At 59.8% G+C, this 57,081-nt stretch carries 54 protein-coding genes, 2 tRNA genes and 1 pseudogene (2 of these 57 running past the window's edge); 27 read left to right on the top strand and 30 right to left on the bottom strand.

Features of this window, described 5'->3' with window-relative positions; genetic code table 11:
• From SFY93_RS05140 to SFY93_RS05125, 4 genes and pseudogenes are all read left to right on the top strand, one after another.
• Positions 1–189 carry the end of a GlxA family transcriptional regulator gene (locus SFY93_RS05140; RefSeq protein ID WP_320446267.1) on the top strand. Its footprint begins 834 nt before the window's first position, so the window shows 189 of its 1,023 coding nt (coding positions 835–1,023); its start codon lies beyond the left edge, outside the window; the stop codon is at positions 187–189.
• A 32-nt stretch (positions 190–221) separates the two neighbouring features.
• Positions 222–713: a GNAT family N-acetyltransferase gene (locus SFY93_RS05135; RefSeq protein WP_089266908.1), complete on the top strand. Its 492-nt coding sequence runs from the start codon at positions 222–224 to the stop codon at positions 711–713.
• Between the two features lie 202 nt (positions 714–915).
• Positions 916–2,250 (top strand): S8 family serine peptidase, encoded by a 1,335-nt coding sequence (locus SFY93_RS05130; RefSeq protein ID WP_320446266.1) that lies wholly within the window; start codon positions 916–918, stop codon positions 2,248–2,250.
• Positions 2,251–2,377: 127 nt separating this feature from the next.
• Positions 2,378–2,631: pseudogene (locus SFY93_RS05125) on the top strand (IS3 family transposase); the annotation flags it as partial.
• A 62-nt stretch (positions 2,632–2,693) separates the two neighbouring features.
• On the opposite strand, the gene SFY93_RS05120 reads toward SFY93_RS05125, so the two are convergent.
• The 7 genes from SFY93_RS05120 to SFY93_RS05090 all read right to left on the bottom strand — a co-directional run bounded on the left by SFY93_RS05120 (position 2,694) and on the right by SFY93_RS05090 (position 11,013).
• Positions 2,694–3,323 carry a hypothetical protein gene (locus SFY93_RS05120; RefSeq protein ID WP_320446265.1) on the bottom strand — a complete coding sequence of 210 codons (630 nt, stop codon included), beginning with the start codon at positions 3,321–3,323 and terminating at the stop codon, positions 2,694–2,696.
• A gap of 8 nt (positions 3,324–3,331) precedes the next feature.
• Positions 3,332–5,587 (bottom strand): xanthine dehydrogenase family protein molybdopterin-binding subunit, encoded by a 2,256-nt coding sequence (locus SFY93_RS05115; RefSeq protein ID WP_320446264.1) that lies wholly within the window; start codon positions 5,585–5,587, stop codon positions 3,332–3,334.
• Between the two features lies 1 nt (position 5,588).
• A complete protein-coding gene (locus tag SFY93_RS05110; protein ID WP_320446263.1) occupies positions 5,589–6,050 on the bottom strand; it encodes a (2Fe-2S)-binding protein in 462 nt (153 codons plus the stop codon).
• A 432-nt stretch (positions 6,051–6,482) separates the two neighbouring features.
• Entirely contained in the window at positions 6,483–6,890 is a 408-nt protein-coding gene (locus tag SFY93_RS05105) for a putative quinol monooxygenase (RefSeq protein WP_320446262.1), read from the bottom strand.
• Between the two features lie 32 nt (positions 6,891–6,922).
• Positions 6,923–7,789, bottom strand: a complete 867-nt coding sequence (locus SFY93_RS05100) for a VOC family protein (RefSeq protein WP_320446261.1) — start codon at positions 7,787–7,789, stop codon at positions 6,923–6,925.
• 526 nt (positions 7,790–8,315) lie between these two features.
• Complete coding sequence (locus tag SFY93_RS05095) at positions 8,316–9,542, bottom strand: ABC transporter substrate-binding protein (protein ID WP_320447699.1); 1,227 nt, start codon at positions 9,540–9,542, stop codon at positions 8,316–8,318.
• Positions 9,535–11,013 carry an ATP-binding protein gene (locus tag SFY93_RS05090; RefSeq protein WP_320446260.1) on the bottom strand — a complete coding sequence of 493 codons (1,479 nt, stop codon included), beginning with the start codon at positions 11,011–11,013 and terminating at the stop codon, positions 9,535–9,537. The genes SFY93_RS05095 and SFY93_RS05090 overlap by 8 nt, the downstream gene beginning before the upstream one ends.
• Before the next feature lie 494 nt (positions 11,014–11,507).
• Between SFY93_RS05090 and SFY93_RS05085 the strand changes: the two genes are divergently transcribed.
• Positions 11,508–14,336, top strand: coding sequence for an ATP-binding protein (locus tag SFY93_RS05085; RefSeq protein ID WP_320446259.1), 2,829 nt, complete (start codon positions 11,508–11,510; stop codon positions 14,334–14,336).
• A gap of 24 nt (positions 14,337–14,360) precedes the next feature.
• Here the strand turns inward: SFY93_RS05085 and SFY93_RS05080 are convergent, their stop codons facing one another.
• The 12 genes from SFY93_RS05080 to SFY93_RS29650 form a co-directional block, all read right to left on the bottom strand.
• Positions 14,361–14,711, bottom strand: coding sequence for a winged helix-turn-helix domain-containing protein (locus SFY93_RS05080; RefSeq protein WP_320446258.1), 351 nt, complete (start codon positions 14,709–14,711; stop codon positions 14,361–14,363).
• 137 nt (positions 14,712–14,848) lie between these two features.
• Positions 14,849–15,310, bottom strand: a complete 462-nt coding sequence (locus tag SFY93_RS29660) for a helix-turn-helix domain-containing protein (protein WP_414717067.1) — start codon at positions 15,308–15,310, stop codon at positions 14,849–14,851.
• A gap of 200 nt (positions 15,311–15,510) precedes the next feature.
• Complete coding sequence (locus SFY93_RS05075; RefSeq protein ID WP_320447698.1) at positions 15,511–16,254, bottom strand: alpha/beta hydrolase; 744 nt, start codon at positions 16,252–16,254, stop codon at positions 15,511–15,513.
• Positions 16,255–16,915: 661 nt separating this feature from the next.
• Positions 16,916–17,950, bottom strand: a complete 1,035-nt coding sequence (locus SFY93_RS05070; RefSeq protein WP_320446257.1) for a hypothetical protein — start codon at positions 17,948–17,950, stop codon at positions 16,916–16,918.
• 557 nt (positions 17,951–18,507) lie between these two features.
• Positions 18,508–18,780, bottom strand: coding sequence for a hypothetical protein (locus SFY93_RS05065; RefSeq protein WP_320446256.1), 273 nt, complete (start codon positions 18,778–18,780; stop codon positions 18,508–18,510).
• Positions 18,781–19,080: 300 nt separating this feature from the next.
• Positions 19,081–19,617, bottom strand: coding sequence for a hypothetical protein (locus tag SFY93_RS05060; RefSeq protein WP_320446255.1), 537 nt, complete (start codon positions 19,615–19,617; stop codon positions 19,081–19,083).
• The gene (locus SFY93_RS05055) at positions 19,614–20,642 is read right to left on the bottom strand and encodes a tail fiber protein (RefSeq protein WP_320446254.1); all 1,029 of its coding nucleotides are present in this window, start codon (positions 20,640–20,642) and stop codon (positions 19,614–19,616) included. The genes SFY93_RS05060 and SFY93_RS05055 overlap by 4 nt, the downstream gene beginning before the upstream one ends.
• An 87-nt stretch (positions 20,643–20,729) precedes the next feature.
• Positions 20,730–21,206 carry a hypothetical protein gene (locus SFY93_RS05050; RefSeq protein WP_320446253.1) on the bottom strand — a complete coding sequence of 159 codons (477 nt, stop codon included), beginning with the start codon at positions 21,204–21,206 and terminating at the stop codon, positions 20,730–20,732.
• An 8-nt stretch (positions 21,207–21,214) separates the two neighbouring features.
• Positions 21,215–21,565: a hypothetical protein gene (locus SFY93_RS05045; protein WP_320446252.1), complete on the bottom strand. Its 351-nt coding sequence runs from the start codon at positions 21,563–21,565 to the stop codon at positions 21,215–21,217.
• 346 nt (positions 21,566–21,911) lie between these two features.
• Positions 21,912–24,251, bottom strand: coding sequence for a DUF5906 domain-containing protein (locus SFY93_RS05040; protein ID WP_320446251.1), 2,340 nt, complete (start codon positions 24,249–24,251; stop codon positions 21,912–21,914).
• Positions 24,252–24,663: 412 nt separating this feature from the next.
• Positions 24,664–24,837: an excisionase family DNA-binding protein gene (locus SFY93_RS29655; RefSeq protein WP_414717065.1), complete on the bottom strand. Its 174-nt coding sequence runs from the start codon at positions 24,835–24,837 to the stop codon at positions 24,664–24,666.
• 269 nt (positions 24,838–25,106) lie between these two features.
• Complete coding sequence (locus SFY93_RS29650; RefSeq protein WP_414717064.1) at positions 25,107–25,349, bottom strand: helix-turn-helix domain-containing protein; 243 nt, start codon at positions 25,347–25,349, stop codon at positions 25,107–25,109.
• Positions 25,350–25,392: 43 nt separating this feature from the next.
• Here SFY93_RS29650 and SFY93_RS05035 point away from each other — a divergent pair, with 43 nt between their 5' ends.
• The 4 genes from SFY93_RS05035 to SFY93_RS05020 all read left to right on the top strand — a co-directional run bounded on the left by SFY93_RS05035 (position 25,393) and on the right by SFY93_RS05020 (position 29,318).
• Positions 25,393–25,659, top strand: coding sequence for a hypothetical protein (locus SFY93_RS05035; protein ID WP_320446250.1), 267 nt, complete (start codon positions 25,393–25,395; stop codon positions 25,657–25,659).
• A gap of 681 nt (positions 25,660–26,340) precedes the next feature.
• Positions 26,341–27,306 (top strand): ABC-three component system protein, encoded by a 966-nt coding sequence (locus SFY93_RS05030; protein ID WP_320446249.1) that lies wholly within the window; start codon positions 26,341–26,343, stop codon positions 27,304–27,306.
• On the top strand, positions 27,290–27,538 hold the full coding sequence (locus SFY93_RS05025; RefSeq protein WP_320446248.1) for an ABC-three component system middle component 8: 249 nt from the start codon (positions 27,290–27,292) through the stop codon (positions 27,536–27,538). Before SFY93_RS05030 ends, SFY93_RS05025 begins: the two co-directional genes overlap by 17 nt.
• Positions 27,525–29,318, top strand: a complete 1,794-nt coding sequence (locus SFY93_RS05020) for a DUF2326 domain-containing protein (protein ID WP_320446247.1) — start codon at positions 27,525–27,527, stop codon at positions 29,316–29,318. Before SFY93_RS05025 ends, SFY93_RS05020 begins: the two co-directional genes overlap by 14 nt.
• A 208-nt stretch (positions 29,319–29,526) precedes the next feature.
• On the opposite strand, the gene SFY93_RS05015 is transcribed toward SFY93_RS05020, so the two are convergent.
• The 3 genes from SFY93_RS05015 to SFY93_RS05005 form a co-directional block, all read right to left on the bottom strand.
• On the bottom strand, positions 29,527–30,765 hold the full coding sequence (locus tag SFY93_RS05015; protein ID WP_320446246.1) for a tyrosine-type recombinase/integrase: 1,239 nt from the start codon (positions 30,763–30,765) through the stop codon (positions 29,527–29,529).
• Positions 30,766–30,904: 139 nt separating this feature from the next.
• Positions 30,905–30,994 (bottom strand) — tRNA-Ser (locus SFY93_RS05010).
• A 303-nt stretch (positions 30,995–31,297) separates the two neighbouring features.
• Positions 31,298–32,392, bottom strand: a complete 1,095-nt coding sequence (locus tag SFY93_RS05005; protein ID WP_320446245.1) for an ROK family protein — start codon at positions 32,390–32,392, stop codon at positions 31,298–31,300.
• A gap of 245 nt (positions 32,393–32,637) precedes the next feature.
• Between SFY93_RS05005 and SFY93_RS05000 the strand changes: the two genes are divergently transcribed.
• Positions 32,638–33,978 carry a TadE/TadG family type IV pilus assembly protein gene (locus SFY93_RS05000; RefSeq protein ID WP_320446244.1) on the top strand — a complete coding sequence of 447 codons (1,341 nt, stop codon included), beginning with the start codon at positions 32,638–32,640 and terminating at the stop codon, positions 33,976–33,978.
• A gap of 94 nt (positions 33,979–34,072) precedes the next feature.
• On the opposite strand, the gene SFY93_RS04995 is transcribed toward SFY93_RS05000, so the two are convergent.
• Positions 34,073–34,966, bottom strand: a complete 894-nt coding sequence (locus SFY93_RS04995) for a LysR family transcriptional regulator (RefSeq protein WP_320446243.1) — start codon at positions 34,964–34,966, stop codon at positions 34,073–34,075.
• Between the two features lie 130 nt (positions 34,967–35,096).
• Here SFY93_RS04995 and SFY93_RS04990 point away from each other — a divergent pair, with 130 nt between their 5' ends.
• The 4 genes from SFY93_RS04990 (at position 35,097) to SFY93_RS04975 (ending at position 38,299) form a co-directional block, all read left to right on the top strand.
• Positions 35,097–36,260 (top strand): mandelate racemase/muconate lactonizing enzyme family protein, encoded by a 1,164-nt coding sequence (locus SFY93_RS04990; protein ID WP_320446242.1) that lies wholly within the window; start codon positions 35,097–35,099, stop codon positions 36,258–36,260.
• A gap of 467 nt (positions 36,261–36,727) precedes the next feature.
• Positions 36,728–37,222 carry a 50S ribosomal protein L21 gene (rplU, locus tag SFY93_RS04985; RefSeq protein ID WP_089266555.1) on the top strand — a complete coding sequence of 165 codons (495 nt, stop codon included), beginning with the start codon at positions 36,728–36,730 and terminating at the stop codon, positions 37,220–37,222.
• Between the two features lie 80 nt (positions 37,223–37,302).
• The gene (rpmA, locus tag SFY93_RS04980; RefSeq protein ID WP_068737821.1) at positions 37,303–37,575 is read left to right on the top strand and encodes a 50S ribosomal protein L27; all 273 of its coding nucleotides are present in this window, start codon (positions 37,303–37,305) and stop codon (positions 37,573–37,575) included.
• A gap of 133 nt (positions 37,576–37,708) precedes the next feature.
• Positions 37,709–38,299 carry a GNAT family N-acetyltransferase gene (locus SFY93_RS04975; RefSeq protein ID WP_089266554.1) on the top strand — a complete coding sequence of 197 codons (591 nt, stop codon included), beginning with the start codon at positions 37,709–37,711 and terminating at the stop codon, positions 38,297–38,299.
• A 173-nt stretch (positions 38,300–38,472) separates the two neighbouring features.
• On the opposite strand, the gene SFY93_RS04970 is transcribed toward SFY93_RS04975, so the two are convergent.
• Positions 38,473–39,390 carry a DMT family transporter gene (locus tag SFY93_RS04970; protein WP_093758225.1) on the bottom strand — a complete coding sequence of 306 codons (918 nt, stop codon included), beginning with the start codon at positions 39,388–39,390 and terminating at the stop codon, positions 38,473–38,475.
• Between the two features lie 162 nt (positions 39,391–39,552).
• Between SFY93_RS04970 and obgE the strand changes: the two genes are divergently transcribed.
• From obgE to SFY93_RS04955, 3 genes are all read left to right on the top strand, one after another.
• The gene (gene obgE, locus SFY93_RS04965; RefSeq protein ID WP_320446241.1) at positions 39,553–40,602 is read left to right on the top strand and encodes a GTPase ObgE; all 1,050 of its coding nucleotides are present in this window, start codon (positions 39,553–39,555) and stop codon (positions 40,600–40,602) included.
• Positions 40,603–40,653: 51 nt separating this feature from the next.
• Positions 40,654–41,784, top strand: coding sequence for a glutamate 5-kinase (gene proB, locus SFY93_RS04960; RefSeq protein ID WP_092140564.1), 1,131 nt, complete (start codon positions 40,654–40,656; stop codon positions 41,782–41,784).
• Positions 41,785–41,919: 135 nt separating this feature from the next.
• On the top strand, positions 41,920–42,141 hold the full coding sequence (locus SFY93_RS04955) for a cysteine rich repeat-containing protein (RefSeq protein WP_068737829.1): 222 nt from the start codon (positions 41,920–41,922) through the stop codon (positions 42,139–42,141).
• 68 nt (positions 42,142–42,209) lie between these two features.
• On the opposite strand, the gene SFY93_RS04950 is transcribed toward SFY93_RS04955, so the two are convergent.
• Entirely contained in the window at positions 42,210–43,895 is a 1,686-nt protein-coding gene (locus SFY93_RS04950) for an MFS transporter (protein WP_320447697.1), read from the bottom strand.
• Between the two features lie 163 nt (positions 43,896–44,058).
• Between SFY93_RS04950 and SFY93_RS04945 the strand changes: the two genes are divergently transcribed.
• The 5 genes from SFY93_RS04945 to SFY93_RS04925 all read left to right on the top strand — a co-directional run bounded on the left by SFY93_RS04945 (position 44,059) and on the right by SFY93_RS04925 (position 50,091).
• Positions 44,059–45,435, top strand: coding sequence for a hydrolase (locus tag SFY93_RS04945; RefSeq protein ID WP_320446240.1), 1,377 nt, complete (start codon positions 44,059–44,061; stop codon positions 45,433–45,435).
• 95 nt (positions 45,436–45,530) lie between these two features.
• A complete protein-coding gene (locus SFY93_RS04940; RefSeq protein WP_320446239.1) occupies positions 45,531–46,916 on the top strand; it encodes a cytochrome P450 in 1,386 nt (461 codons plus the stop codon).
• 137 nt (positions 46,917–47,053) lie between these two features.
• The gene (locus SFY93_RS04935; RefSeq protein ID WP_089266543.1) at positions 47,054–48,463 is read left to right on the top strand and encodes an adenylate/guanylate cyclase domain-containing protein; all 1,410 of its coding nucleotides are present in this window, start codon (positions 47,054–47,056) and stop codon (positions 48,461–48,463) included.
• 157 nt (positions 48,464–48,620) lie between these two features.
• The gene (locus SFY93_RS04930) at positions 48,621–49,100 is read left to right on the top strand and encodes a tellurite resistance TerB family protein (protein WP_093757953.1); all 480 of its coding nucleotides are present in this window, start codon (positions 48,621–48,623) and stop codon (positions 49,098–49,100) included.
• Positions 49,101–49,311: 211 nt separating this feature from the next.
• Positions 49,312–50,091, top strand: a complete 780-nt coding sequence (locus tag SFY93_RS04925) for an SDR family NAD(P)-dependent oxidoreductase (protein WP_320446238.1) — start codon at positions 49,312–49,314, stop codon at positions 50,089–50,091.
• A 111-nt stretch (positions 50,092–50,202) separates the two neighbouring features.
• Here SFY93_RS04925 and SFY93_RS04920 read toward each other — a convergent pair.
• Positions 50,203–50,278 (bottom strand) — tRNA-Ala (locus tag SFY93_RS04920).
• 196 nt (positions 50,279–50,474) lie between these two features.
• On the opposite strand from SFY93_RS04920, the gene SFY93_RS04915 reads away from it, so the two are divergent.
• The 3 genes from SFY93_RS04915 to folD are packed head-to-tail and all read left to right on the top strand — an operon-like array spanning position 50,475 to position 52,006.
• On the top strand, positions 50,475–50,765 hold the full coding sequence (locus SFY93_RS04915; protein ID WP_068737841.1) for a YggT family protein: 291 nt from the start codon (positions 50,475–50,477) through the stop codon (positions 50,763–50,765).
• A gap of 12 nt (positions 50,766–50,777) precedes the next feature.
• Positions 50,778–51,125: a DUF167 domain-containing protein gene (locus SFY93_RS04910; RefSeq protein WP_309941143.1), complete on the top strand. Its 348-nt coding sequence runs from the start codon at positions 50,778–50,780 to the stop codon at positions 51,123–51,125.
• On the top strand, positions 51,122–52,006 hold the full coding sequence (gene folD, locus SFY93_RS04905) for a bifunctional methylenetetrahydrofolate dehydrogenase/methenyltetrahydrofolate cyclohydrolase FolD (protein WP_320446237.1): 885 nt from the start codon (positions 51,122–51,124) through the stop codon (positions 52,004–52,006). The genes SFY93_RS04910 and folD overlap by 4 nt, the downstream gene beginning before the upstream one ends.
• Here the strand turns inward: folD and SFY93_RS04900 are convergent.
• The 3 genes from SFY93_RS04900 to SFY93_RS04890 form a co-directional block, all read right to left on the bottom strand.
• The gene (locus SFY93_RS04900) at positions 52,003–53,484 is read right to left on the bottom strand and encodes a M20 family peptidase (protein WP_320446236.1); all 1,482 of its coding nucleotides are present in this window, start codon (positions 53,482–53,484) and stop codon (positions 52,003–52,005) included. The genes folD and SFY93_RS04900 overlap by 4 nt on opposite strands.
• A 31-nt stretch (positions 53,485–53,515) precedes the next feature.
• Positions 53,516–54,070, bottom strand: coding sequence for an inorganic diphosphatase (gene ppa, locus SFY93_RS04895; protein ID WP_320446235.1), 555 nt, complete (start codon positions 54,068–54,070; stop codon positions 53,516–53,518).
• A 103-nt stretch (positions 54,071–54,173) separates the two neighbouring features.
• Positions 54,174–54,683, bottom strand: a complete 510-nt coding sequence (locus tag SFY93_RS04890; protein WP_068737851.1) for a GNAT family N-acetyltransferase — start codon at positions 54,681–54,683, stop codon at positions 54,174–54,176.
• A 279-nt stretch (positions 54,684–54,962) separates the two neighbouring features.
• On the opposite strand from SFY93_RS04890, the gene SFY93_RS04885 reads away from it, so the two are divergent.
• Both SFY93_RS04885 and SFY93_RS04880 read left to right on the top strand, forming a co-directional pair.
• Entirely contained in the window at positions 54,963–55,847 is an 885-nt protein-coding gene (locus SFY93_RS04885) for an alpha/beta hydrolase family protein (RefSeq protein WP_320446234.1), read from the top strand.
• Positions 55,848–55,881: 34 nt separating this feature from the next.
• Positions 55,882–56,292: a thiol-disulfide oxidoreductase DCC family protein gene (locus SFY93_RS04880; protein ID WP_320446233.1), complete on the top strand. Its 411-nt coding sequence runs from the start codon at positions 55,882–55,884 to the stop codon at positions 56,290–56,292.
• 8 nt (positions 56,293–56,300) lie between these two features.
• On the opposite strand, the gene SFY93_RS04875 is transcribed toward SFY93_RS04880, so the two are convergent.
• Positions 56,301–57,081, bottom strand: partial view of a flavin monoamine oxidase family protein gene (locus SFY93_RS04875; RefSeq protein ID WP_320446232.1) — the 3' portion only. 473 nt of this gene lie beyond the right edge of the window; the window shows 781 of its 1,254 coding nt (coding positions 474–1,254); the start codon falls outside the window, past its right edge; the stop codon is at positions 56,301–56,303.

Raw genomic sequence — 57,081 nt, 5'->3', positions numbered from 1 at the left:
TGGATGCTGAAAACCGACCTATCGCTGGCCGCGATCGCCGCCGAAACCGGCTTCGTCGACGGTTCGCATCTCAGCAAGGCGTTCAAGGCCGCCTTCAATACCAACCCGTCCGAGGAACGCCGCAGAATAATCGGTCAATCCCACGGGCAAGATGCCGGCGAAGGTCGGCGTATATTCAGTCCGGCTTAGGCGGCACTTGTATGGTCATACACTCCGACGACCTGATCATTCGCCCGGCTGAGCCGGCAGACCGGGCAGACATCTGGTCGGTCATCGAGCCGACCATCCGTGCAGGCACGACCTACGCCCTGGACCCCCTGATGACGAAGGACGATGCTTTGTCCTACTGGCACGGTCCGGATAAACGAACCTTCGTTGCCGTGCGCCAAGGTCAGATCGTGGGATCTTATTATGTGCGCGCCAACCAGGGCGGTGGTGGCAGCCACGTGGCCAATTGCGGCTACATGACGCTGGCGAGCGCGCAAGGCGGCGGTGTGGCGCGCAATATGTGCCTACACTCGCTCGACTATGCCAGAAGCTCCGGATTTCGCGCCATGCAATTCAACTGCGTCGTGAGCAGCAATGTGCGTGCGGTGAGACTCTGGACTACGCTTGGTTTTGAGATCGTCGGACGGCTGCCTGAGGCTTTTCGGCTTCCGACTGACGAATATGTTGATGCGCTCGTGATGTTTCGTAAGCTTGACGCTCAATAACGGCATCGCGAGGCGCACAAGACATAGATCGAGCCATGTGTACCACCCGTGCGTACCAATCGGGCGGAAAAAAATCTATTGCTTTCAATGACTTATTGATTTCGTTGCGATTTTCACCTGGCTGGCGGAGAGGGGGGGACTCGCCACCGAGAAGCGCGAAAACCGCAATAGATACAGTTTTATACGCTGGTTTCGGGGTTTCTTGAACCGTCGGTTCTACACCGAGGTTCACCCCGCGACGGCTGCTCGTCCGACCGACGAGCGGCTTGAAGCGCCGTCCAGTTCAATCATCGAAGTGGACCTACGCAAAGGCACAGCGGCCGACGCACTTGATTTGAAGTCGGAAGGCATTCGTTCTGGCGCATCGAAGGAAACCAACACGGGCAAGACCATTGCGCTGTATGTGCCAGACCACGCGCGACCTGTCCTTGAAAAAATTATCGAAGACTACACGGATTTGATTTCGGTAAGCGACGACGGATACGAGGATTGGAACCCGCTGGCCGCAGCGGGCGACCTCAGCCCCCATAGCCGGACGAGTGTCGAATGGGAACAGGGCATCGCACCGTTCAAGCCTGAGTTGGTCATGGAAGCGGGAAACCGCGCCGTAAATCCGGGTCTGACGGAAATCCTGACAGTAGGCTCGCTCTCGCTTTTGACCACCGGTCATGAAGCTGGCACGCCGCTAGTGCCGTTTGAGGCGACAAGCGCGGCGACGGCGCAGGCAGCACGGATAGCCGCGCGATTGATGGCGAAGTATCCCGAGTTCTGGCCGGAAACCATCCGCGCCTTGATGGTTCATAGCGCCGAATGGACCGGGTCGATACTGACGGCAATTGATGCGACACCTGGCAAGCGCGAGCGTTATGCGCTTATTCGTCGTTTCGGATATGGCGTGCCCGATTTTGACCGAGCGAGCGCTTCGGCAACGAACCATCTCGCGATGATGGCACAGGCGGAAATTCAGCCGTTCCAGCTGGATGGAAGTCGCAAATTCAATGAGTGCCACTACTACAATTTGCCGATACCGGGTTCTTTGCTCGAAGAGTTGGAAAACGAGCCGGTCGAACTGAAAGTAACGCTGTCATATTTTGTCGATCCAAACCCAGGCTTATCGGCAAATGTGGACTCGCAACGCTATCAATCACATGGCCTGCGCTTCGACCTACAAAGACCGCGCGAAACACTCTCGCAATTCAAGAAGCGTGTTAATGCGTCAGAGAGTGAAAATCCACGCCGGGCAACTGGTGCGCCTGCCGATGGACGCTGGGTTCTGGGTGCAGACAGCATTTCAGCGGGGTCCTTGCATTGCGACGTGTGGCGCGGTCCAGCTATTGAGCTTCTTGGCCGGAATATGCTTTGCGTTAAGCCAGTGAACGGCTGGTGGCGCAACCGCGCTTCAGCGGACGTCTGCAATCAGCAAACACGGTATTCGCTAATCGTTTCACTCAAGACGAAGAATGTCGAACTCGACATTCACACGCCCATCAGTTCGGCGGCGGTGAAGGTGCCGGTCGAAGTCGAGACGGAAATCTGACGCGCATTAGTTCACGCATCTATCTGCTGCTGGACGCGCGGGTCGAGAACCGGCGTCGCAGGTTTCGCGCGCTCTTGGCTTTCCAGTAAAGCTGCACACGGATGGCATAAATTAGATGACGCCGTAAAAGCGCCGCCTGGCGGGTGACACAGCCCGCTCCACCACGTCAGGCGAGGTGAAGGGTCTTCGCCGGGAGGCCTCGGCGTTGAAGGAAGTCGTGCCCGACCACCATGGAAAGCCGTCTGCTTAAAAAAGTATGAGCGGGGATGGGGAGGACGAGGCATGAGGTATCCGGCGTCCGAGAAATCTGAGATCATCGCGCTGGTCGAGCAGTCGCATTTGCCTGCCGGGCGCACGCTGGAGAAGCTCGGCATCCCGCGGCGCGGCACTTGCCGATAATGACGGTAATGACGAATATTCCATCCACGATAGCTGCAACCTCGTCAGTTTGGACACGGCTGCCCAGCGGCTCCCCACATTGCCATGTCTTTGACATGCTGTTCAAAAGTACCCGGCGGAGTTGCACGGCCTGCGCCGGGTTGCCATGCCCGCGGTATGAACCCGCTCAACGACTCGTCGTGCCGCAAGTGCGCGAGGAGAGCGACTACATCGCGACCGCCGTTACGCTTGGGATTCTTGAGCTGTGCGCAAATTTCGGCGCCGCTCTTGCCGTACCAGATGAAATCGACGGGAGCCAACTGCCAGTCGATGCCTGCCCGCAATGGCGCCGGGGCGGGATCATTCGGCTGGGTCGAGGTCATGTGACAGGTAGAACAGCGAAGCCCCTCAGCACCGATGCGGCTCATGCCGGCGTGGATGTTCATGCCATGCACCCGGTCTTTACCTTCGCCGGACGGAGACCATACCGGGATCGCCTTGGCATCGACATGACAGTTGGCGCAGCGCGGATGTGTTACAACCGCTTCAATCCGCTTCCAGGCTTTCAGCCCTTCAGCGCGACTGACGCTTCCAGGTGGCAGCGCGTCTTTCGCCGGCCCCTTGGCCGCAACCAGTCCGGTAATCATAGCGATCGATGAAACGGCGACGGCGAGTGCGATAGCAGCTTTTCTCATGACCACCCTCACACAAAATCGATATATTTGTTGAAGGGCATTTCGCGGATTCGTTGCCCAGTCGCTGCGAATATCGCGTTAGCCAGCGCCGGCGCTGCCGGCGGCACCGGAGGCTCCCCGACCCCTCGGACCTTTGGATCGTTCTCAAGCCCGCGAACTTCGATCACCGGGCATTGATAGAGGCGCATGGCCTCGTGGTGGTTGAAGTTGGTTTGCTGGACCGCGCCTTTTGCGTAAGTGAGTTCGCAATTGATAGCGTGGCCGAGCCCCCACACCACGCCTCCCTGGACCTGGTTCTCAAAATTGACGGGATCGATGACCTTGCCGACATCGACGGCGACCCAGACCTTGTCGATCCGGATGCCACTTCTGGTCATCGTCACTTCAACAACTTCAGCCGTGGGTGTTCCGAATGACTCGACGAATGCGACACCACGCCCTCTTCCGTTCCCAAGAGGCCCCTTCCAATCTGACATCTCCCCGACCGTCTCAAGCACCTTTCTGTAGGTGGGAACCGTGCACATCTCGATACGTGCGCGCAGAGGATCCAGACCAGCCGCATGGATCAACTCATCAATAAAACTCTCGGTGAAGAAGCCGGCTGTCGAGGCTCCGACAGACCGCCATGTCGTACTCGGCGACAGTCCCTGCGCCTCGTAGCTGGTAGAGCGGAAATTCGGGATGTTGTAATAGACATTCCACAAGCACGCCCCCAACTGGCCGTCGGGATCCTTCGACGGAGCTCCCATGCGCTCGAGCAGACCTTTGAAAGGTGCGGTCGAGGCGGATTTAAGCTCAGCAGCAACGATCTTTCCCTTCTCGACAACCCCCGAATGTCGGGCGAGGGAAATCTGGCGCGGGATATCCTGGAGAAAGTCCTCCTCACGCGAAAAGACGAGCTTGATCGGCGTGCCTCGCATCTGATTGGCGATCTCGGCGAGTACGCCGATATTCTCGAATTCAAGTCGATGACCGAAACTTCCGCCAGTCCATTGATTGTGAAATGCGACCTGTTCAGGCTTGAGACCGATGGCTGCGGCCGCAATGGATTGTACGGCTTGTGGGCTCTGATGACCAACCCAGATCTCCATCCCGTTGTCTGTAACGATGGCGACGCCATTGAGAGGCTCTAAGGGCTGATGCGCCACATAGGGCGCACGATATTCTGCTTCGATGACCTTTCCCGACTTGAACGCTGCATCCACATTGCCGATATTGCGCCACTCCTTGCCTAGGAACTCTGGCTTGAAGGACTCTTCCAAAACCTTCCAATGGCCTGCTTGTTCGGCAGGATACTTCGAAGGCGCCCACTTGCATTCAATTGCTGCAACTGCCCTCATTGCGTACCAGCTATTCGTTGCAACTACGGCAACGCCATTTTTAAGCTTCAGGATCTTCTTCACGCCTGGCATGGCGCGCGCCTTGCGAGCATCGTATGAGAGCAGTGGCTGCCCTTTGTTTGGATTCAGCTTGACCGAGGCGTACATCATTCCGTCGATCCTGAGATCGATGCCGAATTTCAGTTCACCCAACGCTTTCGATCGAACATCGAGGCGCATCATCTGCTTCCCCAGAATTCGCCAGTTCGACGGGTCGCGTGGCTTGGCGTCGAGAACAGGCGGAATCTTCGCGGCCTCGGCCGACAATTCAACGTAGGGAATTCGCGTTCCGTCTGGCAGGATCACGTGACCGGATTGAGTGCGGACGTCAGCGGCAGATACGCCTGAGCGTTTGGCCGCAGCAGCCTTCAAGGTTTCACGCGCGACAGCACCGGCGACACGCAGCTTCTCATAGGTGTCCGGGATCGTGCTCGACCCACCCGTCATCTGCAAGCCGGACTTTCTGAGAGTTTCGAACACGGCTGCGCGCGCCTGTTCAGCAGCTGGGCTTTGATCGGCCGCCACGAAGGGCGCCAACTCCTCCGCAAAGCCAGTATTGAAGTATGCGGGGCTCGGGCTTGCAAATCGAACTTCGAACTGGCCGATATCAAGATCCATCTCTTCGGCGATCATGATCGGCTGAACGGATCCGACACCCTGCCCGATGTCGGCGTGTTGCGCGACGAGCGTGATCTTCTCCGGGCTGATTTCGACCCATGGATTGAAAGAGACGGAGTTCGGCCCGAGGCCCACAGCTAACGGATTTACGTCACCGGCTCGGAAGGCTTCCGAAGCATTGCTGTAAGTCCCGAATGCGATGCCTCCGGCCGTTGCGGCAGCGCCAACAATGAAGGCGCGGCGAGATAAGTTCCGATGCGCGCCCATCTCACTTCTCCGCCATCTTCGCTGCCGCCGCATGTATCGCAGCGCGAATGCGCGAATAAGTGCCGCAGCGACACAGATTACCGGACATCACCTCATCTATCTGCTCATCGTTCGGCTTGGGGATCAGTTCAAGAAGTGAAATCGCCTGCATGATCTGGCCGGTCTGGCAGTAACCACATTGCGGAACCTGATGCTCGATCCATGCCTGCACAACTGGATGCGTTTCTCTGTCGCGCAGACCTTCCATCGTGACGACTGACTTTCCGACGACGTCGCCAACACGCGACTGGCAGGAACGGACAGCATGTCCATCGATGTGGACGGTGCAGGCACCACATTGCGCCACTCCACAACCGTATTTCGGGCTTGTAATACCCAACTCATCGCGCAAGGCCCATAACAACGGCATCGATGGATCGACATCGACCTTGGATTTGGCTCCATTGACCATCAGTTCGATCATCTCAACACCTCCTCCGAGAACGATGGTTTCGCATCACGCATAGACGCATCTTGGTGGATGGAATCTCGTCCGAACCAGATGTCGGTCGGGGGAAAGCTACAGCAGCCTGCGGCTCTAGAACGGTTAAAATATGTAAAGCCCGAGAAGGCAGAGATCAGACACTTGGTACCTGGCCATCTTCGCCGCGATGGAGCTTGTCTACTAATCGTCGCATGGCAATACGGGAGACGCAGGCTCAGACGCCACTCCGCGATAAATCACGAGTGGCTAGGCCGCCGAGGGGGATGCGAAATATCACCTGCAGTACGCTCGCCGGATGCAGCGCATTGCGCCGCACAGGCTTGTTCGAACATCCGGTACTTCGCGACAACCAAGGGATATGTGATCGTTCGGTAAGTCATAGAAGCTACTGCAGCAGCCCTATCAATCGCCTCATTTGAGGACGGTCATCTTCATGACAGTGACGCCACCGTCAGCCAGTTTTTCGATCGTCTTGAACCATTCCTTGACATACGGCATGGCATTGTGCGCCTCGAAGTCCGCCTCGGTGGCAAACACCTCATAAAAGATGAAATGTCCCGGCTGCTCGCGACTTTCCTGCAAAAAATAGACAAGATTCTTGGGGTCGCTTCGCACTTGCGCGATCAAGGGCAAGGTCGCGCTCCGTAGCTCTTCCGCTTTACCGGGCTTCGCACGCACTTGCGCGACAATTGAGAGAGCGTTGGGAGGAATGCTCGAATAGCTTACGCCCCTTGCCTCCTGCCCGTACGACTGCGTCGCCGGTGCCAAACAACAAACAAGTGCAAATGCAATCCCTGTAGCTCTACGCATCTGGCTCATACCCATCTCCCGCGGCGACGTCATAGGGCGTTTCAATTCTTTCCGGATACACGCTTTTGACGGACATCAAACGCAGTCATGAATTTGCGCTTCACTGGCCCCAACGCCTGCACGAATTCAAGCTGTTCGCCTTCCGGACCTTTGCAATAGATCAGCGCCCACCCGTCGGACGCCCCCTCGGTGATCTTGTTCGTATTGGAGGAAAGGGGCGCAGCGAGGCGTTCCTTTTCGGTCAGCACCGTTACGGTTCGGTTGGCCTTTACCTGCGACATTCCGCGCCGACCACATTCGGCCTCGAGGTCATGGATGAACTTGTTAAAGTCGACATCATCGCGAATATAGAAGCAGAAGTGCATGGATCGCGGAAACGCCGGGCTCATGTGATCGCGCGGTTCGGCGAAACTATTGGCCGTTCCCTGCGGCTCCGTTGCTTCCCGATACTGGAGCAGTTCGATGACGATATTGTCGAACTGGATGAATCGCACGTCGAGCCGCTGCTTTCCACCGCGAAGATCCGGCACTCCGATCGTTACCGGATTGATATTCAGCTCGCGCGCGAGGATCTCTTGATCCGTCAAAAGCGTATTGTGCACCTTCTCGCCGAAGAAATCTCCGTCTCGCATGACCTCGGTGCCACCGAGAACTTCGGTATAGAACTCGTAGGCTCTTTCCATGTTCTGCACGGTAAGGCCGATATGCTGCACGCCTTGCAGTCGCTGGCCCAAAGGAGCGCTATCGATATCACCGGCTGATGATTTAGCCGCTGTTTGGGCCGGGGAGCTCGTCGTCGACAGCGCGGTTCCCGCAAGACCCGCAAGTACGGATGCTCCCGCCAGCCGGATTACATCACGGCGATCTTCATCAACATCGCCCTGCATCAGTTCCTGATCATATTTCATGCGTGCTCCGTCTGCGCTTCATACAATTCAACGGTCACGGATAACGCTAATGTCCGCAGCAGTCGGCGCGAGTAAAAGGATGTTAAGAGCAATGCCTCGATGCCGTAGGCGATACACCTGCTTTCCGGAGAGCCAGGAACGCGTTCGAGGAAAGCCGCAGTATGGTCACGAGGTCAGCAACTGTAATAGGTCGATAAAACAAAGATATTTGGACGGCCATCCGCCTGAGACCGTCCATCCTGACGAAGAAGGTACCGAAACCCGGGACGCCCAACGCACAAAAGAAACCGCAACTTAAGCTGTGCGACAACACGTCGCTGGCGGAGCGCGGATTTCGTCTGGCAGGAAACTTCCCTGGCAAGCCATAGCTCACCCATCCACCGGATTGCGTAAGCGACTGCGACGGATGCCCCTAGAAATAAAGGGCCGACCCTCCGTATGAACAGCGTGCCCATCCACCCGCCACGAGCAACGCCGCAGCGCTAACGAGACCCGCGACAAAGAGCCCGTCTGCATCGCCGTAGGCTTAGTTCAGATTGGCCTCGATCAAAGATCCGATGCGCTGCCATCTATCGCCTTCGAAACGCATCATCTGCATTTTCCTGATTGGAAAATGGTCTTTCGACAGGGGCTGCAATGTGATTCCCGGCAATAGCGAAGCGGGGGCGAAATCGCCGAGCTCGCTCGTAGCCCTCATGATATTCTCGCGCGTGAGATCGTTACCTGCCCGCCTGATAATGTACTCCAGCGTCTGCGCGGCACCATAGGCATAGAGCACAAGGCCATTGCTCCGATCCACATCCGGCGCGTATTTCTGCAGGAACGAGGCGAAGCGGTTCATCCCCGGGTCATTGTCCCAGCTCTCGTCCATCGGATCCTTGATGTAAGCGGCGCTTATGATGCCCTGAGCGTATTCAAGGCCGGCGGGCCTCATGACGGCGCCGGTCGACTGGCTAACCTGGTTGAGGACATGAACGGGCTGCCAGCCGATCTCGCCAATCTTGCGAATGGCCATGGCGGCAAATTTCGGCGTAGAGAGATTCACGAACAAGTCAGCTCCGGAGGCCTTCAGCTTCACGATCTGTGAATCGATCGTTGGATCAGCATTGTCGTAAGTCGCTTCGGCAAGAATGGTGGTCCCGCGCTCGGTGAGACCGTTTTTCACGCCCCTATAAATGTCACGGCCATAATCGTCGTTCGCGTAGAGAATGGCGATCTTCGCGCCCGGATGATTTTCGGTGATCCAGGTCGCGTAAATCCGGCCTTCCGCTTGATACGGCACATTCAACGGCACCGTCCAAGGGAATGTTGCCGGATCGTCGCCGAAGCGGGTGCCGCCGGTCGACAGGAGTATGTGCGGCACCTTCTTGCTGTTGAGATACTTCATCACAGCAGCATTCGACGGTGCGCCTACCGTTTGCGACAGCAACAGAACTTCATCACCCTCAACCAGCCGCCGCGCCTGCTCGACCGCCTTGGCCGGGCTATAGGCATCGTCGTACGATAGCCAGGTAATCCGACGCCCATTTATCCCGCCCGCCTCGTTCAGCATCCTGAAATAGGCGCCATTGATCCGACCAATCACACCATAGGCGGAAGATGGACCGCTATAGGGCACGAAATTCCCGATCCTGATCTCGGTGTCAGACGCACCGACGCTATATTTCGGTTGGGCGACGGCGAATGTGGCTATCCCCATCGACAGGCACAGACTCAAAAACGACAGAAGCCGCATATTTCCGCATTCACCCATGGTCACGATCGACTTGCGCGAGTCCGGAGGCGCGCGCCTCGCGATCGACCCGCTCAAAACATTTCCGAGAATACGCAGTCTGCCTTGTGCGAGCGAGGTCTTGCGTTCGCGTGTTTTCGTGACGCTGGAGCACATATGCGCGCGTCGTTTCCAGCAGACGATATTGAATCGAGGAAACCTGCTGACTCACATTCAACAGCGATTTGTTAGCGAGTGCGACGATGACATTCCGGACTTTTTCCGGCCGCATCGTCCCGTCACTGGCGATCGCAAGCGCTGCGTCGAGCGAGAACCAACCATGCAACTTAGCCAGGCAATACAGCGTGCTTCTTTCCTCTGCAGAAAGAAGGCCGTAGCTCCACTCGACCGCAGCGGACATCGAACTATGGCGCGGTATCGCCGTTCGACGCTCCATCGTGAGCAGCGGAAACCGCTCGTCCAACCCGCGCTGTATCTCGTCGAGATCCAGCACGCCAACCATGGAGGCGGCAAGCTCGATCGCCAACGGAATTCCGTCGAGCCGGCGACAGATCGCGACGACCGACGACGCATTCCCATCGTCCAGGTGAAATGCCAACGCATGCTGCCGCGCAACCTGCAGGAACATTTGCACCGATCGATATGCAGATGCCGTCTTCGCGACCGCCTTGAAGTTTGCCGGCGGCACCTCGAGGGGCTCCAGTCGCCAGACGATCTCGCCGCCAACCCGCAATGATTCCCGCGAGGTCGCCAGAACGACGGCCTTCTCCGTTTCCCTCAATATCCTCTCGGCTAGAGCGGCGACGTACTCGGCAACATGCTCGCAGGAGTCCAAAATCAGCAAAGTCTGCCTGCCCCGCAGAGCAAGCACTACCTGCTCAATCGAACATCCCGATTCGCCCCTGCCCAACGAGCAGGCTACTGCCGCGTGCACTTGCCGCTCGTCGGTCGCCCCGCCGAGATCGACGAAATGGACGCCGTCGCGATACTCACGTTCCATCCGGCGCGCGACGGCCAGCGCGACGACCGTCTTTCCGACGCCCCCCGGACCCAGCACTGTGACCAGCCGGCCTTCGCTTAGCATCCGGATGAGATCATTCACCATCTCGTCGCGCCCCAGCGGTGCCACAGCCGTGGACAGCGCGTGATGCGGAAGACCGGCAGCAACGATTTCGGTGGATGCGTCCGAACTCAATCGACCGGTGAAGCGGTAGCCAAGCGAGGCTTCGGTCCGGATCAGGGCGCCATGATCGCCCAGTGCCTTTCTCAGGCCTGAGATCTGAACTCGCAGGTTACGTTCGTCCACCTGGAGGCCAGGCCACGCGCGCTCGTAAAGCTGCGCCTTCGGTATGAGTTCGCCCGGCTTTTCGATCAGGGCGCCAAGCAGGGCGCGTGCCCGCGAGCCGAGCTGGACCAGATTTTGCCCGTCCAGCAATATTCCGCTGGATCGATCAAATCGAAATGGTCCGAAGGCAGCCTCTGCACGCGACATCGTTGTCTGGCCCAGTTCAAACTTCCGCCGTCAGGTCCGATCGTGCCCCCGACCGAGGCGGTGAGGTACGTGAACGGGTCGCATCGTATCACATTATTTCCCTAGCTGATCGCGATGCGGCATAAGGTCAGGAGCGCCGATTTTTACATCATTTAACACCCGCGTGAGTTGACAATACACAACCGAGAGGAGTGGGCGGCATCTCCGCCGTGGGCTGCAGCTGCGCGCGAAAATGTAGTTACCATCTGCCAATCCTGTTCTGCCGCTCAGTCGGGCAACGGAAAGCGGAGCTCGGTGCGCGCCCGCGTAACTGCCGCAAGCCCACAATGCGCGATCGAGCGTTTCCGCGCGACCAGGCGAGGCCCTGCGTGCCTCAACCGGCTCTCTGGAAAGCCAAAGGTAAAATGTGGTAAAATCGGCCACGCGTGAGAGATCGGACCGACCAACTCAGTTTGCTCACAGTGATGGCCCCGCGAAGGTGATCGGCCGTTCTCATGATGAATCGAGAGATACTGTTCGGACCATTTCGCTTTGACCCGACGACCCGCGTGCTATGGGACGGCGACACCCCTGCGCGGCTTGGTGCGCGCGCGCTGGCAATATTAGGTCACCTGCTCGAGACCCCAGGGGTCAGTGTCTCGCGCGATGAGCTCATTCGCGCCGCCTGGCCGGGGCTGCACGTCGATCAGGGCAATCTCCGGGTCCAGATCTCAACCCTCAGAAAGGCATTGAGGGAACAGGGTAAGGCGATCCAAAGCAGCGCATCGCAAGGATATTGCTTCGCCGGCGATATCGTCGTCAGGACTACAGACGGACAGTTTTCCGCCGCCCGGCCTCGACTTCACGTCCCTTCTCCGCTGACGCCGCCAGTCGGGCGCGCCGCCGTCGTTGCAAGGATCAACGAGCTCTTCGCCACGCGCCGGCTGGTCTCGATTCTTGGACCGGGCGGCATCGGGAAGACGACAGTTGCGATGCAGATCGCGAGCGGTCGCGCGGACGATTACCTGGATGGAGCTTGCTTCGTCGATCTGGGCCGATCGTCAGCCGCGGCCTCCGTCAACACCACCATCGCGAGTTCTGCGCACCTGGCGGTAACGGAATGGCCGAGTAACGATCAGATTGCCCTGGCGCTCCGGAACAAACATATGCTCCTTGTCCTGGACTGCTGCGAGCATGTCCTCGATCCCGTCGCTCGGCTGGTCGAGCACCTGCTCGCCAAGACGTCGATCGACATTCTCGTCACAACGCGCGAGCCGCTGCGCACCGTCGACGAAGAGATCTGGCATCTGGAGCCCCTGGCAGTTCCGCCATCGTCCGCGATGCCGATAAACTCCTCGGACCTCAGGGACTACGCTTCCGTTCAGTTGCTCCTGCAAAGCATCAATCACCGCGGCGCGAACCTGCAGGTCGGTGGCGAGACATCGGCCGAGATAGCCGATGTCTCCCGACGCCTTGAGGGGATTCCGCTGGCCATCGAGCTGGCCGCATCCATGATTGCCACGCTCGGGCTGTCGCAAGTGCTGCGCAGCCTCGATGAAAGTGCACCTCTGATCACGATCGATCGCCGCAGCACTACGCCTCGCCAGCGATCACTGTTCGCGACCATCGAATGGAGCTACAATCTCCTCTCCGACGAGGAGCAGTCGACTCTTAAATGCCTTTCCTGCTTCGCTGGTCCATTCACCGTCGAGGCAGGCGTTACGGTCGCACAAGGTGACAACCGAACACCGGACTCTTCACGCGACGCAATTCTTGCACTCGCGCGCAAATCGCTTCTTGCCTCGCATACGGCGTCCGCCGATGGCGGTTTCCGCCTGCTGGACACAACGCGCGCTTTTATCGCCCAGACACCCGACCCATCCGACGACCGCGATAAGGCGCGAGAGCGCCACGCAAGGTATATTCTCGCGCGTCTGGAACTGACCGAGTGGAATTTCGCAGATGTGCAGTCCGCGAATGCCATCGTCGGCAACTATGTCGGCGAAGTCCGCCTGGCCCTCGACTGGTCGTTTGAGGTCGCTCCCTGGCTTGGCGTACAACTGGTGCTGGCCGCGGAACGGCTTTGGCTGGAACTCACATCGCTGTTTCACGGCGCCCCTTATATCGCCAGGGCACTTGGCTATGCCGATACCGATCCGAGCCTCGGGCCCGTCGTGCAGTCACGCCTGTTAGTGTCTCTCGCGTCGGCACAAGCCTATATTCCAGGGGGCCAGGGTGCGGACCTCTATGAGCGCGCCTGGAATGCGACACGCGATGCAGGCGATGATTTTCTTGAACTGCGCGCTCTCTATGGACTGATCCAGAGTCTGTTGCTCACGCGACGGCCCGCTTCATCCCATCTTGATGAATTTGCCGCGATATCCAGGCGCTCCGATCATCCTGCGACCTATCACCTGTATCAGCGCATGCGGGCCTTCAGCGAATTCGAGTCGTCGAAACTGATGTCCGCCCAGGCACATTTCGAAAGCTTCCTGAACGACTTCCGGTCGATCCCCAGAAGTGTATCGCTCTATTTCGGCGGCATGGATTCCGTTATCTCGAGCAAGGTGGGGCTGGCTCTTTCCAAATATTACATGGGCTATTGCGATCAAGCCCGCCTTCTTCTCGAAACCGCGGTCCAAGACGCCGAACGCCTGGGGCACGCCACCACATCTTATTTCGTCCTCGCACAGGGCGCCATTTGGGCCAACATCAACTCGCGCGACTTCGAGCGGGCGCATGCATATCTTCACAAGCTCGAACGTCTGGCAGCTCACTATCGTCCCTGGCAAGCGCTCGTCGATGCGTTTCGCGGATTGATCGCGACATATGAACATGACGACGCCGAAACCGCTGCACGGTTGCTGACGTCCTGCCTTCAGGATCCCTACATGATCAAGACCGGGTCCTTGCGCCCGATCCTGTGGATCGAACTTGCAAACGCCAGGCGCCAGGCCGGCGACATCGCCGGCGCCGAAGCAGCCCTTGAAAATGCATGGGCACAGTGCCTCGGCACCTTCGACGTGCGCGTGATCGGCAAGCACCATCCCGCCCGCGCCGATCTGCTGATGGCACGAAACGAGCCGGGCGACATCGAGCGCGCGAGGCTTCTTCTCCAGGAAGCCATCGATCTCAGTCAGGCGTCCGATTTCTATCTTTATCAATGCGAGGCTACGGTGATCCTTGCCACGCTCGAGCGAAATGCCGGCCACATCGACGCAGCGCGCAGTGCGCTGACCCGTCTCGTAACGCACCACGGCGATCGCGAGAATGTGCCTCTCTTTGCACGAGCCCAGAGTCTGCTTGCGGAAATCGAAACCATCGGCAGCGATACATCCGACTGACCAGGGACGGAAATCGCCTTTGATCTACCCCTCGCGGATGATCTCGACCGTCACATCAACCGGCGCGACGAAGCGATACCCTCTGCCGTGGACCGTCGCGATATAGGGCAAGCCCGACTGCATTGGCGGAAGCGCACGGCGCAAGGCCGAAACGGCCACCTTGAGATTGCTGGCGTTCATTCGACTGTCCGGCCAGACGAAGGAAATCAATTCAACCTTGCTCACAACCTCTCCTGCGCGCGAGACAAGGAGTTGCAGCAGGTCCAGAGACCGTGAGCCGAGCTCGATGTTCATGCCTTGATACTGGAGCAGTTGCCGGTCCGGAATGAACAGGATATCGCCAAACCGGTAAATCGTGCGCGGTGTCGCAGCCATACCCCTCACCCGAGATGCACCCCCCCTGGCACCGGTGGTCGAAACGAACTCCTTTCGGCCATGTGCCAAAATTGCAAGTGTAAGGGCTACGGTGCCACTTATGGGCTTACATCAACAGTCTGGCCGAGCGACACGGCTCAATTTACCCCGCTATTGACCTGTCCAAAATGGCGACGCCATCCGGTGGGCGTCCATCCCGTCGACCTACGAAACAAACGGCAGAAGTGGGCCTGATCCGAAAATCCACATTCCAACGCGATATCGGTCAGTTTCATATCCGGCGATCTCAAGAGATCCACTGCGCGCTTCAGCCGGCACGCGACTAGGTAGGCGTGCGGTGTATTGCCGGTTCTGTTTCTGAACACGCGCGAGAAATGGCCTTTGCCCAAGCCCGCGATTTGAGCCATTTGCAACACGGACAACTGGCGATGAAGGTTTCCTGTCACATATTTTTGCACGGCATCGAGTCTTGGTTCGACTGGGGACCGCCTGAGAGAGAGCGACGTCTTCACGACAAGTCGTGATTGGGACGCCTGTTTCTGGTCCGGAATCACGGTCCAAGATCCATCACGGCTACCTGATCGTCTCTGATCAGGCATGACCATCTCTTGCCGACATTCAGACCAAGATTTCACGGTCACCAACCCCTGCGACGATGCTCTACATAGCCGTTATGGCGGTAAACCTTCCACGTGTTGGGAACTGAGTGTAGTTAAATGATGTAAGGCCGCACGACGCTGCTGACCCAGCGCCGACTCCCCCTGTGCGGACAGGGCCGCCTGCCCAAGCCGCGCAGATGCTATTTTGCCTCTCGTGCGGCTTGCTTGATCACAAGCGCCACCGCGCGCGGCTGAGAAATCAGAACCGCGTGACTCGCCTTGACTTCGGTCACCTTGGCCTTCGCCCGCGCATACATTGTTCGCTCGAGATCCGGGTTGATCATACGATCCTGTGTCGCAACGATTCCATAGGACGGCTTGGTCTTCCAGGCGGCTGAAGTGACCGGCGTGGCGAAGGCCTTCGCATTGGTCGGCATTTGGGCAAGCGCCATGAATTGCGCATCGGCTGCTGGAATATCCGCGGCAAAGTCCGCATGGAAGCTTTTACGGTCGATCAGCAGGTAGCCATCGACCGTCGGAGCAGTGCTGCTCGCGAGTGGCGGTTTGGTGCTGCGCAGTGACCTCACATGCTCGCCGTCGTCAGGAGCGTAGGCCGCAACATAGACCAGGCTAACCACGTTTGCATGCTTTCCGGCCTCCGTGATGACGACGCCACCATAGCTGTGCCCAACTAGCACAGTCGGGCCAGATTGCCGATCCAAGATTCGCGTCGTCGCAACGACGTCTTCCTCGAGAGAGGTCATGGGCTGCTGAACCACACTGACCATGAAACCATCTTTTCGGAGAATGTCGGCTACCGCTCGCCATCCCGATCCATCCACGAAGGCACCATGAACGAGAACGATGTTATTGACGGAATTTCCTTGCGGCGCGGCAACCGTGTTCGCGGACAGGACGGCAGACCACAACAGCGCCAGGGCCATCATTCGGAAAATCATTGGCGTCTCCAGTCTGATAAAATGAGTTGCGGCAATCACATGGAAGACGCCATCGAAGACGCGTCTGAGGTCCATGCCGAGAAGAGTGTACCCGACCTTTGCCATCCGGAGGTGTTAAGACACATTAAAACGATCAGATGCTCACTTCCTTCGCACCGAAGCGGCAAGTTCGAAAATCTGCATTCGCATCCTTCTGAAGGAGCCGGATGGCCTATGCATCATTCAGGCTTGATACCGGCCGCCCTGAGCATCGGCCACCATTTCTCGATCTCAGTTTGGTGGAACGCCAGCGTGACCCCTGCGAGCTGGAATCGGCATATTACGAGCCTCGATGAGGTCAAGGCGACACTCATCCGGTACTATCCCGAATGTCCCCCGCTGCGAGATTTGCTGAAGAAAGCCGATCTGGCGATCGCATCACTTCGCTCCTGGAAAGCCGCTCCGGCGCGGACAACGCAAGCTAGGCGCCAGCATATCAATCGGGGTGCGCCGACCTTGTGAAAACAAAGTCGAATCACCTAGGCTCCAAGTTGGTCACTCCGCCAAACCTGACGCCGGGTCAAAGAGAGCTGCTTGCGACTTCATCGTGATCCGCTCCTTCAGATCGCTTGGTAATCGGCAATCAGCGATCCTGAACTAAGGACGATCACCTTGGCCTTGCTGCTGCTGGTACACGCCAGTATCGAATACGCGAAACTGTCCATGCGCCCAGCCCTCCCGCATGTGAAACCAACCCACCGAACCGAGGCGTTCGCGGCGGGCCTCGGCTCTCGAACCTATGCTTCGCTCTTGGCAACTCCGATCGCGAAGCATCGCCGTAAAACTCTTCGGCATCAGCACTGTGATCACCGTCGCCGTAGGCCGCCGTCTCCGAACTGGGATCATTCCCCGCGCGGAAATCGCGAAATGGACCGAGGGCATCGACCGACCGCAGACCTGACGACTGCTCAAAGAACTCTTTAAGGTTCTCGTTGCTCACCTCACTCCAGTCTTGATTGGCCAGCCGCCAAACCGGGTAGTTTGACGTTCGTGAAAAGCTGCACGTCTCACCAGGTTCCATCACGCTGCTAGTCCAAACTCGACCCGACCCGAATATTTTTGAGAGATAGTCATGAGCGTCCCAACCGTTGCCCGGCTCCATCTGCACCACGACGTGTGCGTGGATATCGAAGCTTTCGCCACCCTGAAGGGGCCGGAGATGCCTTGCGACAAGAAGCGGAACGAGTAGCTGCCTTCGCTCAAGCTCCGCGATCGCCCGCTGCACGCAATTATTGAAAGCTCTTTGAGATGCCCGGAGATTGCTGATCGGACATCGACCACCCTCATCCAGCAGCATCTGCTCGCCAATTCCTGCTTGCAAATTGATTGCTGGGCGAAGCACGATGTGAACCATATTGCTCGGCTTGTACTCTCTCTCGAAGGCCTCAATGTCGCGGTGCATCTCATAGGCCGAGACGGCAGCTTGGGTGTTGAAGAGTTTGCTGTGCCGCAAGTGCAGACCACGCGGCTCCGTTAGGCTTCCTTTCGTCGCCAAATCGACTAAGAACACAGGCACGCGCGCCCTATAAGGGTTCAAATCCTGTGCCTGCAGCCTTGCGGCGAGCTTGAAGTCGCGCCCGAAGCGACCTGCAGTAGATGCAGCGTCCATTGGCGTTCTCAGGTATTCACGGTTCGGATGCATCCCGATGTCCTAGCCGGATGCGCGGAACACGTCTGACTCGCTATGGGCGGAGGTTGCGACGACCGGCGCTTGGGGCGCCAAGCGTGGATCGTGACAACTCCGGACCGAGGAGTGGTTCCTGCATCATGTTGAAGGGGGGCGTGTCCGGTTCATCCGGACCTTTTTGACGAACAGGGCTGCATCATATTCGATGCGCAGAAGGCCCTTTCGCCCCGGGGCGGTCCGCTGCTTCCACGGCTTCCGAAAAACCAGCACGAAGCATGGCTCGTCGTAACATCGATTCCCTAGCTGACCGGATAGGTCAAATCGAAGGGATTCGTATGGTTAACGCGCCCGTGACTACGATCGCACAGGGCCTTCCACCCGCGGCTCAATGATGGCAGTTTGGCGCGAACGGTTCTACACCGTGGTTCTACACCGTCATTTTCTGACGATTCGAGAAATGCCCGATTTTATTGGGTTTTTCGCGCTGCATTAGCTTTTGGCGGAGAGGGGGTCCGCCACATCTAATTGATAACACTTATCTATTTTAGGTATTTACGTTTCTACCCACAACCCTACCCACGAAGGTGCTCAGATTGAACGTCGTACTGCGACAATAGGGCGCCGACGATTGAACGCATCAGACGTGCAGCGACCCACGCAAAAGCGATGGCGAGCATCCACTGTAAAGCGTGCTCGGCCGATGGCTTCCAGAAGCCAAACACCAGCGTAGCAGCGATAGCAAAAGCTCCGATGCACAGGAGCGACCGCACCGTGATCTCCGCATAACGCAGCCAGCCGAACCGGGCTTCGATGCGCTCATGAACCATGTGTTCTAGGGAATTCACGCCAACCTCCCCGTGCCGCTTTCGGTCACGCTAAATCAAAGGCTGCGGAAAAGCGACGCTCTATAGGGAAATTTCAAGCCCGCTCCACGCTTGACGCCTGCTGCTCGGCCTTAGCTTCCGCTGTGGAGCGGCTGAGTTAACACCGTAGCCGGTACGGCATGCTCCAATTTTGAACAGGGGCAGGTCATGAAAACCCGAATGAAGCGCGACATCCGGACGGTCCAGAGGCTGCGGTACTGGTCAGAGATACTGAGGGCGGCAAGCTCACTGCTCGCCACCCTCTTGGCAATCATCGATCGGCTATTGAAGTGACGCTGACGGTTGCTCAATCCGAAGCCCGCGCGGCCCGAAGAGAAGCCGAAGGAGGCCAGCAAGGTGCACAACCCGCACCTCGCGCCGAAGTCGTTGAAGCATCCCCGTCTCGCCCGCAGCCACCCGCGAGAAGTAGTTTCCAAGATGCCAGCGGAAGTGCTGCCGATACTTCGGCCATATCACACCTTGGATTGTGTAGAGGCTGCTGTTGCCGTGCTCGGCCGCCAAGTCCAAGAGGTCTTTTCCGCCGATCATGTGCGCGGGAACGCCCATGAACAGGTCAGTATGCAAATCGCCAAGCGCAATTAGCCTGTCAGCCATCTGCCCGGGTGCGCGGCTCTCCGCCACCCGAAGACCATCGAGAATAAGAGCGTTGGCCCGCGCTTCGATTTTCGCGAACGAGGCGCCGTCCAAGGTCCGGAGTAGTTCGCGCCACTGCCGATTGGTAACTGTCCTAAGCTCTTCAAAAATCATATCGCTTCCTGCGTCGTCTTTCACGGAGGCTTCTTGCAATATTTCGTTCATGCCGCAGCCTTGATGATCCACCCGCACGGGACGGCAGGCGGAATATTGTTGTGCCCCGCGCCAGCGACACCGTTTCCGCTGTTAGTGCTGAAGTCGTGCCCATGATTGATATCAGTGGGGCTAATCGAAATAACAGCTGGGGCGATTGGCACCGGTCGGTCAGTCGGCCCGCCCACTGGGAATGTACTGGTCCCTCCGATCGAGCCGCCGCCCACCCCGTGCGTATGCGGATTATTCGCGTTCATGCCACCGGTCGTGCCGCTATGGGTATGGGGGCCGGTCTCCGCTGCCGTAAGCGGGTGCAGCGCCTCACCAACTGGGGCGGCGGCTGTGTCGATAAGCGTCAGGTGGGTGATGAGGCCACGCGCCGCCACGCCGCCCATCCCGCTCTTTCCGATCGGAACAACCTCACACCAGTTGGGAATGCCGAATGTCGTAACGCCGTCGCCAGCACCGAACTTAGTCCCATACACGGCGAACAGGAGCGGCCAAGCCGTACGCGAAGCAGCGACACCGTTTTTCCAGATGTATCCTGAAGGAAGCATATCGACGTCCCACGCAAGCGTCGCGCCAACTGGGATAGGGATGTTCCCCAGGTTGCCCATGTGCAGGACATCATTGACACCGACCTTCGGCGTTGACGCGAACGTGGCAAGCCCAGTGGCGCGGTCGATCTGAAATGGCGTTCCGAGCAGCGCGCCGAGGTCGTCATATCGGTTGATCTTGAAGAGCGAGCCAACATTGCCGCCGGCTTCAGCCGTCGCATCGGCGCCGAAGTCCCAGCGCGCGAGCGCGCCGCTCTTCAGCTTCACCGTGCGAGCATTGCCGGCGGCGCGCGTGATGTTAACGCCGGAAACTAGCGCATCGTTGTTGGCGTCGCGGACGACCGCGGTGCCCTCTCCTTCCGCCCCGAAAAGAGCATCAAGAATATCTGCGTTGTCGTTGAGCTTGTCGCCCCAGGTGTCATCTGATGCGCCGATCTCCGGCAGTGTAAGGTCAAGGTTCGGTGTGAATGTATCAGCCATTCTTCTATTTTCGCTCCACGTCTCCGTCTGTTAATTCGGGCCCCAGGTCTCTTCTGCTTCGAAGCGGCTGCCCGATCTTCTGGTGTATCAACTTGCGCTGCGAGCATTCGCCGCTTGGTCTTTTATTCTGAGCAAAAGCCATTTGCTCTGAACAATGGTGAAAATCCGCACGGGTCGCCTTCCGTCTATGAACGGCCGCGCCGTCCCTGCCGCTGTGCCGGCAAAATAGCGCGGCAGCCACTTTTGAAACCGTCTGCGCGCTTCTGGCCAGATAACGTGCTCCAAGCGCTCGGCGAAGTTGCCACCGCTATACGGCCCCAGGCCGATCGGGTCTTTTCCACCGACCATGTACGCAGGAATGCCGCATGCGATCATCGGACATTCTTCAATCTGTTCAAGCAGCCGGGTTGCCAAATACCCAGGCGCGCGCTGCTCTGCTGAAGTAATAGCCTCAGACAGACGAAGGTTCACGTTCGCTTCGTATGCGGCGAGAGTGTCCGCGGGCATTTGGTCAAGCTCATCTCGGAGTTTGCGCGCAGCACCGCTCGTGAATTCCATAATCATGTTCCCCCTCACCAGTCTGTCTCCGGCTCGATCACGCGACCATCAACCACCTTCGCACCATGACCGTTCGCAAGCTGCAGGGCCTCAAGGTACAATTGTCGAATATCAAGGTGCTCAACCTTCTGCTCGATAGCTTGCATGGGCTTTCCATATGCGCGGTTGAGAATTTCTTGCGCCGCGGCCAGCGCAGTGCGCTCGTCTGCGCTCTCGACCAGATCACAAACCCTCTTGAACGCAACGGGCGCGTGCTGCCGGGCAAGCTCCCGGATTTCCTCAACGATCTTTGGCCGGCCGCCTGGGTTCAACGATTTTCCGGGCAACAGGCGACCGTGAGCGTCCCTCTCTGCGACTTCGTTCATGCGCCGCACCCCGCCGTGATCCGACGTGCTATGAGGCCGCACGGGTCGGAATTGAGAGGCTGAGAGGGTGAGAGGGGAAAAATCGAACTAGCGATTTGGCGCGCCTGATGGGGCGAAGTCGCTGCGAGAGCTCCGCTACATGCTCTTATATATACGTCTTTTACCAACCTTATAAAAAGCCCTCTCAGCCTCTCAAACATCAACAAAACCATTGCGCCGCAGTGATTTCTCTTGAGAGGGCATGGCCTCTCACAACCCTCGCAAGGGCGCGCAGATGCCGAACGATTTTCGTTGGCATTACAAAAACTCAACGCCGGTTGAGTTATTTTCTGCTGATGAGCGCAAATCATGAGAGGGCACCCGCCTTCTGCGAGGCCTCTGCATCGTACCGGTCTCTCAGTTTGTTGGGAGACAGCTGGCTCAAAAGCCCAGAGCTATCGCGCACCCAAAGCTGCCGCATATTCGCGCCGAGCCGTACGCGCTGAGCGGGCCTGAAGCCCTCTGCTCGCATCGCCGCCGTGGAGTGCTTCTCGACGCCTTCCGGCGCCTGGAAGTCTAGCCCTGCGATCGTGAGCAGGTCACCGGCGGTCATGATCGTGCGACCGTGCAGGGCCTCGCCCTCCTGGAACAGATCGCGCAACCATCTGAGCGCCGCCGGCTGCGACTGATCAAGCATCGCCCGCTTGGCCGCAGTCATGGGTGGGCGCGCCATCGGATTGAATGTGGTGATATCGCGCTGCTTCAACCAGCCAAACACGCGCTCGACGCCGCCCGCGCCATACCACGCATGCAAGTTGGCAAAATACTCTTCTGAAGGCGGCTCTTCCACCAGCGCGCGGTGAACCCAAAAGCGACGGTCATCTTGGTCGAGCGTTATGGCGTCGCTGTAATTGGTGAAGAACACCCACAGCTGCGTATTCGGGATGGGGAACGGCTGCTGATTTTTCTTGTTCACCATCACGTGCAGCGGCGGCGCGGCGATCCAGTCCTTAAGCTGGTTGTAAACTTCGCGCTTCGTGAAGTTCATCATTTCGGAGACGCTGACGACCTGCGCTTGCAGAAACTGCGTGAAGTCGCCCGCGAGCTCCTGCGGCTTCACTTGCGAGACGTTGTGCCACCCGAACGCTTCGAATATCGGCGTGAACACAGTGTCCTTGCCAACCCCCTGGTTGCCCAGGATGACAGGCGCGTGGTTGATCTTCACGCCGGGCCGCTGAATCGCGAAGCCCACGAAGTCCAAGAAGTGCTCTCGCGCCGGCTCGCCGGTCTCGCCAAATATCGCAGTGACGTGTTCAAGCCACGGCGCCACCATGTCGTCAGTCACGCCGACGGCTGGCACGACCTGCGACGGCCGCCACAGGTTGACCGCGCGGACGCTGATGCCGGATTGATTTTTGTCGGTGATCATCACAGGCGCGCCGGGCCGATAGGTGGCGATCTGAGCCTTGCGGGCGCCGCGGGCGTTCTGGAATGTCGCCTCCGCTGACTTCACGCCGGTATTGCCAAAGGCTGCGATCTGGACGTTTGCCGCGTTCATCGCACGCCCCGACAGTGCGGCGCCGGTGTCCACTTCAATGTAGCGTTCAAGCTGCTGCACCCAAATGTAGTTTTTGAGCATCTTTTCCAGCGGCGTTTCGCCGACTAGCTCGTTTGCGTCGTCTCCGCCGTCGTTGAAATCTTCCTGCGCTTCGCCGTCAAAGGTGCCATTGGCCTTCGCCGTGGCAAATAGCCATGAGGCGCCTAGCGCGGCGTCTGTGATGCTCTCCCAGGTCTTGCGCACATAGTCGGGGCGGATAGCGTCATGGTGCATGGCCCAGCCTGCCACGTCCGCGTAGTGGTCTTCTCGCGTTGGGCCGAGCGCGGCCTTGATCGCTGCCAGCGCGGTTACAAAGTCGTCATGGCTTGGCAGTGTGTCGGGGTTGTTCGGCCAGGCGGCCAGGGCTTCCAGCACGAGCGCGGGGCTGGATGCCCAAAGCGAAGGATCTGTGAGAGCCTTGCGGGTGCTCGGTGCGCCCTTGCCGGCCAGCGCGCCCTTCTGGATTTCCCCCCAGCTATTTTTTTTGATCAGCGAGCCGAGCGCGCTGAAGAAACTTTCAATGCCGTCGCTGTCAATCTCGCCAAGCCCGTCGGGCCCAGCATCGCAAGGGCTGTCACCATGGCGCCAGGTGTACGCGCCGCCTTTCGGGTGCGGGCCCTCAACCAGATACTGTTGACCGAACGCCAGGAGCTCCACGGCATGCTTGACGCCCTGCGCATCAATCCAAGCCGTGCGGGATTTGCGGATTGTGTCATGATCGGCGGGCTTGCGGTAAACCATGAGGCGGCGCGGTGAACCGTCACGCGACCGCACGGGGGCCATTCCCAAATGATCGACGGCCAGGCCCTCGATAGCCACGGCCACCGCTTCGTCTTCAACGTCGATATCAAGCCCAGGGAATAGCCGGCCCTGAAGCCCGACGCTGGCGCCCCATAGAATGTATTTTTTCGCGTCGCCTATGGTCGTGGTGCGCTCATCGGCCCATTTGCCGCCAAGCCCTGACCATGTGCCATCGGCGTTGCGAACGCCCGGCGTTTTGCCACGGTGACGGTCTTTTACTTCAGAGTTCGCGCTGATCTTCGCATCTGGCGGAATGATTGCCAATAATTCGGAGAGGAAACCGGCCTCCGCCCATGTACGGAAGCTCATGATGAGCTGCCATTCTGTGTCGGCTGTTCGCCATTAGTCTGTGAGGTCAGCAATTCTCGCCTGTTTCAACCTTTCTCTTATTCGTGTCGCCTACCGTATCCGATGCATGAAGAGCGCACCCGGACCAGTCAGCCAAATGTTGCAGGTTATGATCTATTACGAGCGCCACGCGCGCGGCTATTCCTGCCGAGAATTCGGTTAGGTCGCCCTCGATAGTGAAGAACTGACGGACCATGCGCCCGTCGCCTAAGCGTCGGACAGCCACAAGCCAGTCTTTGCCGGCTGCTCCACCATCAAATTCGTGTTGAAGCACAGCACGCGCGTAGGTGAAGCGATCACTGTGCAGCGCGAACCACTCACGATCCACGGCATCGGCGGTATTGATCGCTTGGGAGCTAGCCACAACGTCGGCTCAGGCCGCCTTGCTCTCAAGCCACGCTTTCAGTTGGTCGTACCGAACGAGCGTGCGTCGGCCAACTTTAATGCGCGAGAGCTCTTTGTTCTTGATGGCCTCATACAGCTTAGTTTCGCCGAGGCCAGACGCTTTGCATGCCTCGCGGATGGTACAAGTGATAGGTGTAGCCATTTGATGAGTTGCCGGGGTGCTAAGGTCCGCTCGATTGCGACCCGCGTTGATCGGCCAGCGAAAAAATCAAGCTGGCGATGAAGGATGATGAAGCATGGCGATATCGCCCTGTCAATTATCGGCTGCCCCGCGATGGCTTCAAATCTGACTGTAAGCGGGAGGGAGTTGAATTTAACTCAACTATCTAGGTTAGTACTTCGAAATTCGTTTGAGAAATTCTCAACTTGTAAGGCAGTCGAAATTACGGCGCCCTTTCCGCATTTTTTTACTTAGACTTCTGAACTCGGCTCTTTGGCTTGGCCGGTGGCCTGCTTTTCAACCCAGTTCTTTGGGATCATTCGTCGCCGGCCGATTCGGACTGCCGGTATCTCGCCTCGCTCGACGGCTCCGTATAGCGTCGACTTTCCGACGCCAAGAATGATCGCCGTCTCTCCAACGGAATAAGTTCTGCGGACAACCTCAAGGGGAGCCAGCTGCGCTGACGACCTCCCCAGTTTTACAGGGCCTTGCATCTCAACTCCTTAACACTGAAGCGCGGTCCTCGACCGCGAGGCGATGGAATATCCAGATCAGGTCAGTCAACGCTTTCACGCTGGCGGCCCGCGCTGGCGCCTCGCCCACTGTGACATCGCGAACACTGCGATCGTCAAGCGTAAGCTGCCAAACTGCCAACTCTTCCAGGTCGCCGCGCGTATTGCGCCTGCGATGCGAGATGCTTACGCCGTCGTCATCGACTGCACCGAAAACCAGAGCTCTACCGGTCTCCCGGTCAATGAAGGAACACCTCACATGCTGTTCGCGCCATTCCTCTGTACCGCCTAACGCCTCATAGATCGCGATCCAAAGACCACACGTATCTCGCTCGCTAGGAGGCCGCGTGATTGCCATTTGGCCTAAAGACGTGAGACAGCGCTGTGCAGTCGCAGCTACGGTTGCGAGCATTCGGTATTCCTTCATGATGTTCGATGGTGCCGCGAGAAATGGCTTTCCCGTTCACGTCAATTTCTGTAAACAGAAATCATGAAGAAGTCAATTAGTGTAAACATAAATCCTGTGGGTAGGCCTGCGACCGGGCACGATGCCGTTTCAGCCGTCAGGTTGCCCGCGACGCTCGCGGAAAAGATTGACGCTTGGGCCGCGAAGCACGACGTGCCTCATAGATCGGAAGCGATACGCCGGTTGATTGAGATCGGCCTGAAGGTCAAAGCATAATAGCGGCTTGCTCCCGACTTCGAAGCGCCGCAAGTTAACCACTGGAATGGGTCGATCGTGATCCACCGGTGCAAGAACGCAAGTCGTACTTGCACTCACCCAGCGGTTGCATAATAGTCTCCAATAGTTCTTGGGGGCTTCGGTCATGTCGGCACATCGCGGCGCCATTGCGCCATCAGTTTCGCGCGCGCCAGATGCCCCCCTTATTGCAGATGTTCGGCCTGCACCCGCTAGCCGCACGGCCAGCCGCACTCGCTCTGCGATGCTGGTTGAATACGGCACGCCTGCCCAATGAAATTCGCATACGAGGATCTGAGTCCAGAGCAGTTCGAAACGCTCATTGTCCTGTTATGCCAGAAGTTGCTCGGCATCTCAGTTCAGGGATTTGCCAAAGGACCGGACGGTGGGAGAGATGCAAAGTTTGTAGGCACGGCTGAGCTGCACCCGAGCAAAGCCGCTCCATGGGTCGGCACAACGATCATTCAGGCGAAGCACACGAATGGCTACAATCGGAGTTTTTCTGAAGCCGACTTTTTCAGCCTGACTGCGGCCAACTCGGTTCTTGGAAAGGAGCTTCCGCGCGTAAAGAAGCTGCGTGACGGAAAGCTCCTCGACCATTATATGCTGTTCTCTAACAGACGCCTCGCCGGAAACGCCGAGAATGACATCTCGTCTTACATTTCGGGACAATGCGGCCTGCCAGCGAGTTCGATTTACCTCTGCGGCGTCGAGCAATTGGAACTTTGGCTTAAGAACTTCGATACCGTGGCAAAACTCGCGAATCTCGATCCGATTGATTCTCCGCTCATTGTAAGTCCAGACGACCTCGCCGAGGTGGTGCAGGCTCTGGCGCGGAGTAGTGCGGACGTGGCCGCGGCGATTGACGCACCGCCCACACCCCGAATGTCTTTCGAGGACAAGAACACTCTAAACAACATGACGGCGGACTACGCGAAAGCTCTCAGGAAACGGTACCTGAAGGAGACGTCGCAGATCAGAGCTTTTCTGGCCGCACCTGAAAACGCCGACATTCTAAAATTCTATGAAGCCGTCGTTGAAGAATTCCAGCTGAAGATCGTAGCGAAGCGCCAAGACTATCAGACCTTCGATAACGTAATGGAGCACCTTCTAGACCTACTTTTCGCGCGCGATCCCATCCTTCGCCAGCTTTCCCACAAGCGCTTAACAAGAGCAGTTCTGTTTTACATGTACTGGAATTGTGACATCGGGGAGGAAGCGGATGCTACGACCCACTAAGCACTCGCATCCCGACCGCACGGTCGTAAGCGTCGCACTATTGCTTCTAAAGCGGCTAAAGGCTCGTCGCTTAGAAGAATACAGCGTGCTGCTAGGCTACGCTCGCAGTTCCATTTCCGGCGGCGACGTATTGTTTCTTCCGTCGATCAATTTCTTGTTTTTGTTGGGCCTCATTGAGTATCACGCGAAAACCGACGCAATCGAGTATGTTGGTCCTAATGAAGCTCTCTAAGCTGTATTCAAATACACCGTCTGAGTTCGGCCCGATTAAATTTAATCCGGGTCTCAACGTCGTCTTGGCCGAAATCCGCCTACCAGAAAACCGCAAGAAGGACACTCACAACCTGGGCAAGACAACGCTTGGCAGAATGCTGGACTTTGCGTTCTTGTCAGGTCGAGACCCCAAATTCTTTCTGTTCAAACACCTAGACCGCTTTAGTCATTTCGTCTTCTTTTTGGAAGTAGAGCTCTTCGATGGCTCATTCCTGACCATCCGACGAAACGTTGCCGAGGCATCGAAAATTGCATTTAAGAAGCATGCGATCGGCAACCAGGACTTCTCTAACGCCACTGATGGCGAGTGGGATCATTCAGACGTCCCCTTCGATCGTGCAAGAGAGTTGCTCGATAGCTTGCTTGACTGGCGGGCTTTAAAGCCTTGGGCTTACCGCAAAGGCTTGGGCTATCTGTTGAGGTCACAAGACGACTTCCGGGATGTTTTCCATCTTCGTAAATTTGCGAACACGCACGCTGACTGGAAGCCGTTTCTAGCTCACATATTGGGCTTTGAGGCCGACCTTGTCGTTAGGCACTACGAAAAAGAACAACAGCTTGCTGACAAGCAAGCCACCGCCACCACTATCAAACAAGAACTTGGCGGCTCTATTGAAGACGCGAGCAAAATTGATGGCATCCTTTTACTCAAACAGCAGGAAGCAGACAAAAAGCAGCTACTGCTCGATGCTTTTGATTTCCGCGCTCAAGACAAGGCTCAGACGAAGCAGCTTGTCGACGAGGTCGACGAGCGAATTGGAGCGCTGAACGCACGACGATATTCGCTAACTCAAAACCGTAAGAAAATTGTTGCCTCTCTCGATGAAGACCGAATCCTCTTCGACCCTGAAGAGGCGAAAAAGCTTTTTGCGGAAGCCGGTGTACTTTTTGATGGCCAGCTAAAGAAAGACTTTAAGCAGCTAATATCTTTCAATCGAGCTATCACAGATGAACGTCAGGGTTATTTACAGGAGGAGCGTGCGGAAATTGAGTCAGAGCTAAAACAGATAGGCACAACGCTCAATGCACTCGGCAAGCGACGGTCTGAGATGTTGGCCTTCCTTAGCGGAACTGACGCTTTCGCAAAATATAAGCAAGTCTCTGGCGAGCTCGTCACACTCCGTGCGGACATTCACTCCCTTGAGAGACAGCGTGCGTTTTTGCACCGCCTGCAAGAGCTTCGGAGCGAGATACGCGCACTAACGGAAGAGAGGGGACAGCTTCAGTCGGCTATTGAAGCAAACGTAGAGGCCCAAAATGCTGATAAGGACAGTCTGTTTTCCAGCATTCGCCTGTTCTTCAATGAGATCGTTGAGGAAGTCGTTGACCGGAAGGCGCTCTTAAGCGTGTCCCCCAATCTGCAAGGGCACCTTGAGTTCAAAGCAGAGATATTGGATGAGGCAGGAAACGCCACGAGCGCAGACCTTGGTCACACTTATAGGAAGCTTCTTTGCGTCGCCTTTGACATGGCGGTGCTGCGTGCACACTTAAATGAAAACTTTCCCCGCTTTGTCTACCACGATGGCGTATTTGAATCGCTCGATGACCGGAAGAAAGAAAATCTACTCAATGTTATCAATGAATATACTTCTCTTGGCCTTCAATCAGTCATCACTTTAATCGACTCGGACTTACCTCCGCGCGCAGATGACAATCCGGTATTTGATCAAAGCGAAATAATTGTGCTGCTGCACGATGAAGACGAGAGCGGAAGGCTTTTTAGAGTTCCAAGCTGGTAGCTTAGGAGGGTCACTTTTTTTTGAATTTTTTTCGGGTCCATGTTTTGAATTTCGAATTTTCTCTGCGGCTGCGCGTATGGGGCCGCGAGATTTCCTTCTGCCCCGGGCCAGAAAAATCAGGGGGGGTCTCTGGCAGACCGCCATTCCAACGGTCTAGCTGGCAGCGCTAAATGCGCCGCCACCGCCCCGCACTCGATCGCTGTTGCTGCTAGGCCCTGATCGGCACAACCGTGTCCCGCTTCGCCGCCACCGGCGTTGAGCAGAACTTCGCCCACTCTGCCATCAGGCGCCGTCTCTTCTCGAACAGATCACCACGACGGTAGGCGGCTTCGGTCTTGTCACCCACCGCGTGCGCTAGCGCCATCTCAACTACTTCGTTGGGGAAGCTGGTGCGCTCGGCCGCCCAATCGCGGAAGGTGGACCGGAAGCCATGAACGGTGATGGCATCGTACTTCATTCGATCCAGGAGCACAGCCATTGCCATATTCGAGAGCGGCCGCCCCGACTTGCCGCCTGGGAAGACAAACTCATTGCTGGCGCCGGGCTCCTCTTTCACCCGCTTAAGCAGAGCGACCGCACGGGGGGACAACGGAACGCGATGATCTTTCCCGGCTTTCATACGATTGCCATCGATCGTCCATGCTGCCTCGGTGTCATCAATCTCAGGCCACGAAGCACCGATGACTTCACCCGTGCGGCCCGCGGTCAATATCGCGAACTCCAACGCACGCGCCGCCGTTCCGTCCTGTGCAGCCAGCGCCACCATAAAGCTCGGCATCTGGTCGTAAGGGAGGGCGGCGTGATGCTTGACCGCTCGGACCTTCGACAGTTTCGGCAACAGTTTGTCGAGATGCCCTCGCCACCGTGCCGGGTTCTCGCCAGATCGAAGACCCCTCGCTGTCGCCCAATCCAGGATCGTTTCTATCCGGCCTCTTACTCGGCCGGCGGTCTCAGGCTTCTTCGACCAAATTGGCTCGATCACCTTGAGCACCAACGCGACATCGATGCCCTGCACGGGGAGTGATCCAAAGACCGGCGCCACATAACGCTTCAGGGTGCTGTCCCATTGCGCCGCGTGCTTTGCGTTGCGCCATGCTGACCTGTTCGCCTCGATGTACTGAGCGGCCGCTTCTGAGAATGTGATGGCCTTTGCGGCGTCGAGCCGCGCTCGCGCCTGATCGGCCTTCCGCGCCTCGATCGGGTCAACGCCATCTTGGCGAGCGCGCCGGCAACGGGCAGCCGCCTCCCGGGCTTCAGACAGGGAAACCGCCGAAAGCGAACCTAGACCCATCTCGCGGGCACGACCGTTCAGGGAAAAACGGTAAAGCCAGGATTTGGCACCGGTGCCCGTGATTTGCAGGTAAAGACCGGCGCCGTCCGCATGCATGCCCGGCTTGGCCAAGCGCACAACCTTAAGGGCCGAAAGCTTCCCAACTGTTCGCGCCATCCAGTGCTACCCCCGCTCTACCCACAATCGACACGCGGATTCTGGCGAAGGACCGCGACGAAGTACAGCGAGAAAAGCCTTATTTTACGGGGGATTAGAAGTGGCCATGATCGATGGCGACGGACCGCGAAGGTCAAATTGGCGGAGAGGGGGGGATTCGAACCCCCGATGGGCTTGCACCCATGCCGCATTTCGAGTGCGGTACAATCAACCACTCTGCCACCTCTCCAAGGCGCCAAGACCCACGGTCGCCCGTGGGTGGTTGCGCGGAGTTCTAGGCGAGGATGGCGGGCCAGACAAGACGGGCAGAGCGGAAAATCCGCACTCAATTGCCCGCAGAGCCGCAAAAGCTGGCTCTGGCTGGCGCGTAGACTAGAAAGCCAGCCTTTTCGTTTGCAGATTCGCAGCGGCAACGCACGCTATGGTTGGACGCGCGGCATGACGAAGCCATGGCGGCGCCAGGATGATTCGCCGACGGATGCATGCACTCGCCCATTGGCCGAGGCGGCACCGGGACGCTCAACGGTCCTGCTCAATCCTTGTCTTTCTTCGCTCTCTTGTCGTCCTTCTCTTTCTTGCGGTTGGTGAAGCGAGCATTGCCCAGCCCCGTTCCGATCGTCAGCACGCCCCATCGTTCGAAGTCCTGCATAAAAGGGACTTCGCTGAGGCCTTGGACAACGCCGTCGTTGTGCATGAGCACCGCAGTATCGTGATCCCCGATTGTGGGAATGCCTTCGGCGAGCAAGGCCGGCAGGTTGAACTTGCTGCTTTCCCAATTACCCGGAAGATTCTGCGCTCCCTTCGCGATGGTGCCGTCTTCGTTGATCACCCCCGGGCATGAGATGCCGATGAATGGCGCCAGCTTGAGGCCTTCCTTCTCGGCGGCGGAGATCAAATCCTTCAACATCTTCACCAGCCGCTTGACGGCGCCTTCACGCGTCGGCTCGTCATCGGCATGTTTCCAAAGATCGGACTTCCACACCGCGGCCTTGGAGAGATCCTTCGATTTTTTCCATGCGGTTTCGACCACGCCGCAACGGATGTTGGAGCCGCCGATGTCGACCGCAAGAATGCTGTCGTAACCTTCGAAAATCCATGACGGCGCCAGATGCAGGCAACCGATGAGGCCGGCTTCATCTGGATGAAACCGGATCGGCACCAACACAACCTTGAGATCCTCGGCCTTGAGAATGATGTCCGTGCGCGCGATAACAAGTTCCCCGACACGGCTCTGGCGGAAACCGCCGCCGACCACGATGCATTCCGTATCTGCCCAGGCCTTCGTCTTGAAGAAGCGCTGCGTGACATAAGCCAGCTCCCGCGCAAATTCTTCGATCGCACCATGGACGAGTGCAGCCGCGGCCACATCGTCGCCAAGCAGGATTTCGTCGAGGCTGGATTTACTGATCTCGTTGGCAGCCTTTTTGCCGAGCGGATCGTCGCCGTTTTTCTTCAATGGCTTTCTGAGATCATCCAGTATGCGTTGAAACGCGCCCTTGCTGGCGCGGTCACCGAGAAAGCCGTTGTCGTCCTTCAGCTCGATATTGAACGTGTCCACATCAACGGACGGCAGCCGCTTGGCACCGTGATTGCCGATGCCTACGGTCGTCATTGTGTCTTCAGCCATATTGCCCCTGCCAAACTAGAACCGCACGATAATGCCCCGGGAGCCGGTTTGTTTCATCGCCCCGCCGGGATGATCGTACCGCTCCCCTTTTGCTTCGGTCCCGCGAGCCGATTTCAACGATACGGGTAGAACATCCTTAACTAACCAACAGGGCAGCAACCCAAGCCACTACCTTTCTGCGATCGACCTAACAGTAAATTTATCAGCTCAGGTAATTATCTCCGCATTCATACGGGTGCGTATTCATGCTGAAGTCATTCCTCGGGCTATCATTCCTCAGGCTAACCGATCGTTTTCGCGGCGACCGGCGCGGCAATGTCGCGATCATATTCGCGATCACATGCATCCCCCTTATTTCCATGGTGGGCGCCGCGGTCGATTATACGCGTGCACTACAGATCAGATCTCAACTGCAAGCCGCCCTTGATACTGCCAGCGTCGGCTCCATCGTGCAGAAGTCTGCTGCATTCATTACCGCAGGTTCGATGGCAGCGGACGGCCCCGTCCCCGGGGGCGACGTCGACGCAATCAATATTTCCAAGGGCAACACATCAGGCAGGACCGGCTTCACGCTGACCAGCACGACAGCGACCGTCAATCGCGCCAACGGCGTCGTGACGGCCACTATGCAATTCTCGGCGGATGTGCCGACCAGTCTCACATCCGTCATGGGCTTTTCAAAAATGACCGTCACCGGCAGTTCTGTCGCGACGGCAACGATGCCGAATTATATCGATTTCTATCTGCTGCTCGACAATTCGCCATCCATGGGCGTCGGCGCAACACCGGCCGACGTGGCTCTGATGGTCAATAACACGTCGGACAAATGCGCCTTTGCTTGTCACGACCTCAAGAACACCAACAACTATTACGAGCTTGCGAAGACGCTCAAAGTGAAGACGCGCATCGACGTGCTGCGTACGGCCACCCAGAAGTTGATGGATACCGCAGCCAGTACGCAGACCTATTCCAACCAGTTCCGCATGGCGATCTACGACTTCGGCGCGGCCGCCTCGACGTCCGGTTTGAGAGCCCTGTTCACATTGTCGTCCAGCCTTTCAAGTGCGAAGACGGCGGCGGGAAACATCGACTTGATGACGGTGAACGGCCAGAACGACAACAACGATCAGGACACCGGCTACAGCGCGATATTCCCGGCGATCAACAGCGCGATCAGCGCCCCCGGTGCCGGTACGGCCGGTGCACCGCTCAAATATCTCTTCTTCGTATCCGATGGCGTGGCCGACGAATACAATCCAAGCAACTGCCAGAAGCCAACGAATGGTGCACGATGCCAGTCGCCGATCAATCCGGCGCTTTGCACCACGTTGAAGAATCGCGGCATCAAGATTGCCGTGCTCTACACGACCTACCTCGCACTTCCGACCAATGACTGGTACAATACCTGGATCGCGCCATTCAACGCTGGTCCTTACGGACCTTCGCCCAACAGCCAGATCGCCATCAACATGCAGAGCTGTGCTTCGCCGGGCTTCTACTTTGAGATCAGCCCGACCCTGGGCATCTCGGAAGCGATGACTGCGCTGTTTCAGCGTGCCGTCGCTGATGCGCGCGTGAGCCGCTAGCCGGCGCAACGCCCGGGCAAGTCGGCCAGCGCCGCGATATCGATTGCGCGATCCATCTTCAAGATCATGCAGGACACTGCAGCGTGGCGAATCCTCATTTGCTCGCGCTCTCCTTCAGGCTTTCCAGCAGCAATTGCGCCGGTCGACTGAGGCCCTTGTCGCGCACCGCCACGATGAATTGCCGTTTCGCCCAATCATTACTGAGCGGAATGACTTTCAGCCCCAGCGTTTGCTGGATCGTGGAGGCTTCTTCCTGCGGGATGATCGCGACAGCCAGTTGCGCGGCGACGATGCGATAGGCGGCATCCACGGTGGAAACCTGAATGCGGTAGCGCATCTGCTTGCCGGCCGCAGCCGCGACGCTTCGCTGCATGGTTTGCATGATGCTCCGCGCGACGATGTCGACGTGCTCGAAGTCGATCGTATCCTCGAACGATACTGGCGTGCGTTTCGCAAGCGGATGATCGGGATGCACCACCACCGCGAGCTGATCGCGGTGATAGGGAAACGTCCTGAGGCCGCGCAGGTCGACGGCATTCCAGCACACGCCGATATCGGCGCGCCCTTCCTCGACGCCGCGCACGACTTCCCAGATCTCGCGCTCTTCGAGACTGACGCGCACGTCACGATAGCGCTTCGCAAACAGGCTGATGTCTTCGGGCAGCACCTGCGCAACCGCCGATTTCGAGGCGAACACCCGCACATGGCCCTGCACACCATCGGCGAAAGCGCCGAGTTCGGCCTGCATCCGGTCGAGCAGTTGCAGCGACTCGCGTGCGTAACGACACAGCGCTTCACCGGCCGCCGTCACCGTGACACCGCGTCGGCCGCGCTCAAGCAACTGGATGCCAGCTTCCTGCTCCATCTGACTGATACGCTTGCTCACCGCTGAGGGCACGATGGCCTCGCGCTTTGCGGCATTGGCGATATTGCGCTCCTCGCAGACAGCGATGAACAGGCGGAGTGAAATTGGATCGAAGCTTTGCATGGGACGTCCGGGATGGCACCAGCCATCTTATCTTGGAACTTCTTAGATGAAAAATGACCATTTCAGAGATGGCTAAGAGAGGCGTATGCCTCTCCGCAAGAACTTCTCACCCCAGCCGCAGGAGCGCCTCATGCGCATTGTCGATATCCGGGAGCGCACCGCTCCGATCGCCTCACCCATCGCTAACGCCTTCATCGACTTCAGTAAAATGACGCTGAGCCTGGTCGCTGTGGTCACCGATGTGATCCGCGACGGGAAACCCGTGATCGGTTACGGCTTCAACTCCAACGGCCGCTACGGCCAGGGCGGCCTGATCCGCGAGCGCTTCGCGCCGCGCATTCTGGAAGCCAAGCCCGACAGCCTGATCGACGCCTCGGGCGACAATATCGACCCGCACAAGGTGTGGGCCACCATGTTTACCAACGAGAAGCCCGGCGGCCACGGCGAGCGCTCGGTCGCGATCGGCACCATCGACATGGCGGTGTGGGATGCGGTCGCCAAGATCGCCGGCAAGCCGCTGTTTCGTTTGCTCGCCGAACGCTACGGCACGACGGCCGACCCGAAGGTGTTCGTCTATGCCGCTGGCGGCTACTACTATCCCGGCAAGGGTCTTGAAGGCCTCGCCTCGGAAATGAAGGGCTATCTCGATCGCGGCTACAATGTCGTGAAGATGAAAATCGGCGGCGCGCCGCTGGCCGACGACTGCAAGCGCATCGAGCATGTGCTGAAACTGCTTCCGGCAGGGGCTAAACTCGCCGTCGACGCCAATGGCCGCTTCGATCTCGATACGGCCGTCGCCTATGCCAAGGCACTGCGCGAATACGACCTGTTCTGGTACGAGGAAGCCGGCGATCCGCTCGATTACGAGCTGCAGGCAAAGCTCGCCGAGCATTATCCCGGCCCAATGGCGACCGGCGAAAACCTGTTCTCGATGCAGGATGCGCGCAACCTGATCCGCTATGGTGGCATGCGCTCGGACCGCGACTGGCTGCAGTTCGACTGCGCGCTGTCTTACGGCCTCGTCGAATATCTCCGCACGCTCGAAATGCTGAAGAGCTACGGCTGGTCCTGGCGCCGCTGCATCCCCCATGGCGGCCACCAGATGTCGCTCAACATCGCCGCAGGCCTCGGCCTCGGCGGCAACGAGTCCTATCCGGACCTGTTCCAGCCCTATGGCGGGTTCCCGGATGGCGTGAAGGTGATTGATGGCCACATCACCATGCCGGAACTCCCGGGCATCGGCTTCGAGGGCAAGTCCGACCTGATCAAGGAAATGCGCAGCCTGGCGTCGTGAGGGCGACCGAGAGGCTAAGCCTCTGATTTGGAGAACAAAACTCCGTCATGGCCGGACCTGACCCGGCCATCAACCTTTCCGCCATTCCGTCCGAAGATGGATGCCCAGGTCATCTAGCGAAGTTCGCTTCGCGCTGCCCGGGCATGACGACTAAAGGCAGGCGCCCGAAAAACGGGGCGGCAGGTTAAATGGTACGCTCCATCGCAAGCACCGACTCATCCGCCAAGACTCTGTTTTTGGCTCGCTTTTCGCCCGTCTTTCCTTGACTCTCCGCCTTCACCCTCTATAAAGCACGCTTCGGCGCAAGCTTTGCTTGGCGCCGATTGTTTTTGCGTGGGGTCGCAACGTCGACCAGAAAACGCAGAAATTCGCGATTTCCTAGAAGTCGCGGTGAACCCTTATCGACTGAACAAGAAGCCGTCCCGGATCTGATCCGAGGATGGGATCGAACACGAAGGAATATAACGATGTTCGCAGTCATCAAAACCGGCGGCCGGCAATACCGCGTCGTTCCGGATGATGTGCTCGAGATTGGCAAGATCGCCGGCGATGTCGGAACGATCGTGCAGCTTGGTGAAGTTCTCGTGCTGGGCGGTGATACGCCTGTGCTCGGCCTGCCTCTGGTGGCTGGTGCGTCGGTTGCGGCCGAAGTGCTCGATCACAAGCGCGGCCCCAAGGTCATCTCTTTCAAGAAGCGCCGCCGCAAGAATTCGAAGCGCAAGCGTGGCTACCGTGACGAGCTCACGATGATTCGCATCACCGAGATCCTGGCCGACGGCAAGGCGCCGACGATCGGACCTCGTCCGAAGCGTGAGAAGCCGGTCGTGACCGCTCCGGTCGATGGCGACGAAGCTCCTGCCAAGAAGGCGCCGGCGAAGAAGGCCGCTGCTCCGAAGGCAGCCGCTGCCAAGCCTGCTGCAGCCAAGAAACCGGCTGCGAAGAAAAAGCCCGCCGCGGAATAAGCCGCTGCGAAAAGTTGAGAATCTGTGAGACAATTCCTTCAAGGAATTGATCTAGAACTTATCGAGATCGGAGACGGGCTATGGCTCATAAAAAAGCAGGCGGTTCATCGCGCAACGGCCGCGATTCGGCTGGCAAGCGCCTCGGCGTGAAGGCGTTCGGCGGCGAACGCGTGATTCCCGGCAACATCATTGCGCGTCAGCGCGGCACGACCTGGCACCCCGGCCTTAATGTCGGCATGGGCACAGACCATACCCTGTTCGCCAAAGTCGAAGGCCACGTGGAGTTTCGCGCCAAATCGAACGGCCGCACTTTCGTATCGGTACTCCCGATTACTGAAGCCGCGGCCGAATAAACGGTGGACACATTGGAGTCCGCCGGGTCCTGTTGAACCGGCGGAGCGCCAAAATTGGGCTCCAGGGGAGGCGGGAAACCGGCCTCCCCTTTTCGTTTGGTGCGTCGCTTCGGGGCGCACACAGGAGCCCGAGATGTTGCAGGATATTCCGACCCCGACGTTGAGAGAAACCAGAGGCTGCGTCCTCGAGACCGAACGGCTGGCCTTGCGCAAGCCGACACTCGCGGACGTAAAAGCCATCGCGCTTCTCGCCAATGATCGCCGCATCGCCGAGATGACGCGTCGCCTGCCCTTCCCGTATCAGCAGGATCACGCAGTCGATTTCGTCAATTCGCTGAGCGGCACGGCAAGCGACAGCGTGTTCCTGATCGAACTCGATCGTCGTCCCATCGGCATGGTCGGAATCGACTGGCGCGAAGCCGAATCGCCGGAGCTCGGCTACTGGCTCGGCGTCGATCACTGGGGCCAGGGTTTTGCGACCGAGGCCGCACGTGCCGCGATCGATTACGCATTCGACGAATTCGATATCGATCACCTGATCTCGGGTGCGCGCGTCGCCAATCCGTCGTCGCGCAACATCCTGGAGAAGTGCGGCTTCCAGTGGAGTGGTGTTCAACTGCACCGCTTCGAAGCGATCGGCTCGTCGACGCCTGTCGACTGCTTCAAGCTGACAAGGGGCGTGTGGAGTTCGCTGAAGAACTGGGGAACGTCGACGCGACGGTGAACGACTCTTACTTCCCCTCTCCCCCGCGCGAAGCGAAGCTTCGCTAGGCGGGAGAGGGGACAGGCTCTCGTTCCATGGCTCTCCCTCTCCCGTCTCGAACCCGCTTCGCGTGTTCGATCCACCCTCTCCCACGGCGCGCAGCTTCGCTGCGCTGGGGGAGAGGGAAAAGAAGTTCACACCGCTGGCGGTACTTCGTCGGCGATCTTTCCGAGCTGCTGCTCGCGCAGGAAGATATAGAGCCCTGCTGCGATGATGACCGCCGCACCGATCAGCGTGGCCCACGACGGCAATTCGCCGAACACGAGATAGCCGAAGATCACCGCCCAGATGATCATCGAATACTGATACGGCACCACAGTGCTCGCCGGCGCCAGCTTCAGCGAGCGATTGACGCAGAGCAGCGCGCAGACCGAGACAACGCCCGCCAGAAAGAACAGGCCGAGATCGCGCAGATCGGGCGTCACCCATCCGAACGCCGTGAATACGGCGCCGAAAGTAAACGTGCCGATAAACTGGGTCGTCGCCAGCACCACGTCCGGCGCGGAACGCAGCGAGCGGGTGATGAGCATCAGCGCGGCGAAGGACAGGCTGCCGCCGAGCGCGATCAGCGCCGGCCATGTCACCGTCTGCGCCGAGGGCTGCAGCGCGATCAGTACACCGCAGAAGCCGACGAAGATCGCGCTCCAGCGCCGCCAGCCGACAGATTCGCGCAGAAAGATCGCGGAGCCCGCGGTGACGAAGATCGGACAGGCCAAATAATAGGTGATGACATCCGCCAGCGGCAGATAGGCCGCCGCCCAGAAGAACGCCGCGACTTCCAGTGTCGACAGCACCACGCGAATGAGCTGCAGACCCGGCCGGTCGAGCTGCAGGAAGTCCGCACGATGCCGCCAGATCGACGGCGCCAGCAGCGCCAGCGCCGCGCAGGCCCGCAGCAGCATCAATTGCCCGACCGAATAGGTGCCGACGAGGAATTTGCCGATCGCATCGCCGCAGGAGAACATGCTGATGCCCAGGAGCATCAGGCCGATACCGGCCAGCCGGGCGGCACGATTGTCGGCTGCGGTCGAAATGGTCGCAAACATGCCTATATGAGCCTTTAGGTAAGCTTCTGGGTGCGGCTTGGTTAACGGCGCGATGTTGTCGTTTAGGACGCCACCAGATGCGCAGCAAGGCCCGAAAATAAGGGCTTTTCACGATGCGCCGACGATGAAGTGGTTGCCGCGACCACCCCCCTGCGATACGGATACGCCATGAAATTCCTCGATGAAGCCAAGGTTTACATTCGCTCCGGCGACGGCGGAAACGGCTGCGTGGCTTTTCGCCGCGAGAAGTATATCGAGTTCGGCGGACCCTCCGGCGGCAATGGCGGCCGCGGCGGCGATGTCATCATCGAAGTGGTCGACGGCCTCAACACGCTGATCGACTATCGCTACCAGCAGCACTTCAAGGCGCCGCGCGGCACCAATGGTATGGGCAAGGACCGCCATGGCGCCAATGGCAAGCCAATCACGCTCAAAGTTCCGGTCGGCACACAGATCATCGATGAGGATCGCGAGACCCTGATCCACGACTTCACCAAGCTCGGCGAGACCTATGTGCTGGCCGAAGGCGGCAATGGCGGCTTTGGCAACGCTCACTTCAAGTCATCGACCAACCGCGCACCGCGCAATGCCAATCCCGGCCAGCCCGGCGAAGAGCGCTGGATCTGGCTGCGGCTGAAACTGATTGCGGACGCAGGCCTCGTCGGACTGCCCAATGCCGGCAAGTCCACATTCCTCTCCAAGGTCAGCGCTGCGCGGCCGAAGATCGCGGACTATCCGTTCACGACGCTGCATCCGCAGCTCGGCGTCGTCGATGTCGACGCGCGCGAATTCGTGCTGGCCGACATTCCCGGCCTGATTGAGGGCGCGCATGACGGCGCCGGCCTCGGCGATCGCTTCCTCGGCCATGTCGAGCGTTGCCGCGTGCTGCTGCATCTGATCGATGCGACCTGCGAACATGCGGGCAAGGCCTACAAGACCGTCCGCGCCGAACTCGATGCCTATGAGGGCGACCTTGCCAACAAGGTCGAGATCGTCGGGCTCAACAAGATCGATGCGGTCGAGCCGGACGAGTTGAAGAAGCAGAAGGACCGACTGAAGCGCGCTGCGAAGCAGACGCCGCTGCTGATCTCGGGCGCAACGGGCGAAGGCGTGCCGGACGCATTGCGTGCGCTCGTTGCAGTGATCGGCGAGGCGCCGGTGTCGGACAAGGCCAAGAGCGCAGCGCAGTCTGCGCCATGGGCGCCGGCGACGAGCTAATCTGCCTCTCACGTCCGTCCAAGCATCACACGTCCTGCCAAAGCCCACATCATGTCGCGCCCCGAGCTGAAGAACTTTCGCCGTATCGTCGTCAAGGTTGGCTCGTCGCTGCTGATCGATTCCGCGGCCGGCGAAGTCAGGGCCAAATGGCTTGCGGCGTTGGCCGCCGATATCGCCAAGCTGCATGCAGACGGTCGCGACGTCCTCGTGGTCTCATCAGGCTCGATCGCGCTCGGCCGCAGCCGCCTCAAGCTTCCGCGCGGTCCGCTGAAACTCGAAGAGAGCCAGGCCGCCGCTGCCGTCGGGCAGATCGCGCTGGCGCGCATCTGGTCGGAAGTACTGGGCCATCACGGCATCGGTGCCGGACAGATTCTCGTGACGCTGCAGGACACCGAGGAACGTCGTCGTTACCTCAATGCGCGCTCGACCATCGGCAAACTGCTGGAATGGCGCGCGGTGCCGGTCATCAACGAGAACGACACGGTGGCGACCAACGAGATCCGCTATGGCGACAATGATCGCCTCGCGGCGCGCGTCGCGACCATGGCATCCGCCGATCTGCTGGTGCTGCTGTCGGATATCGACGGGCTCTACACTGCACCACCCGGCGCCAATCCCGATGCGAAACTGATTCCCATCGTCGACAGCGTCACTGCCGAGATCGAAGGCATGGCGGGCGCTGCCGAGAGCGAATTGTCGCGCGGCGGCATGTACACCAAGATCGAAGCTGCCAAGATCGCGACCACCGCGGGCACGCATATGATCATCGCGTCCGGCAAGGTCGAGCATCCACTGCAGAAGATCGCCGATGGCGGCCTGTGTACCTGGTTCCTGACTCCTGCAAATCCCGTCACTGCGCGCAAACGCTGGATTGCGGGATCGCTGGAACCGAAAGGCACGCTGACCATTGATGCAGGTGCGGTCGCCGCACTCCGTGCCGGCAAGAGTCTGCTGCCTGCCGGCGTCATCAAGGTGGAAGGTGACTTCGCACGCGGCGACGCCGTTATCGTGCGTGGACCGGACACGCACGAAATCGGCCGCGGCCTCGTGGCTTATGACGCAGACAATGCTGAGAAGATCAAAGGCCGCTCATCTCCGGACGTGATGATTATTCTTGGGATCAGCGGCCGCGCCGAAATGATCCATCGCGACGATCTCGTGATTTCGGGATCACGAAGTTAAGCAACGACGCTTCCTGAATGACGTAACGCGCAATCCGTAAACTTGGCGCCGGACGCTCGCCATCATTGCGCCATTCCCGCGTACTTCGTTGCGCGCCATAGAATCAGATAGCCAATTTTTAGGGAGGCCTATTTCATGACCCGACTTTTGATCATCCCGTTCCTGCTGATCGCAACGTCCGCTTTCGCGCAGGGCGGTAACACGTCAGCCAATCAGTCGGCCTGCTCACGCGACGTCTCGCGCTTCTGCCGCGCCAAGATGAACGATGGTGACATGGTCGTGCTCAGCTGCCTCAAGGAAAACCGTTCGAAGCTCAGCAAGGCCTGCGCGAAAGTTCTCGCCGAGAATAATCAATAGCGCGACTAGCGTTTTCGAGCGAAGTGAGCACCGGTTCGCGTCAGGAAAACGCGTCAAGATAAGAAGCTCTAACCGCTGCTGCCGGCCGGCGTCGCGACAGGAAGCACCTCGGTCGCTGCGCGATCGGGCGTATCGTCCTTCCAGCGCACCGAACCGAACGGCCGCTCCAGCATGCGACGCACGCGAACCGGATCCGGCCCTAGATGATAGTCCGCCGCGCGCTGATACAAAGCGCGCTCGGACTGCGTCGAACGATTACGCTGGCGCAGGAAATCGAGCCAGGTCGGGCAGTGGTAGCGCTCGGTCCACAATTCGGGATCGGCGATATCGCGCGCGATGGACCACCCATAGGCGCCGTTGCGCTGGCGCGAGAGCTGCACGTCCTGCATCACGCCGTGGAACGCCCGCGCGCTTTCCTGATCCACGCGATATTCGATCTCCACCACCAGCGGACCACTGCGCGCGGTCAATTGCAGCTGCACTTCCGGATCTTCAAGACGCTCCGCATCCTCGTCGCGCGCGCCGGTCGGCGGCATCCGTAGGAACAGGCCAAACAGCGGCGAGAGAAACATCGCTCCGCCGGACACCAGCAATGCCGCTTCGACGCCGACCATGTCTGTGAGATGCCCCCAGCCCCAACTGCCAATCGCGATGCCGCCGGCAATCGCAGCCTGAAAGGCGGCGAGCGAACGTCCGGCAACCCAGCGCGGCGCCGAGAGCTGTACGCCGATATTGAACAGCGCGACCGCCAGCATCCAGACCGAGCCGGCCACCACCAGCGCCGCCGCAGTGATTACCGGCTCGCTGCTGACCGCCACGACGGCAATTGCGACGCCCATGATCAGCGCACAGGCCCGGATCGAACTTTCGCCGCTCAGATGCTTGCGGACATGCCCAATATTCATTGCGCCGATCACCGCACCCATGCCGAAGGCGCCGAGCATGATTCCGTAGGTCTGCGCGCCGCCATGCAGCAGGTCGCGCGCAACCAGCGGCATCAGCGCCGAGACCGAACCACCGCAGATGCCGGTGATCAGCGTGCGCGTCAGCACGATCTTGATCGACGGCGAATTAGCAATGTAACGCACGCCGGACACGATGGCCCGGCTCAGCCGCTCACGCGGCAGCCGCGACACATCGACCTTGCGACGCCACAGGAACAGCACCACCAGCAACGGGATGTACAGCACCGCATTGGCCGCGAAGGCTGCGACGGCACCGGCGGTGGCGACCACGATGCCGCCGATCGCCGGGCCGAAACTGCGCGCGATATTGTAACTGATGCCGTTCAGCGCCACGGCGGATGGCAGTACCTCCGGCGGCACCTGCTCGCCCACGGAGGATTGCCAGGCCGGTCCGAACAGCGCCATGCCGCTGCCGATGATGAAGCAGAAGGCGAGCAGGATGTTCGGCGTGATGTGACCGGTCCAGTCCAGCATGGTCAGTACGCAGGCGCCGACCAGCGACAGCACCAGCGAAGCCAGCGACACAACACGGCGGTCATACATGTCGGCCACGGCGCCCGCCGGCATCGAGATCAGCATGATCGGCAGCATCAAGGCGGTCTGCACCAGCGCCACCTTGTCGGCGGACGCCGTCATCTGGGTCATCGCCCAGGCGGCGCCCACGCTCTGGATCATCAGGCCGAGATTCGACAACAGGCTGGCTAGCCAGATCCGCCGGAACACCGCAAACCGCAGCGGGGCGGCGATGCCGTCGGAGGGAAGAACCACTGGTTTCGCTGCTTCGGCCATCATCGTCCCGTCGTCTGCTGCAGATAGCGACTGCAGGGCCATGCGGGTCTGATTCCCCGCGGGCACATCAAGTTGATGCCTGCGAAACGCGTTGTCTGTCCAGTGCCTGCTCCGCTATCACAGCGGCAAGCACCGGACGTGCGCAGATAGAGGGAGACCAGCCATGGCGCTGTCGCGACGGACCATCCTCACAGGCGCAGCGATGCTGCCGCTAGCCGCCCATGCGCTCCGTTTCGAGGCCGCAGCACAGACCGGCCCCGGCACGACTGCAGGTTCCGACATTCCCCCGATCCTGTTCGTCCACGGCAATGGTGACCACGCGGCGCTCTGGATGACGCAGATCTGGCGCATGGAAACCAACGGCGTTCCGCGCAACCGCCTGATGGCGCTCAATTTCACCGATCCGCTGGCGCGTTCCGACGATGCTGTGGCGCAGCAGGGCCGCTCCTCCACCGAAGACCAGCGCCGCGAACTCGGCGAAGCCATCGCGGAACTGAAAAAGCGCACTGGTGCTGCGAAAGTGGCGCTAGTCGCCAATTCGCGCGGCGGCTATGCGGTGCGCAATTACATCAAGAATGGCGGCAGCGCCGATGTCAGCCACGCCGTCCTGTGCGGCACCCCCAATCACGGCGTGTTCGACGGGACCGATAGCCCTGGCAGCGAATTCAATGGCCGCAGCCCGTTCCTCAAGAGCCTCAATCCCGGCGAAGGCCCTGAGGTGACTGAAGGTACCGCCTTCCTCACCCTCCGCAGCGATGGCATCGACAAATATGCGCAGGCCGACGGTCGCCTGCTCGGCAAGCCGGGCGTGGCCACCGGCGTCACCGCCGATGGTCCGGCGCTGCGCGGCGCCACCAATCTGGTCCTCGGTGCCATCGATCATCGCGAAACCGGCTTTCACCCCCGTGCCTTCCGCGAGATCTACAAATTTATCGTCGGCCGCGAGCCCGTGCGGATCGATATCGCGCCGGAAGCTGAGGTGAAAATCAGCGGTCTCGTCACCGGCACGCCCGGCGGCGTGCCCACCAACCGGCCGGTCGCGGATGCCCTGGTCGAGGTGTATCGCGTCGCGGCTGACAGCGGCGAACGGATCGGGGCGGCGCTCCATTCGGCCCACACATCCGCCGATGGCCGCTGGGGTCCGGTTCGGGTCGATCCGGCCTGGCCTGTCGAGATCGTCCTGACATCGGCCGGAGCGCCGATCACGCATTCCTATCGCTCGCCATTCCCCCGCTCGTCCGACGTCGTGCATCTGCGTCCCGGTCGCACACTGGGTCCCGCCGACGCCACTGTCGGCGCCGTGATCTCGATGTCGCGCGTCCGCGGCTATTTCGGACTGCCACGCGATGTCGTGCTGCTCGACGGCAAGGAGCCGACCGACGTGAAAGCCGGCGTGCCCACGGATTCGCTCTCGACTATCCGCCTTCCGGCCACGGACATCGGACGGCCGGTGGCAGCGCTCTTCAATCAGGAGCGGATCGTGGTGCGCGCCTGGCCGGCGTCGGAAAACCGGATCACGGTGGCGGAATTCACCGAGTAGCCGGCGAGACTGCCTCTCGCCTTCATGGCGCCCGGATTTGCAACTGCTATAGTCGAGCCACACCCAGCGCCCCATTCCAGGTTGCGAGGTCCATCGTGAGCATTGCCGAAGTCTACGACTTTCCCGCTGCGCGACGGGCCTTGATACCGCCGAGCCCGCCACGTGCGCCCGAGAACATGGGTGCGCTGGGGCGTATGTCGGCGATGCGCCGCAGCGCTATCGAGACCTGGGGCCAGCGCGCCTATGAAGATGACATCATCAACGGCCGCTTCTTCGGCCACGCCAGCTTCATCCTCAACGACCCCGATGCGATCCGCCATGTTCTGGTGGACAATTACGAGAACTATACCCGCACGCCCGCTGCATTCCGCGTGCTGCGGCCGATGCTCGGCGAGGGCCTGCTGCTCGCCGAAGGCCGCACCTGGAAACACCAGCGCCGCACCCTGGCGCCGGCCTTCACGCCGCGCGCGGTGACGACTTTGGTGCCGCACATGATCTCGGCCGTCGACGATACGCTCGCCGATTTACAGTGCGCCGAGGGCAAGTCGGTCGATCTTCGCGCGATCATGCAGCGGATGACGCTGGAGATCGCAGGCCGCACCATGTTCTCGTTCGGCATGGCCGAGCATGGCGCGAAGCTGCGCGACTTCGTGATGGAATACGGCATGAACCTGGCACGGCCGCATTTCCTCGATCTGCTGCTGCCGCTGGGCTGGCCGACGCCGCAGGATATCTCGCGCGCCTTCTTCCGCAGACGCTGGACGGCATTCGTCGGCGAGCTGATGACCGCACGTCGCGCCGCCGCCAAGAACGACGACGAGCCGCGCGATCTGTTCGATCTGATGGTGGCCGCGCGCGATCCGGAAACCGGCGCATCCTTCACCGATGGGCAACTCGGCGATCAGGTGGCGACGATGATCCTCGCCGGCCATGAGACGACGGCAACGGCGCTATTCTGGGCGCTGTATATGCTGACGCTCGATCCGGCGACTCAGGAACAGGTCGCGGCCGAAGCCCGCGCCGCCAGTGCGAGCGGCACGTTCGATATCGAACATCTGAAATTCACCCGCGCCGTGGTCGATGAAACCATGCGGCTCTATCCGCCGGCTTTCCTGATCGCGCGCGCCGCCGCGGGCCCTGATCGTCTGGCTGGCCAGTCCGTCGCCAGCAAGGACGTGATCCTGATCGCGCCCTGGCTACTGCATCGGCACGAGAAATTGTGGCACGAGCCCAACGCCTTCATGCCGTCCCGTTTCATGCCCGGCGCGACGCCGCCGGACCGCTTCGCCTATCTGCCTTTCGGCGTCGGTGCCCGGGTCTGCATCGGCGCGCATTTCGCGCTTGTCGAGGCCACATTGGCGCTGGCGAAAATCATCGGCGCGTTCCGCGTCGAGCTGCCGGATAAAGCACCCGTCATGCCGATCGGCGTGGTGACGACACAACCGGATCGCTCGCCACAGTTCTGGATTGAGCGGCGCTGACGTATTTCAGCACGCCCTCTCCTCATGTCTTCCTCGCCCCCACGCGCGCTCATGGCACGTTAGGCAGAACGACAAGTTGAAGCGCTGCGGCAAAGCCCTGTCTTGGACGTAGCGACTATTTGGCCTAAACTGAAGCCATGAGTGATGTTCAGGCACTATTCGCGACATTGAACCAGGCGACCGATCCGGCCGTAGCCGATGCCATTGCACAACTGATCCGCGACGGCGCGGACCACGAACTCAATCGTATCAACGTGCTGGATTTTGCGGCACGCCGCGGCCTGAACGAAGAGCGCGTCATTTCCGGCTTCCTGCATGCCTCCCGCCTCGGCCTGTTCGACCTGACCTGGAATGTGTTGTGCCCGGGCTGCAGCGGCGTCCTCGACGCCCACAGCACGCTGAAATCGCTGCGCCATGACGACTACCATTGCGGGCTCTGCGCCTGCGGCTATGAAGCGTCGGTTGACGAGCAGGTCGAGGTGGCGTTCACGGTCGCACCGCGCGTCAGGCACATCGCTGCACACGACCCCAATACGCTGCCGCTCTGGGAATACTTCAAGCAGGTGTTCTGGAGCTCAGGCGTCGATCTCAATCAGGAATCGTTTGCGTCACTCACCGATGAAGTGACACTGGACGCAATGGAATTGCCGGCACATGAAAAAGCGGTGATGTCGCTGCACCTGCCGTCGGAGTTCGTCATCGTGTTCGAGCCGGTAACCCATGCCGCGCAGTTCATTGATGTGCAGGGCGAACCGACCAAGGAACGTCAGCATCTGTCGCTGATCTACAACCGGCAGCATACGCCGACCGGCACCATCACGCTGCAACCCGGACCGTTGCGATTGTCCCTCGAGAACCAGACCGAGGTGCGCGTGCTGCCATCGGTATTTGTCGCGGCCGAGGGCCTCCATCACCTGATCGGCAAGCGCAAGCCGTTCCTCACGGCCAAGCGGATACTCACCAACCAGACCTTTCGCGATGTCTACAAGGCCGACAATCTTAATATCGATCAGCGACTAAAGATTACCTCGCTGACTTTCCTGTTCACCGACCTCAAGGGCTCGACTGCCTTGTACGAGCGCGTCGGCGATCTCGCGGCCTTCGATCTGGTACGCGCGCATTTCCACGCACTGCTGGAGATCATTGCGTCGGAAGCCGGTGCCGTCGTGAAGACCATCGGGGATGCCGTCATGGCGACCTTTACGCGGCCCGAACAGGCGCTGGCCGCAGGTCTGCGCATGCGCGCCGCGATGGAGCGACTGAACGAGGAGCGCGGCACCAAAGACCTCGTTGTCAAAATCGGTATCCATGAGGGACCCTGCCTTGCTGTGATGCTGAACGAGCGGCAGGATTACTTTGGCCAGACCGTCAATATCGCTGCCAGGGTGCAGGGCCTGTCAACCTCGCAGGCGATCCATGTCACCAGCCCGGTGATATCGGCGCTGGCCGTGGAAGCCATCCTGAGGAAGGCCGAAATCACACCGATCCAGAAGCACGCCGCCTTGCGCGGCATCGCCGACAAGATCGTGGTCTATGAGATTCCGTGACACGGGATCCCGTAAACTACCGATCGTCTCAATTGTTACTTAACTGTCATCAGCGCTTCGGGAACCCAGCCGCATTGCATGCGTTCCATTTTCGCGCCACAAAGCACGAGCGCTTTCGCCGCGTGGCGGGCCTCGCGATCATCTGGTTCAAAGAATAATGCTGGAAAAACTGCGCCAATTCATTGCCGACGTGGTGTCTCCCGATGCGCACGAAAATCAGGCATTCGACGATACCGGCTTCCGTCTTGCCGCTACGGCACTGATGCTTCACGTCATCTCGCTGGACGGTGAGCCCTCAGCTATCGAGAGAGCCAAGTTGCACAGCCTGATCGAGTCGCGTTTCGAGCTCGATCCCGGCACGGCTGACAGGCTCATCTCGGCTGCCACCCTCGTCGAAGGCGAGGCCGTCGATCTCTATCACTTTACGAGCGTCATCATGCGCGTGGTCGACGAGCCCGGTCGTGTCCGTCTCGTCGAGATGATGTGGCAGCTGGTCTATGCTGACGGCCGCGTCAGTGAGTTCGAGGAAAATGTGGTCTGGCGCGCAGCCGACCTGCTCGCAGTTTCATCACGTGACCGGATGGAGCTCAAACGACGCGTGGCGGGCGGTACGGCCACAACGGATACGACTGTCTGAGCAGGCGCAGCCTGACCGGCAAATGACGGCAGCACGACGCATAACCAAAGTTTAATGCGCGGTCCCCGATAATTCATGCCACTGCTACACGCTCGGGAACTGGAGGTCCTGCGGTACTCCGGTGGTCATTCCGACTTGCACATCACGGGTATCCCTATTACGCCTGTAGATGCATGCAAATCGTCCTCACGTATTTCAAGAGTACCTTATTGTGACTGAGCGCGTGACGTTAATAACCGGAGCCTCGGCCGGAATTGGCGCCGAATTCGCGCGCATCTTCGCTGCGAACAAGCATCGCGTCGCTCTGGTTGCACGCCGTGCCGAGCGCCTGAATGCGCTGGCCGCTGAAATCACTGCTGCGGGCGGTGCTGCGCCCATCATCATTCCCTGCGATCTCGAACAGCGCGACGCCTGCGACCAGATCGTGGCTGCCCTCGCTGCTGCCGATGTCGAAGTTGAGTATGTGGTCAACAATGCCGGCTTCGGCATGTTCGGCCGCGCCATCGAGATGGACCGCGACAGGCAACTTGGCATGCTCGAGGTCAATGTGCGCGCGCTGACGGATCTGTCGCTGCGCTTTTCCGAAAGCCTGATCCGCAACAAGGGCGGCATTCTCAATCTCAGCTCGATCGCGGGTTTTCTGCCGGGTCCGGGAATGGCCGTGTACTACGCCAGCAAGGCCTATGTGCTGTCCTTCACCGAAGCGCTGCGCCAGGAGCTCGGCTCCAAGGGTGTGCGCGTCACCGCATTGTGCCCCGGACCGGTGCCGTCGGAATTCCAGGCGCGCGCCGGATTCACGCCGGGCCTCGACTCGGCGATCCTCAATGTCTCGGCGGCTGACGTCGCCCTGCTGGGTTATCAGGGCCTGATGGCCAACAAGCGCACGGTTTTCCCCGGCCTCGGCATTAAGATCGTGCCACTGCTGCTGCGGCTGTTTCCGCGCGGCTTCATCGCGGGGGCGGTGGCAAGGTTGCAGTTGAGACGGGTGTGAATCCGATCCGCCTACGCCCTGCGGGCTTCGGCGAGACATCCTTCGTTTGGTTCGCTTTTTATGGTCGGGAGGGTGGCTTGCCGAGCCGGAGCTTGCGAAGCAAGCGAAGGATGGTGGAGCCAGGCGGGATCGAACCGCCGACCTCGTCATTGCGAACGACGCGCTCTCCCAGCTGAGCTATGGCCCCGATACGAACCGGGTCACGCAGGCGATCCGGTCAGCAATCGGCGCCATTTACAATCTCCGTTAACGGCAAGTCAAGAACGTCGCAAAAGCGCGGTTTTCCGGCACTTTTCGCCCCGAACTTCCCTTGTTTGAGGGGGGCTGAACCGATATTTAGCGGACAGTCGAATCCGCGACCTAACCCGCGAGCCATCCCCGCCATGCGCGCCGTTCTCGATATCGTGCTGATCATTCTCGATCTCTATGTCTGGCTGCTGATCGCCTCGGCGATCCTGTCCTGGCTGATCGCCTTCAACGTCGTCAACACCCGCAACCAGTTCGTCTCCGCGATCGCCGAATTCCTGTTCCGGATCACCGAGCCCGTGCTGGCGCCGATCCGCAGGATGCTGCCGAGCCTCGGCGGTCTCGATATCTCGCCGATCATCCTGATCCTGATCATCATGTTCCTGCAGCGGGTGATCACGTACTACATCTATCCCAGCGTCTTCTGATCGGCCGGGTTCGTGGCAGATCCCTGGCGCTACGCGACTGACGGTGTCAGCATCGCCGTTCGCGTGACGCCGCGGGGTGGCCGAGACGATATCGACGGGATCGAGACCATGGCCAATGGCCGTTCGGTAGTGAAGGTGCGGGTTCGTGCCATCGCCGAGGGCGGCGAGGCGAACCGCGCCGTGACCGAACTGCTTGCCAAGCAGCTCGGCGTGCCGAAGCGAGATGTGCGCGTGCTGTCCGGCACCACGTCGCGCGTGAAGCAGATCGCGGTCGACGGCGACCCGACGAAACTGGGCGCGATGCTGCGCAGGATCACTGCAGCAACGCCCGACGACACAGACGACAGGACCGACACATGACCGCCAGCATCATCGATGGAAAGATCATTGCCGCCGAATTGCGCGGCCGCGTCGCCGCTGAAGTCGCGCGCGTCAAAGCCGAACATGGCGTGACGCCTGGCCTCGCCGTGGTGCTGGTCGGCAGCGATCCCGCCAGCGAAGTCTATGTCCGCAGCAAGCACAAGCAGACCCAGGAAGCCGGCATGGCCTCCTTCGAGCACAAGCTGCCGGCTGACGTCGCACAGGCCGATCTGATCGCGCTGGTGCAGAAGCTCAACGCCGATCCCACCGTGCACGGCATTCTCGTGCAGCTGCCGCTGCCGAAGGGGCTGGATACCGACGCCGTCGTCAACGCCATCGATCCCGCCAAGGACGTCGACGGGTTGCATCCGACCAATGCCGGACGCCTCGCCAGCGGCATGCCCGCTTTGTCCCCCTGCACGCCGCTCGGCTGCATCATCCTGACCAAGAACGTGCACAAATCACTCGAAGGCATGAATGCCATCGTGATCGGCCGCTCCAATCTGGTCGGCCGTCCCTTGGTGCAACTGCTGCTCAATGAAAACGCCACCGTGACCATCGCGCATTCGAAGTCGCGCGACCTCGCCAAGCTCTGCGCGCAGGCCGATCTGGTCTATGCTGCAGTGGGCCGCCCTGAAATGGTGCGCGGTGACTGGATCAAGCCCGGCGCGACCGTGATCGATGTGGGCATCAATCGGCTGCCCGGTGCCGAAGGCAAGACGCGTCTCGTCGGCGACGTGGCCTATCAGGAAGCGCTGAAGACCGCCGGCGCCATCACGCCGGTCCCCGGCGGCGTCGGTCAAATGACAGTTGCCTGCCTGCTGGTGAACACGCTGCGCGCGGCCTGTGCGATTCACAAGCTCGCAGCGCCGGCGGTTTAGTTCACCGTATTCTCGATCAACCGTCGATAGAACCGGATCATGTCTGCGTAATTTGCGACGCTCAGCCGCTCATTGGTGCCGTGAAAGCGCTTGAGGTCTTCCGACGTCGCGCGCACCGGCGAGAAGCGAAAGATGTTGTCGGTGACATCCGTGTAATGCCGCGAATCCGTTGCCGCCACCATCAGGCCCGGCGCCACCAGGGCATCCGGGAAAATCTCGCGAATGGTCTGGTTGAGCGCGCGGTAGGACGGGCTGCCCGTACCTGTCACCGGAGGCGGATCGGTATTGCCAGGGAATGGCGTGATGGAAATCTTGTCGTTGCTGATGGCGTTGCGCACATGGTCGGTGACGCTGGCCTGCGTATCGCCGGGTAACAGCCGGAAATTCACCGTGGCTTCGGCATTGCCCGGCAGCACATTGTCCTGCTCGCCAGCCTTGAAGATCGTCAGCGCCGTGGTCGTGCGCACGGTCGCCTCGGTCGGACCGCTCTTCTCGAATTCGCGCAGCAACAGCGGCTTGAACAGCCAGAGATTGGACAGCACCACGCGGTTGAAGCCGCTCATCTCCGGCGCGATGGTGTCGAACATTTCCCCGACGGTGCCGCGGATCTGCATCGGCAGCCGCTTGTTTTCGAGCTGCGTCAGCGCTGCGCTCATCATGCCGATCGCCGTCTCGCGCGGCGGCATCGACGAGTGACCGGGCGTGCCATGCGCGGTCAGAACCAGCGTCGCATAGCCCTTCTCGGCAACGCCGATCAGCGCCATCGGTCTGTCCAGCCCCTTGAGGATGCCCTCGGTAATCAGCAGACCTTCGTCGAGCACGAAGTCGAGCTTCACGCTGCGCGACTTCAATAGCGCCGCGATGGCTCTTGCACCGCGCGTGCCGGAGACTTCCTCGTCATGGCCGAAGGCGAAATAGATCGTGCGCTTCGGTCGGAAGCCCGCTTTCGCCATGGCCTCGGCGGCTTCGAGGATTGAATATAGGTTGCCCTTGTCGTCCCACGAACCGCGGCCCCAGATGAAGCCATCGGCGACGACGCCCTTGAACGGCGGCTGCTGCCAGTCCTTCTCGGTGCCCGGCGCAACGGGCACGACGTCCTGATGCGCCAGCAGCGCAATCGGCTTCAAAGCCTGATCGCTGCCTTCCCACGTATAGAGCAGACTGTAGTTGCCGACGAGTTCGCGCTTCGCCGCGGCGTGGAACGCCGGGAAACTCGCCACCAGATGCGCCTGCATCGCACGCAGCGGTTCGGCGGCCTGATCGGGATTGAGAAAATTGGAGATTGTCGGGAAGCGGATCGCCTCCGCAAGTCGCTCTGCCGCCGCCTGTTCATCGACCGGCGCTTTCGCCGCCGCGGTCACCTGCAGCTGCCGCGATCCCCCGCTGAACGTGTTGACGAGAACGATGCCCGCAAGCAGCAGAACGGCCACGATGACAATCAGCGCGGCCGTTCTGAGCAGTTTGATCCATCGGCGCATCGGAAGTCCCCTTCTGCTACGCCGGTCTCTGTTACTTGGTCTTGGCTGCCGATGCTTTTTCAGATTTGGCGCGCTCGACGCCTTCCATGATCAGGCGCTGCGCATCGGCGGCATCGCCCCAGCGCACCACCTTGACCCACTTGCCGGGCTCAAGATCCTTGTAATGCTCGAAGAAGTGCTGGATCTGCTGCAGCGTGATCTCGGGCAGATCGCTGTAGTTCTTCACCTTGTCGTAGCGCTGGGTGAGCTTCGAGGTCGGCACCGCGATGATCTTCTCGTCGAGGCCGCCTTCGTCTTCCATCAACAGCACGCCGACCGGACGCACGCTCATCACCGCACCCGGCACGATGGCGCGGGTGTTGGCGATCAGCACGTCGCAGGGATCGCCGTCGCCGGACAGTGTGTGCGGGATGAAACCGTAATTGCCCGGGTAGCGCATCGGGGTGTAGAGGAAGCGATCGACGAACAGTGCGCCGGATTCCTTGTCCATCTCGTATTTGATGGGCTCGCCGCCCACCTGGACCTCGATGACGACGTTCACTTCATGCGGCGCCTTGGCGCCGAGCGGGATTGCGTCAAGACGCATCAAACACTCCAGATTTCATAGGACAGGTTGCGACAGGCGTAGCCGAGCGGGAGCCCGGATTCAACGCCTGCGAGACCAGAAAATCATGAACCGGCTTAATGGCTTAATTCGTCCAGGCGAATGCCACTTTATCGAGCGATTTTGCGCCGAAACGCTCCGAGGAGCGGGCGACCATGCGGCCGCCAAGAGCGCGGTAGAACTCCGTCGCGCCCTCATTGTCCGACAGCGCCCAGATCACCATGCTCTTCAGCCCGCTCTGCACGAGGTCGCGCTTGGCGGAGGCGAACAGCCGGCGGCCGAAGCCGAGGCCCTGGAATTCCGGACGCAGGTAAAGTTCGTAGATCTCGCCTTCGAACTGCAGGCTGCGGGCGCGGTTGCGACCGTAATTGGCGTAGCCGGCGACCTTGTCACCGAAGCACAAAACGCTGACGCGGCTGCCCTTGCGGATCGCCGAATCCCACCAGCCGGGACCGCGGCGATTGATCAGCTTTTCCAATTCGGGGCCCGGGATGAGACCTTGATAGGCCGCGCGCCAGGCTTCGTCATGGGTGGACGCCACCGCGGCTGCATCCGCAGCTTTGGCCGGCCGAACCTCGATCAGGGTTGTGCTCATGAGGGGATCAAAGCAAGTCGGCGGGCGCTCTTCAAGGTCCATCGTTAATTATCGGTTAACGTGTGGATTTTCAGCATCAGTTTACCGAAATAGTTGTATCGAAAAAGGACAGAGCTGCATCCAATGCGCGCCGAACGCCATGTTTTCCACTGCTGGCACGTATCGCGCGAGTCGTGTCGCAGTTGCACACGCGTATCGATGTGCACAACTGCATCAATGTGATTCGCGGCGTGTAGGGTTCGACAGGCATTGCGTCCGCACGAAAGTCCCTGAGCGCTCATGAAACACGTCCAAGCGCTTTGCCTGCTGGCTGCATTGCTCGGAAGCGCCGCTACTGCCGCAGCCCAGACATCAGGCGCGCAGGCCCCGGAAGAAGCGCCGCATCGCCGGCAGGTCTGGTCGGTAGCGTCGCCCGATCCAAATACCAGTTCCCGCGCGGTGCTATTCCGCCCACCCGGCAATGGCCCGTTCCCGCTCGCTGTCATTGCGCATGCCACCACGCAGAACGCGCTACGCCGCGCGCAGATGCCGCAACCGGAATATCGCGCACTGGCCTCCTGGTTCGTTGGGCGTGGCTACGCCGTGCTGGTGCCCGAGCGCCCCGGCCATGGCTTAACCGGCGGGCGTTATCTCGAAGACCAGGGCGGCTGCGACAATGCCGACTATCTCGGCGCCGGCCGCGCCACGGCGGATAGTATCGCCGCAGCGATGACTGACATTCGCAAACAACCCTTCATTCGCAGCGACGGCGCGATCGTCGTCGGCCATTCCGCGGGCGGCTGGGGCGCGCTCGCCATGGCCGGCGCCAATCCGCAAGGCGTCAGAGCGATCATTGCCTTTGCCCCCGGACGCGGCGGCCATGCCAATGACCGGCCGAATGACGTCTGCGCGCCGCAGCGCCTGATCGCCGCGGCCGCAACCTTCGGACTGACGGCGCGCGTGCCAGTGATCTGGCTCGTCGCGCGCAATGACAGCTATTTTTCGCCGGACTTGTCACGCCAGCTGGCGGATGCGTTTCGCAAGGGTGGCGCCAGGGTCGATGTCCACGAGCTGCCGGACTTCCGGAGCGAAGGCCACTGGCTTGCGGAAAGCGACGGCGGTGACGACATCTATGGTGCCGCGCTGGACAAGGCGCTGAAGGCAAGTACGGCCAGGAAGCGATGACGCGCAAACCTGCGCAACCGGAGTGGACACCGCAGTGACCGAGCCCTGGCCCGATGACAATGTCATCCTTTATGACGGCGTCTGTATCTTCTGCTCGCGCTGGATCCAGTTCGTCGCCAAACACGACACGGATCGTCGCTTTCGCTTCGCCCCGATCCAGTCCGACTATGGCAGCCGCCTCGCCCGCCATTTCGGCATTGATGCCGCCGACCCCGACACCAATGCAGTGATCCATGGCGGCGTGGCTTATGTCAGATCCGATGCGGCGCTGACGGTGTTGTCGACGCTGCCCGGCTGGCAGTGGGTGCGCGTGCTGTTCGCGGTGCCGAAGGCGCTGCGCAATCCGGTCTACGGCCTGATCGCAACGAACCGCTATCGCATCTTCGGAAAGACCGAGGCGTGTATCGTGCCGGATGCAGCGATGAGGGCGAGGGTGATGGAGTAAGCGAGCTTCTATGCTTTGCTCTGGTTGCCTGTGGCCAGCACTTCCTTCGCCGCCCGCTCTCCACTCTCCCGCGCCCCATGCGCCGTCGAGAAGAAATTCGGCGATGTCGCTTCGCCGGCAAAGAACAGCCTGCCATCCACCGGCGCCGCGAGGACCGCGCGGGCATCGGCATGGCCGGGCTTCGCCGCCGAATAGGCGCCCTGCGCGAAGCGGTCGTGACCCCAGCGGGATTCCGCGAGCGGCGTGAGCTTGCTGCGGATATCCGAGCCGAGCAGCGCCACGATCTCGTCGATGCTTTGCGCAGCGAGTGCGCCGGCGCCGGCGTCTTCCAGTTCGCGTGCGAAACTGCCCCCGAAGAAGCCGGCGATGCAGGGGCGGCCGGACGGGCGCAGATGAAAGCTGCCGACACCGGTGCGCATGGCGGCGCCGCGCAACCCGATATCCGACGGCCACTTCTCCGCGTCGGAGAGCGCCAGCATCACCTTGTTGTCCGCGCCGAGCGGCAGGCCGGCGGCGGCCTCGACCTTGATGGGCAACGGCGGCGTGAAGCGGATATTTTCATTGGCGATGAGATTGGTCGGCACGCAGACAATGACTTTCGCCGCGCTGAGCGTGCCGCGCGACGTCTCGATGCGGATGCGCGCACTGGAATGATCGATAACAGTGACTTCGGTGTTCAGCGCCACCGGACACGGCGCGCCATAGGCCGCAATCAGCGCGCCATAGCCATCGGGCAGGCGCCAGTTGATGTCAGTGTCCTCATAGGCATCCATGTCGTGCAGCGAGACG

Origin of the sequence: Tardiphaga sp. 42S5 (assembly GCF_034044155.1) — a bacterium.
GTDB classification, from domain to species: Bacteria; Pseudomonadota; Alphaproteobacteria; order Rhizobiales; family Xanthobacteraceae; genus Tardiphaga; species Tardiphaga robiniae.
The sequence above is the reverse complement of the archived record's forward strand: the minus strand, read 5'-3'. Positions and strand labels throughout refer to the sequence as shown.

Excerpts from the sequence above, each read along its gene's own strand:
- SFY93_RS05120 (WP_320446265.1), bottom strand. The coding sequence starts at position 3,323 with ATGAGAAAAGCTGCTATCGCACTCGCCGTCGCCGTTTCATCGATCGCT.
- SFY93_RS05115 (WP_320446264.1), bottom strand. The coding sequence starts at position 5,587 with ATGGGCGCGCATCGGAACTTATCTCGCCGCGCCTTCATTGTTGGCGCT.
- SFY93_RS05110 (WP_320446263.1), bottom strand. The coding sequence starts at position 6,050 with ATGATCGAACTGATGGTCAATGGAGCCAAATCCAAGGTCGATGTCGAT.
- SFY93_RS05105 (WP_320446262.1), bottom strand. The coding sequence starts at position 6,890 with ATGAGCCAGATGCGTAGAGCTACAGGGATTGCATTTGCACTTGTTTGT.
- SFY93_RS05100 (WP_320446261.1), bottom strand. The coding sequence starts at position 7,789 with ATGAAATATGATCAGGAACTGATGCAGGGCGATGTTGATGAAGATCGC.
- SFY93_RS05095 (WP_320447699.1), bottom strand. The coding sequence starts at position 9,542 with ATGGGTGAATGCGGAAATATGCGGCTTCTGTCGTTTTTGAGTCTGTGC.
- SFY93_RS05090 (WP_320446260.1), bottom strand. The coding sequence starts at position 11,013 with ATGTCGCGTGCAGAGGCTGCCTTCGGACCATTTCGATTTGATCGATCC.
- SFY93_RS05085 (WP_320446259.1), top strand. The coding sequence starts at position 11,508 with ATGATGAATCGAGAGATACTGTTCGGACCATTTCGCTTTGACCCGACG.
- SFY93_RS05080 (WP_320446258.1), bottom strand. The coding sequence starts at position 14,711 with ATGGCTGCGACACCGCGCACGATTTACCGGTTTGGCGATATCCTGTTC.
- SFY93_RS29660 (WP_414717067.1), bottom strand. The coding sequence starts at position 15,310 with ATGCCTGATCAGAGACGATCAGGTAGCCGTGATGGATCTTGGACCGTG.
- SFY93_RS05075 (WP_320447698.1), bottom strand. The coding sequence starts at position 16,254 with ATGGCCCTGGCGCTGTTGTGGTCTGCCGTCCTGTCCGCGAACACGGTT.
- SFY93_RS05070 (WP_320446257.1), bottom strand. The coding sequence starts at position 17,950 with ATGCATCCGAACCGTGAATACCTGAGAACGCCAATGGACGCTGCATCT.
- SFY93_RS05060 (WP_320446255.1), bottom strand. The coding sequence starts at position 19,617 with ATGAACGAAATATTGCAAGAAGCCTCCGTGAAAGACGACGCAGGAAGC.
- SFY93_RS05055 (WP_320446254.1), bottom strand. The coding sequence starts at position 20,642 with ATGGCTGATACATTCACACCGAACCTTGACCTTACACTGCCGGAGATC.
- SFY93_RS05050 (WP_320446253.1), bottom strand. The coding sequence starts at position 21,206 with ATGATTATGGAATTCACGAGCGGTGCTGCGCGCAAACTCCGAGATGAG.
- SFY93_RS05045 (WP_320446252.1), bottom strand. The coding sequence starts at position 21,565 with ATGAACGAAGTCGCAGAGAGGGACGCTCACGGTCGCCTGTTGCCCGGA.
- SFY93_RS05040 (WP_320446251.1), bottom strand. The coding sequence starts at position 24,251 with ATGAGCTTCCGTACATGGGCGGAGGCCGGTTTCCTCTCCGAATTATTG.
- SFY93_RS29655 (WP_414717065.1), bottom strand. The coding sequence starts at position 24,837 with ATGGCTACACCTATCACTTGTACCATCCGCGAGGCATGCAAAGCGTCT.
- SFY93_RS29650 (WP_414717064.1), bottom strand. The coding sequence starts at position 25,349 with ATGCAAGGCCCTGTAAAACTGGGGAGGTCGTCAGCGCAGCTGGCTCCC.
- SFY93_RS05035 (WP_320446250.1), top strand. The coding sequence starts at position 25,393 with ATGGAATATCCAGATCAGGTCAGTCAACGCTTTCACGCTGGCGGCCCG.
- SFY93_RS05030 (WP_320446249.1), top strand. The coding sequence starts at position 26,341 with ATGAAATTCGCATACGAGGATCTGAGTCCAGAGCAGTTCGAAACGCTC.
- SFY93_RS05025 (WP_320446248.1), top strand. The coding sequence starts at position 27,290 with ATGCTACGACCCACTAAGCACTCGCATCCCGACCGCACGGTCGTAAGC.
- SFY93_RS05020 (WP_320446247.1), top strand. The coding sequence starts at position 27,525 with ATGAAGCTCTCTAAGCTGTATTCAAATACACCGTCTGAGTTCGGCCCG.
- SFY93_RS05015 (WP_320446246.1), bottom strand. The coding sequence starts at position 30,765 with ATGGCGCGAACAGTTGGGAAGCTTTCGGCCCTTAAGGTTGTGCGCTTG.
- SFY93_RS05005 (WP_320446245.1), bottom strand. The coding sequence starts at position 32,392 with ATGGCTGAAGACACAATGACGACCGTAGGCATCGGCAATCACGGTGCC.
- SFY93_RS05000 (WP_320446244.1), top strand. The coding sequence starts at position 32,638 with ATGCTGAAGTCATTCCTCGGGCTATCATTCCTCAGGCTAACCGATCGT.
- SFY93_RS04995 (WP_320446243.1), bottom strand. The coding sequence starts at position 34,966 with ATGCAAAGCTTCGATCCAATTTCACTCCGCCTGTTCATCGCTGTCTGC.
- SFY93_RS04990 (WP_320446242.1), top strand. The coding sequence starts at position 35,097 with ATGCGCATTGTCGATATCCGGGAGCGCACCGCTCCGATCGCCTCACCC.
- rplU (WP_089266555.1), top strand. The coding sequence starts at position 36,728 with ATGTTCGCAGTCATCAAAACCGGCGGCCGGCAATACCGCGTCGTTCCG.
- rpmA (WP_068737821.1), top strand. The coding sequence starts at position 37,303 with ATGGCTCATAAAAAAGCAGGCGGTTCATCGCGCAACGGCCGCGATTCG.
- SFY93_RS04975 (WP_089266554.1), top strand. The coding sequence starts at position 37,709 with ATGTTGCAGGATATTCCGACCCCGACGTTGAGAGAAACCAGAGGCTGC.
- obgE (WP_320446241.1), top strand. The coding sequence starts at position 39,553 with ATGAAATTCCTCGATGAAGCCAAGGTTTACATTCGCTCCGGCGACGGC.
- proB (WP_092140564.1), top strand. The coding sequence starts at position 40,654 with ATGTCGCGCCCCGAGCTGAAGAACTTTCGCCGTATCGTCGTCAAGGTT.
- SFY93_RS04955 (WP_068737829.1), top strand. The coding sequence starts at position 41,920 with ATGACCCGACTTTTGATCATCCCGTTCCTGCTGATCGCAACGTCCGCT.
- SFY93_RS04950 (WP_320447697.1), bottom strand. The coding sequence starts at position 43,895 with ATGGCCGAAGCAGCGAAACCAGTGGTTCTTCCCTCCGACGGCATCGCC.
- SFY93_RS04945 (WP_320446240.1), top strand. The coding sequence starts at position 44,059 with ATGGCGCTGTCGCGACGGACCATCCTCACAGGCGCAGCGATGCTGCCG.
- SFY93_RS04935 (WP_089266543.1), top strand. The coding sequence starts at position 47,054 with ATGAGTGATGTTCAGGCACTATTCGCGACATTGAACCAGGCGACCGAT.
- SFY93_RS04930 (WP_093757953.1), top strand. The coding sequence starts at position 48,621 with ATGCTGGAAAAACTGCGCCAATTCATTGCCGACGTGGTGTCTCCCGAT.
- SFY93_RS04915 (WP_068737841.1), top strand. The coding sequence starts at position 50,475 with ATGCGCGCCGTTCTCGATATCGTGCTGATCATTCTCGATCTCTATGTC.
- folD (WP_320446237.1), top strand. The coding sequence starts at position 51,122 with ATGACCGCCAGCATCATCGATGGAAAGATCATTGCCGCCGAATTGCGC.
- SFY93_RS04900 (WP_320446236.1), bottom strand. The coding sequence starts at position 53,484 with ATGCGCCGATGGATCAAACTGCTCAGAACGGCCGCGCTGATTGTCATC.
- ppa (WP_320446235.1), bottom strand. The coding sequence starts at position 54,070 with ATGCGTCTTGACGCAATCCCGCTCGGCGCCAAGGCGCCGCATGAAGTG.
- SFY93_RS04890 (WP_068737851.1), bottom strand. The coding sequence starts at position 54,683 with ATGAGCACAACCCTGATCGAGGTTCGGCCGGCCAAAGCTGCGGATGCA.
- SFY93_RS04885 (WP_320446234.1), top strand. The coding sequence starts at position 54,963 with ATGAAACACGTCCAAGCGCTTTGCCTGCTGGCTGCATTGCTCGGAAGC.